The organism is Peptoniphilus gorbachii (assembly GCF_016908115.1).
In the GTDB taxonomy this organism is placed as follows: Bacteria; Bacillota; Clostridia; order Tissierellales; family Peptoniphilaceae; genus Peptoniphilus_A; species Peptoniphilus_A gorbachii.
Genome location: NZ_JAFBDH010000003.1, coordinates 115,192 through 172,862, shown reverse-complemented (window position 1 = coordinate 172,862; position 57,671 = coordinate 115,192). Strand labels below are relative to the sequence as shown.

Below are 57,671 nucleotides of genomic sequence, written 5' to 3'. Positions count from 1 at the left end.
AACTCTCTTAAATCATCAAAAATTCTTTTTTCTCTTTCAACGCTTTTATTAAATTAAATTGATTATATTCTAGTAGCAGAACAAAGTCAAGCCTTTTTTTATTTTTCCCAAAAAATTTTTTATTTAGTTTTTAAAATTTAATTAATGCTCGCTGAAATTATTTTAAAATTTCAGCATCCTTTAAATTTTCGTTGTTTAAATCAAGTCCAAGAGCCTCTGCAGTTTTTCCATTTACCTTTTTCTTTGAAGCCTTGTTGTCTTCTGCGTGAATATTTTTAATGTCTTCGCCCTTTAAAATTTTTATGGCAAGATCAGCTGCTTGTCTTCCATGTTCGTAGTAGTCAACGCCTTCGCTCATTAAAAGTCCCTTAGAAACTTGTCCCTCTTCTGCTGAAAGAGATGGAATTTTTTCTTTTAATAAACTTTCAGCAACGATTGGACCAGCTGATGCAACTGTGTTGTCTGTTAGGGCATAATAGGCATCGATCTTTCCAGTTAAAGTTGAAAGAGCTTGACCAATGTCATTTATATTATTTATTCCAACTGTTTCAAGTTTAAGTCCAAGCTCCTTACAAGCATTCTCTAAAGCTTCCACTTGTACCTTTGAATTAGCTTCATTAGTTGAGAAAATTGTTCCTATAGTTTTTATGTCAGGATAAATTTTTAAGAAGGATTCAATTTGATTCTTGGCTGAAACTGCATCGTTAACTCCTGTGATGTTTGTAATTTTATCTGGTCCTTCAATTAGCCCTGCTTCCACTGGATCTGTAACTGCTGAATAGACAATATTTTTATTTGGAAGAGCAGTCTTTGCTCCCTGTGCAGCTGGAGTAGAAATAGCGTAAACTAATTTGTAGTCATCGCCTTCAAATTTTTTTGGTGCAGTAGTAGTTAAAGCTTGGTCGCCTTGCAAATTTTCAACTTCAACTTCTGCCTCAATGCCTTCTTCCTTTAACCTATCCTCAAAACCCTTTAGGGCATTGTCTAGGGACACGTGTTCAATATACTGAATGGCGCCAATTTTTATTTTGCCATCTTCTTTTTCTGCTTTCTTATCGCCTGCACATCCAACAAGTGAAAGTGCAAGGGCACCAATACTTATAACTTTTACCATTTTCTTTAAATTTTTCATTTTTGTCCTCCAAAAAAATTATTTAAAATAATAAAAAAATCCTCCACCCATATAGGGCGAAGGATTCGCTGTACCACCTAAGTTCGAAATATAAATATTTCCTCATTAAAGATCTAACAATCTCTAGTCCATGATAACGGTGACTGCCGTGAAGATCTACTCGCGTTCAATCTTCATGCTTTAGAGTGAATATATGATACTAACTTGTCTGTGGGCTCTCACCATCCCCACTCTCTTTAAGACTTATTAAATACCTTTTTCTCTTTCTTCGCATTTATTATTTTATTAGAAAGTATTATAGGCACAGGAAAATTATTTGTCAAGAAGATTTTTAATTTTCTTTTTTATTTTTTTATTTTTTCTATAATATTTTTAATCTAATCATTTAATTTATCCTTTTCTTCTTGAAATGAAATAAATAATAAGGCTAATTATTAGATAAACTCCTATGAAAAAAATATCATTTTTTATTGTTGCAGAACTAAGTTTTCCTGTCTTGTAATAAGTAAATCCATCATAAAATATAATAGCAATTATTAAAATAAATAAATTTTTAATTCTATCTTTTAACATTTAAACCTCCATTAAATAGATTTTTGATTTCAAATTTTAAGTAATTAATAATATTAGAAAATTTTAATTTTCTTTTTTATTTTTTATTTTTTCTATGACAAAGTAAGTTAAGACATATAAGACAAAGGCTATTAGGGCAATTTTTAATTTTTCTCCCTCATAGGTCCCAAACTTGTAAATAAAAAACTTCCTCACTAGAATTAAGTAAGCAAATAAGACTAGGGAATGCTTGATGTAATTTTTCATTTTATACCTTTTTCCTTAAATTAGATAGATAATAAGGCAAGTTATTATATAAATTCCAATGACAAAAATGTCACTTTCTATAATATTGTAATTCAAATTCCCCGTCTTATACCAAATAAATATATTAGAAATTATCATACAAAATATTAAAATAAATAAATTTTTAATCCTATCTTTTATCATTTAAACCCGCCTTAAATAAATTTTAGATTTCAAATTTTGGAGCCATAACTCTCTTGTGAGAAGAATTCTTATGCATCCTGTCAATTTTTTCTTTTATTTCAGGCTCTGGAACTTTTTCTCCTCTAATATAGGAGTCGAGGACTTCATAAGTAAAGCCCATTTCATCTTCGTCAGTTTGTCCCACCCAAAGGCCTGCTGATGGTTTTTTATTTATTATAAATTCCGGAAGGCCAAGTTCCTTTGCTATTTCAAAAATATCTGTCTTCAAAATATTTGCAATTGGCATGATGTCTGCTGCTGAGTCACCATATTTTGTTGAGTAGCCAAGATACCACTCGCTGGCATTTGATGGTCCAAGGACTAGGTAGCCAAGGTCTTGGGCATAATAATAAAGTGTGGTCATCCTAAGTCTTGGCTTGATGTTTGACCTTGCCATCTTGTTTTCTGATGTAAAAGATGCCTTCATGAGTTCTTCAAAAGTGCTAGTGAGATCAATTGTCTTTGTCTCTAAGTTTATTGCTTCGGCAACTTTTAGGGCGTCATCTCTATCCTTATCTATACTGTCACAAGGCATAATTAATCCAAGAGAATTTTCTGGAAAAACTCTTTTTGCTATGGCAGCAACTACTGCTGAATCAATTCCACCTGATAGGCCAAAAATAAATCCCTTGGCGCCAACTTTTTTTGCATAATCTCCTACCCATTTTACTAAATCTTCTGTAACTTTTTTATAATCCATAATGTCTCCTAATTTTTAATAAATAATTTTTCCATCAATAGTTGGAAGTTCAATTTCTTCTAAGTCTTCGCTTATAAAATTTGCAGAGGTCAAGTCTCTAATTTTATCTAAAATGCTTTTGTCATCTGAAATGTCAATTGTGACCTCAACTTTATCTGTGTAATTTTCTTTAATGATTTTAAAATTTTCATTGGCAAGTAAATTAATTATAGCACCATGAAAGGTGTAGTCATAAATTATTTTTGTCCTTGTAAAATTTTTTCTCACGCATCTTTTGGCATCATCAAGAGCCTTTATAACTGCGTCTGTGTAGGCACGGACAAGTCCGCCTGCTCCTAGTTTTGTGCCACCAAAGTAACGAGTGACAATGACAAGAACATTTCTCATGTCTTCTTTTTTTAGGACTTCAAGCATGGGAACTCCTGCTGTGCCAGAAGGCTCACCGTCATCAGAATATCTCTGGGTAAGTCCATCTTCGCCAATTATATAGGCATGGCAGTTGTGAGTTGCAGACTTTTCGATTTCCTTTATATCTTTTAAAATTTCAAGGGCCATATCTTCACTTTTTACGAAAAAAGCTCTGCCAATAAAAATAGATTTTTTTATTTCAATTTCAGCTTTTCCCTTTTTTAGAATTGTCTTATACATTTACGACATAATCCTTTACTTTTTCGTATTCACTTTCTTCGAGCTTTAATTCCAAATAAATTCCATCATCTTCATATATTGGTTTTGCATCAAATTTTTCTACTAATTTGTAGAGTAAATCTGTATCACCATAGGCAAATTTTAATTTCACATCAAAATATTTTTCCTCAAGGTTGTCTTCTATGATCTTTAAAAGCCCATCCATATTCTCGTCTTTTTTGGCAGAAATATAAATTTTTTTCTCTGGTAAAACTTTTAGGGGAAGATTTATGTCCTCCGTATTTACCTTGTCAACCTTGTTAAAGACAGTGATTATATTTTTATCTAAGACATCAATGTCCTTTAAGATAGACATAGTTGTCTTGTACTGAATTTCCAAATCCTCACTTGATGCGTCAATGACATGAAGAATTAAATCAGAATACTTGATTTCTTCAAGAGTTGACTTAAAAGCTTCAACAATTTTTGTGGGAAGTTTTGAAACAAAACCAACAGTGTCAGAAATTATAAACTCACGACCAGAAAGAAGCCTTGCCTTTCTTGAAGAAGGGTCAAGGGTTTCGAAAAGCATATTTTTAACAGAAACTTCTCCTGAATCTTCATCCTTTAATCTATTTAATATAGTAGATTTGCCAGCGTTGGTGTAACCAACAAGGGATACAATAGGAATATTGGAGTCAAGTCTTCTAGTCCTTGTGGTGTCTCTAGTCTTTTTTGCCTTTTCAAGTTTTTCTTTAATTTTATCGATTTCTCTTTTTAACCTTCTCCTGTCAGTTTCAATAATTTGCTCACCAGGTCCTCTGGTACCAATTCCACCACCAGTTCTTGACCATCCATCGATGCCAAGAAGTCTAGGTAGTTGATACTCAAGCATGGCAAGTTCAACTTGAAGCTTTGCCTCATAAGTTGTAGCGCGAAGTCCAAAAATATCTAAAATTAAATTTGTCCTGTCAATTACTTTTTTCTTAATTCTCTTTTCCAAATTTCTTACTTGTATGCCAGAAAGCTCGTCGTTAAAGACAACGGCATCAACTTCTAAGAGCCCAACCATTTCCTTTATCTCGTCAACCTTACCTGACCCAATTAAATATTTTGGATTGAACTTTAAAATATTTTGGGTAACTTCTCCCACAACCTCTGCCCCATCTGCAAAGACAAGATCAGATAACTCCTTCATGGAAGTTTCAAGGCTATGAGGGTAGGCGCCAATATTTGTGCCAACAGTTATAACTCTCTCTAATTTTTTATTTGAATTTAAATTCTCAAAATAAACATTATCCATGACTACATTATACTACATAATGCTGTCATAAAAAAATAAGGGAATACTATTTAGCCCATTAACATAATAGTAATCATCTTCTTAAAATGTTATAATTGAAAAAAGGAGTAAATATGAAAAATTTTGCACATCTTAAAAATAATTTTAAAAATTTAAATAAGGGTCAAAAAATTAAAATCGGACTTTTAATTCTGCTTTTAATTTTTGTTTTAATTATTTCACTTTTTTCAGCACTTATTATTTCAATAATTTCAAAAACTCCTGCCACAGACTTAAATAATTTGAGCTCTTCCTTTAATCAGAGCTCCTATATTTATTCTAAAGAAGGAAACTTAATTGAAAAAATTGAATCTCTTGAGTACAGAACACTAATTGACATAGATGACATTCCCGATAATGTAAAAAATGCCTTTGTTGCCATTGAAGATCACAGATTTTACAAGCACAAGGGTCTGGACCCCATTGGAATAGCATCTTCCATTGCTGCAAATATAAAATCAAGGTCCCTCTTGCGTGGAGGTTCAACTATTACTCAGCAGCTAGTGAGATCAGTTTATCTAACTAACCAAAAAACTCTTGGCAGAAAAATTCAAGAGGCATATCTTTCTCTTAGAGTTGAGGATGTCCTAGACAAAAATGAAATTTTGGAAGCCTACTTAAATAGAATTAACTTGGGACAAGGTGCCTATGGCATTGAAGCTGCTGCTCAAACTTATTTTTCTAAGGATGCAGTGGACTTAAACATAGCAGAAGCTGCCCTTCTTGCTGGCATACCAAAGTCTCCAACAAATTATTCTCCCTTTAAATCTGTTCCAGAAGAATATTTAAAGGATGACTTTAAAATTATTGGCAGTCGTGAAATTGACGGCAAGGACCTTTACATGGTTTTAAATGACGACGCCTTTAAAAGGCAAAGAATTGTTTTAATGAGAATGCACGAACTTGGTTATATTGATGATAAAGATTATGAAAAAGCAAAAAACTATGACATTGTAAGTGCCTTAAACCCACGAAATTTTAAAAATCACACCATGTCTACCTACTCCACTGACTACATAAAAAAAGAGGCTTCTAGGTACCTTGCTGATTTTTATAAGACAAGTTTGGAAGAAGGCGAGCATAAACTTTTCACTGGTGGCTACAAGGTTTATTCAACAATTGACGAAAATATTCAAAAGGACTTAGAAAATAAATACGAAAACTTTAAAAACTTTTTATTAAATAGGTCATCATCTGGTGGCAGCAGAATGTTAAATTTAAACTTTGATGCTGGCAACAATATTATCTTTGGCGACGAAATTTTATACTTTCATCGCAACAATATTTTAGATGAGAATTTTAATTTAGTAATTCCAAAATCATCTTACAGCATTTCATCTCATGGTGATTTAAAAATTAAAAGCCTTTATTTCAAAGATTTAGGACAAAAAATTGACATTATAGATGCCTATGTCATCGACAATAACAAAATTTTAAATACCTTTGAAATTGGTGGACTAAAAATTGAAGAAGGAGCCGGAGAACTTAAAAATAATTATTTAATAATTGATGGATCCTACTTAAAGGACTATCCAGATTTCTATAAAATCGAAAATGACAAGTTGATTATTTCAAATAAATATTTTGACTTCAACCCAAGCCCTCTTATGCAACCTCAATCAGCAATGATTGTCGTAAATAATGACACTGGTTTTGTGGAAGGAATAATTGGCGGTCTCGATGTTAGGACAAAAAACGCAAAAATTTTAAATCGTGCAACAGATTCTTATAGGCAACCAGGATCTGCCCTTACACCTTTAACTGTCTACCTTCCAGCACTTATGGAGGGAAAAACTCTTGGAGATGTCTATGACGATGTGCCAAGAACTTATGACGGAATGTTTTGGCCACACAATTACTACGATTCCTTTAAGGGACTAATGACTATTCGCCTTGCCATGGAAAATTCTTCCAATGTAATTGCAGCAGACCTCCTAAATGAAATTGGTAAAGACAAAGCCCTTGATGTCCTTAAAAAATTTGAAATAATAAAGGAAGATGGCAATGATTATTTTATAAATCAAAAGGAAAATAAAAAGAAAAATGACGAAAACTTAGAGTCTCTTGCCCTTGGAAATATGCAAGTTGGCTTAAGTCTTTATGATTTATCAAAGATGTATCAGACAATTTCCAATGAAGGAGTATATAAAGAAGAAACTGCAATTTTAAAAATTGAAGACCCAAGTGGAAATATAATTATAGACAACTCCAAGAAGGAGAAAAAACTTTTTGACCATAAGATTTCTCATCTTTTAAAGGATGCTTTTATTTCTAATGGCACTAGAGGTAATGCTAGTGGAACAAGTATAGGAAATTCAGAAACTGGAGCTTACTTGGGACAAAATAAGACAAATTCAGATTATTTTCTAAATGCCTTTAATAAGAACCACACAATTTCTCTTTGGATTGGTGCTGATTCTCCAAAAATTTCTCTTTCATCTGATAAATCTTCTGCAGTTGAGTTATTTAATAGAATGGCAAAAAATTTAAGCAAGGATGAAAAATTTGATGAAGATCCATCTTATATTGTGACGAGAAATATTTCATCAAAAAGCGGCAAACTTGCCACAAAAATGAGTAACTACGCTGGTGCATCTTACAGGGAAAAATTCATCTCTGGCACAGAGCCAAGTGAGCAAGATGATTTATTTAAAAAATATTTAATTTGCAAAGATTCAAATAAACTTGCAACTCAGTTTTGTCCATCTGAATCAGTCCTATATACTGTTCGCTTTGAAAGAAAGGATAAGTATGATGCAAAAGACCACTATGGCATTTATCCTGATGACTATATGACTGTGCCAAAGGAACATTGCGACTTTCACACTAGAGAGTGGTATAATGAATTTGGAGAAGATGAAGAAGATAATTCTTTAAATAATAATGATAAAAAGACTAAAAAGTCTTCAAAACATGACAAATCAAAAAAATCATCTAATAAGATAAAAACAAGTAAAAAGAAAAAATAGGAGGAATTATGAAAAAATTAAAGAGCTTAATTAAATTTATTGCCTTTATAAAATTTATAAAGCCAAAAAGAAGAAGGAGAAGAATAAAATTAATGCCACTTTTAAACCCAAAGAGAGCAGGTAAAGTTGTCTATCACGCTGGCAAAATAAGAATGAGAAACGAAATAAAGAGATTATTATACTAAATTCACAAGTAAATAAAATTTTTAACTAAAAAAGGATCTGCTAGGCAGGTCCTTTTTCTCTAAGAAATTTTTATTTTAAATAAATTTTTATTTTTCAATCCACTTTTTATTTTTTTCTTTCAATACCCTTACTACATTGTCGTTTAAGGCAGAAATTGTTACATCTAAGTCCTTACCCTTAATAAAATCTCTTATTGTATAAACTGCTACTTCTGCTGCTTCATCAAGTGGATAGCCGTAAATTCCTGAAGATAGTAGTGGAAATACTAGGCTTTTTAAATTATTTTCCACTGCAAGTTCAAGAGCAGATTTATAAGCTGCTTCTAAAGTTTCTCTTTCTTTTTGGTTGCCATCAAAATAAATAGGTCCTACTGAATGAATTATGTATTTTGATTTTAAATTATAGCCCCTTGTAATTACAGATTCGCCTGGATTTATTGGTGCAAGTTTATTACATTCTTCTTCTAATTCTTTGTCACTCGCCTTTTTAAAAATTTGTCCACAAACTCCGCCGCCTCTTTTTAATTCTGCATTTGCTGCATTCACTATTGCGTCTACTTCGTAATCTAATATATTTTTCTTTTCAATTTGAAAGCTCATAATGCACCCCTTACTTTATTCTTTAAAATATATACCACTTTAAAGATTTTTTAAATAGATAAATGAAAATTTTTGACAAAAAATATATCTTTGTAAAATTTTTTAAAAATTTCAATAAAAAAAGACTAACTAAAAAGTTAGTCCTAAAAATTATTTAGTATTTTTTATATACTTATTTATTGTCATTCTCTTTAAAACAGAGACTATAACTGCAAGAATTGCTATTCCAATTGGAAGTGTAAGCGCAGGCTTTCCTATTATTCCTGACACTAAAAAGGCAAGTGCTGATGCAGAGCCTACACTAATTGCATAAGAAAGCTGACTTGATACGTGGGCTATGTGATCACATCCTGCTCCTGCTGATGAAAGTATTGTTGTATCAGAAATTGGTGAGCAGTGATCTCCAAATACTGAGCCAGAAAAAATTGCTGCAAGAACAATTGTCAAGTAGTGCATGTGATTTGTATGCATTAATATTGGAACCATTATTGGAATTAAAATTCCAAAAGTTCCCCAAGCTGTTCCAGTTGAGAAAGACAAAAATGCTCCAACTACAAAAATTATTGCAGGTAAAAGCCACATTGGCATAGTTGAGTTTGAAATTAGTGATGCAATGTATGATCCTGTATTTAAAAATTCATCACTTGTAATGCCACCAATTGTCCAGGCAAGAGAAAGTATTACTATTGCAGAAACCATTGTCTTCATTCCTTCAACTATTCCCTTCATAAATTCTTCAAACTTTAAAAGTTTTCTTGGAATATACATTACAAAGGAAACTGCTATTGCAAAAAAAGCTCCTATTACAAGAGACAAGTTTACATTTGCATTCCCAAAGGCTGCTGCTGCTCCTACTCCATCAGAGAAAAATCCTCCAGTCTTTAACATCATCGCTACAGTTACAAAAATTAATACTAAAATTGGCACTACTAAGTCATAAACTTTTCCATTTTTTGAGTACTCATAACCAACTTCTTCATTTTCAAGAATTCTTGATGTGTCATTTAATTCGTATTTTTCCATTACTCCTATTTCTATATCAGATGTACAAAAATATAAAATCAAAAGTAGAGTAAGTATAGGATAAACATTCATAGGTATAGTGCTTAAAAATACGCTCATTGGGTTTTTTACGCCAGTATCTCCTATTACTGCAACGACAGAAGCTGCCCAAGATGAAACAGGTGCAAGAATACATACAGGTGCTGCAGTTGAGTCAATTATGTGTGCAAGCTTTGCCCTAGAAACCTTATTTTCATCAACAATTGGTTTCATAACTGCTCCAACTGTTAGACAGTTAAAATAATCGTCTATAAAAATTAACATTCCTAAAAAAGATGTGGCAAGCTTTGCCATTTTTTTGCTCTTAATTTTTTTACTTGCCCATTTTCCATAAGCAAAGGAGCCCCCTGCCATGTTCATTACCATTACTAGAGAACCTAGCATTGTTAAAAACACTAGCATTAGAGCATTATCTCCAAGTTTAGTTCCCATTAATTCAAAAACTGTTTCCAAAGCGGCAATAATATTTCCGCCAGTGTAGATAAGTCCTCCAGATAAAATCCCTATTAAAAGTGAAGTTATTACTTCTTTGGTTATCAGTGCCAAGGCAATGGCAACAATTGGAGGAACTATCGATAAAATTCCAAATTCCATTTTTTCTCCTTTATCTTTTATTGATCCTTTTCTCTCAAGTTAATTCTATAATTATCCATAACTTCCGAAAAAATTTCTGAGCTTGATTTTGGTGTATAAGTGATGGTATTTGCACCTGCTTCTATGGTTTCAAGTATATGCTCATCAGTATGACCACCAGTAGCAATAATTGGAAATTCATCTCCAACTATCTTTCTTGTATATTTTACTAGTTCTGCAGTCTTTTTACCACCTGCAATATTTAAAACTCTTGCTCCAGCCTTAACTTTTCCCAATATATCATCATATTTACTTATTACAGTTGCAATAACTGCTATGTCAAGTGTCTTTGAAATTAGTTCAATATTTTCATTTGACATAGGTGCATTTACTACAACACCTGCTGCTCCAAGTAATTCTGCTTGCAAGCCAATATTTACTGATCTTAAACCTGATGTTGTCCCTCCACCTATTCCAACAAATACAGGGACAGATGCAACTTCTATTATGGCTGATATTATTTTTAGTTGTGGTGTAAAGGGATAGACTGACATAATACCTTGTGCGTTGTTATTTACAACAACTGGAATATCATTTGTAAACATGAGCGATTTTATTCTCTTTCCAAGAAAATTTATTCCACTTGCTCTATAAGTAACTTCTGGCACAGACACTTGTCTTCTTCTTAGTTCAGTATCTATATTTGGAATAAATTTCTTTTTCTTTTCTATGTTGTCAAAATTTTCCATTTGCCCTCCAAAATTTTAATTATATTTTTACATTTATATTTATTTAATACGATATCTATAATAAAGTCAATTCTATTTTTATACTTTTATAAAAATTATTAATCTGTGTTATACTTTATTTAGAAGTATTTTAGAAAGAAGGAGAAAATGTGCCAGCTAATTTAAAAAGATTTGGATTTGAATTTGAGACCTGTAAAGATAAGGTTTCTTATTCTATTTATCACGAAAATACGCCCATAAAACTTACAGAAGAGATGACAAAAACTTTAGAATACCTCTTATGGTATGTGCCAAATATAAATTCTCTGCAGTCACCTGAAAATGAGCTCACATCTTCTCTTAGTTTTGAAAATTTTGTCTTTGGCATAATAAAAAATTACATGAGTTTAGAAAATAAGGACGTAGCCTTTTTAGATTATATTGATAAAGACATAGTAAAATTTTATGAAGATAAAATTTGTCCTCACTCACAAAAAATAATTCTTACAAAGGGTGAAAGGGAATCAAAAACTGACTCTCTTTTTCGTCACATAAGAAATGCCTTGGCTCATGGACATTTTAACATAGTTAATGGCATGTTAATTGGCTTTGACTATAAAAGTGGACCAGAGGATAAGGATACTTGCACAGCAATTTTTAAAATTTTTCCACAAAATCTTTTGCGAGCTCTTTCAAGTTTATCAGAGGAAGTTACAGCAGAAAAACTTGCAAAAATTGCCCTTGAGAGAACTGGCTACACAGTTGAAAGATTTAATAATACAAGAAAAGAAGCTTCCTTTGACTTTTATGTAAAAAAAGGCAAAAAGAGATACGCTCTTGATATTAAAAAATATAAAGACATAGAAGTTTTACCAGAGTCTGAAGTAAAAACTTTAGTAGATAAGTTCTCCGGTTTATATGAAGGCATAACTCCAGTTTTATTTATAAATACTTCTTTCTTAAAAAAGGAAACTAAAGAAAAATTAAAAAAAGAAAATGTTATAATTTTAGACATAAAAAATATTTTAAAAATGTTAGATAATAGAGATATTTTAGCTGAAATTGACCATTAAAAAAGGATGCAATAAAATGCATCCTTAATTTTTTACTAAATAAATTGTAAGAGCTATACCAATAAGGTTGGCAAGGTAAAATTTTTTTTCGCGAGTCTTGTGGTGGAAAATTTCCATTCCAAGAATACCCCCAACTCCAGCCAAAACTGAAAGTGACAAAAGAGTTTTTTCGCTAATTCTCCACAAATTATGCTTGGCTTTATACTTGTCTATTCCGTACAATATAAAATTTATTAAATTTAAAAATATTATTAAATAATTATTTTCCACTTAATCATCTACTTTAATATTTTTTATAAAGAATATATTAAACTAAAAAATAAATTATTTCTAGTTGCTTTTATTATAATTAATCTCCTTTAAAATTTAATTTTTAAGGATTTTATATTATAGATTCTTTTTTTATTAAATCAAATTTATTTTTGTAATCAATAGCTAATTTTTGGGATTCTTCAATTTTTATTTCTTGGAAAAGAACTTTGTCCAAAAATGTCATTTGGGCAAGTTTATGAAGATCTGCTGTAATTACATTTCCAATTTTTGTATAACCACCAGTTGTTTGTCTATCGGCAACAAGAATAATTGGTTGACCATTTGCAGGTACTTGAATTGACCCAAAAGTAGTTCCATCAGAAATAATATCAGCTGTTTCTTTGTGTTCAATAGCAGTTCCCTTTAATCTAATTCCCATTCTGTCAAAGTCTTTAGTAACTTGATATCCCCCTGATCTAAATAAATCGTGAATTCCTTTTTCAGTGAAATAATCATCTTGAGGTCCTAAGACAATTCTTAAAATATTGCAATGTGAAATTTTGGGAATATATTTTTCAGGTATTTTTCTCATTGTTTCTTCTTTTGATTTTTTAATGTTAATTTCATCCTTAGCTTTTAAAGCTCTGCCTTCTATTCCTCCCATTTTTGTCTTAATATGAGTTGACTTAGATCCATTTACAACAGGCACATCAATAGAACCTCCAAAAGCTAAATAAGATCTTATACCTTCATTAACTTTTCCAAATTGAAGAGTATCTCCTTTTTTTACCTTTATTGTTTCATACATTGGAGCAAGCTCTCCATTTATTTTTGGATTCATATTTGAACCTGTAATAGCAATAATAAGATTTTCATTAAACTTTAAAGTTGGACCAAAGAAAGTCATTTCAAATACAGCTTCGTCAAGTTTATTTCCTACTAAAATATTTGCAAGTCTATAATTGTAATCATCCATGACACCTGATGTTGGAATACCTAACTCTTGATATCCATATCTACCAGAATCTTGAATTGTCGTAAGAATTCCACCATTTATTACATCAATACTACTCATGAAGATCACTCCTCTTTAACATTTTAATTGAAATTTTGTAAGAATTATTTTTTACTTCTTTTTCTATTTTTTTGTACTTCTTTTCATCTATTGGAATATATCTAATATAGTCACCTGCTTGGATAAATACTGGTGGCTCTTTTGTATCATCATAGAGTTTAAGTGGAGTTCTTCCTATTAATTGCCATCCTCCAGGTGATTCTAGTGGGTACATGCCTGTTTGATTTGCAGCAATACCTACAGAACCTGCTTCAATTTTTAGTCTTGGACTTTTTAGTCTTGGAGTTGCAATTCTCTCATCAAGTCCACCAAGATAAGTAAAGCCTGGCATAAATCCCATCATATAAACTAGGTAATCTGTGCCAGAGTGGATTTTTATAACTTCATCTATGCTAAGATTTGCATTTTCTGCAACAAATTCAATATCTGGTCCATATTCTTTACCATATAAGGTTGGAATTTCTACAAGTCTAACTTTATCAGATTCTTTAATATTATTTGCATTACTAAGTTTTTTTAGATTTTCAACAATTTCTTCGTAAGAAATTTTTATAGGATCATAATTAATTAAAATTGACCTATAAGTTGGCAAAATATCCAAAACCCCATCTATTTTTTCTTTTTTTAAATTTTCAACAACTGCGGCAATACTTGCATTAATTTCTTTTTCAATTGTATCGCCAAATTCCATTACAATTGCAGAGTCGCCTGCACTTAGATATTTTATTTCTTTATACATATTTAACTCCTAACTTATCCCATTAAATTACCAAAACTATTTATTACTGTTTGAAGGCTCATGTATGCAGTAAATATAACTACTAACCAGCCTAAAATATAAAGAAGATTTGAATGTCGGTAATTTCCAACAATTTTTTTATTTTTAGAGGCAAGCAAAATAACTGCAAGAGTTATTGGTAAAATAAAACCATTTAAAGTTCCAACGACTACTAATAATTTTTGTGGCTTGCCAATTAATATAAAGGCAATAGTTGAAAAAACAATAAATATTATAGTAACAATACTTTCGTGATCTTCAACTGTTTTAAATAAAGTTTTTAGAAAGGAAACTGAAGTGTATGCAGCTCCAACAATTGGCGTAAGAGCTGAAATAAAAAATACTACTCCAAAAATTTTATAGCCAAGATTTCCTGCTGCTATTTTAAAAGCACTTGCAGGAATATTATCTGGATCAATACTTGACATAGAAACAGTCATTGCCCCTAAAATTGCAAGGAATAATACAATTCTAAGAATTAAAGCTACTACTATACCAAGACTTGCAGATTTATTTACTTCGCCTAAATTTTCTTCCCCAGTAATGCCAGCATCAATAAGCCTATGACCACCAGAAAAAATAATATATCCTCCCACTGTTCCTCCTATTAAAGTTATAATAGCTGGAAACAAATTTGTAATAGATTCACCTGGCAAAAAGGCTGACTTAGCTGCTTCAGCAATAGGCGGATTTGTTTTTACTGCTACATAAGTAATTAAAATAATCATACCTATTCCAAAATATTTAGTAACTTGATCTAATAAACTTTTTGCTGATGGTGATGCAAAAATTATAATGCCAATTATTCCACCAATTGCTGCACCAATTCTCGCATCAATTCCGAAAATTACATTTAAACCAAGCCCTGCTCCTCCAACATTTCCAATGTTAAAAGCAAGTCCTCCAAGGGCAACTAGAATTGCAATAAAATATCCCAATCCAGGCAATACTTTATTTGCTATATCTTGTCCTCTCATCTTTGAAACTGCAATAACTCTCCAAACATTTAGCTGTGCAATGTAAGAAATAATTACAGAAGAAATAATTACAAAGGCAAAAGATAAACCAAATTCATAAGTGTAAGTTCCTGTTTGTGCAATAAAACCTGGACCTGCTGATGAAGCTGCCATTAAAAATGCAGCTCCAATTAGAACTGATAAATCACTTTTTTTATTCTTCATCCTTCCTCCTTACTTTAAAAAACTTGTCAAAGGTTTAATTTCAATACCTTCAGCTTTTAATCCTTCTCTTATATTTTTTACAAATTCAAGAGCTTCTGGATTGTCTCCGTGAACACAAATTGAATCTGCAACTATGTCAATTTCTTTTCCATCTGCAGTCGTAACTTTATTTTCTTTAATCATCTTTACAACTCTAGGAATAGCTTCTTTAGGATCTTTAACAAAAGCACCTGGAAGAGATCTGTTTACAAGAGTACCGTCTTCATTATATCCCCTGTCTGCAAAAACTTCTTGAGCTACTCTAAGTCCTCTTCTTTTTCCTTCTTTTGCAATATATGAACCACTAAGTACCATTAAAATTAAATTTTTATCGTATTCTTCAACGGCATCTAAAACAGCATTGGCAAGTTTTTCATCATTACAAGCAGTATTATAAAATGCTCCGTGAAGTTTTATATGTTGTAATTTTTTTCCATGTGCCTTTGCAAAAGCAGCAAGTGCTCCAACTTGATAAAGCATATATGCTCTAGCTTCTTCAGGCTTTATGTCCATCTTTCTTCTTCCAAATCCCATTAAATCTGGATAGCCTGGGTGTGCACCAATTTCTACACCATTTTCTGCTGCAGCTTTACAAGTATTATCCATAATTAGTGGATCACCAGCATGATAAGCACAAGCACAATTAATACTTGTTACATATTTTATTATTTCTGAATCCATGCCCATTTTATAAGCTCCAAAAGATTCTCCAATATCACTATTTAAGTCTACACAATATTTCATTTTTTCCCCCTTAATTTTATACAAATAAGATACTTCTGTATTAAGTATAAAACAGTTTTTCTGTAGTTTCAAACATGTCGCAATAAATCATTGTATTTAAACTAAGACTTTTTTTATAAAAAAATGAGGCTAAAAGCCTCATAAATCCCACTTATAACTATATTAAATTAATTTGTCTAATTTTTCAATAATGTATTTTTTGTATTCAATAAATTTTTTATCTTCAAAAAAATTATCTTGAAAATCTTCATTAATTTCAATTTCGTCAATAATGGTTCCAGGATTTTTTCCCATGATATAAATTCTATCAGAAATCTTAACTGCCTCTTCAATATCATGAGTTATAAAAATCGTAGAAATTTTCATCTCGCTAATAATATTTTTATACCACTTGTGAATTGAAGCCTTTGTTATAGCATCAAGGGCAGAAAAAGGCTCATCTAAAAGTGCAACTTCATTGGAAAAGACATAAGTTCTAAGAAGTGCTGCTCTTTGTGCCATTCCTCCAGAAAGTTGCGAAGGATATTTTTCCTGTGTGCCCTCTAATCCAAAATCTTTAAATAATCCACGAACTTTTTCTCTTGCTTCTTTTTTCTTATGACCCCTAAGAACAAGGGGAAGAGAAACATTGTCTATTATGCTCATGTAAGGAAGGAGTAAATCTTTTTGTAGCATATAGGAAATTTTCCCTGCCCTTCCTGTTACAACTTCTCCCTTTAAAAAAACTTTTCCCTTATCTGGCTTTAAAAGACCAGCTATTATGTTAAATAGCGTAGTCTTTCCACTTCCAGATACTCCAACAAGAGAAACTAATTCGCCTCTCATTAATTTAATGTTTATGTCCTTTAAAACTAGCTTGTCATCAAAGGACTTGTCAACATTTTCTACTCTTAAAATTTCTAATTTTTCACTCATTTTAATTTTTCAGGATTAATAAATTCATCAGTGAAACCAAAATCTTTTGGAATTTCCTTGTCGATTAGTTTATTTTCCCATAACCAAGCGTAGAAATTATTCCATCTATCAGGATTTATTTCACCGAAGTATTTTGCATCGTCTTTATATTTATCAGCTAAATATTCCATTCCCTTTTCAACAAAATCTTTGTCAAGTTCTGGATTTATTTTAACTAAAATGTCAGCTGCTTCCTTTGGATTTTCTGCTGCATATTCATATCCCTTAGAAAAAGCACGCATAAATCTCTTTGCAACATCTTCTTTATTCTTTAAGAAGTCGTTATTTGCAATTAAAATAGGTGTGTAGTAATCAAATACAGGGCTTATATCTCTAAAAGCAAAATAATTTATTGGAACATTTTCTTTTCCTGCAAGTACTCCGTCAACTTGATAGAAAATCCAAACTGTGTCAATTTTCCCACTGATAGCTTGAACTGCATTTACTACATTTTCTGGAATTAGTTGAACTTTTGAAAAATCTCCACCGTCATCTGTTACTACTTGTTTTAATATTGCTTGTTCAATTGGAAGTCCCCAAGTTGCATAATTGTGATTTTCCATATCTTTTGGTCTTTCAATATTTTTATCTTTAAGTGAAATAATTCCAGAAGTATTGTGATTTATTATTGCAGCAACTGCTGTAACAGGTAGTGGTTTATCACTTGCAAAGGCTGGAGCAATTGTATCTTGGTAAGATACTCCAAAGTCTGCTTTTCCTGATGCAACAAGTGCTTCAGCTCCATTTGCTGGTGGTTGATTTACTTCTACTTCAATACCTTCATCTGCAAAAAATCCCTTATCCATTGCCACATATAGTCCTGCATGGTTTACATTTGGTTCCCAATCAAGTAAAAAGCTAACTTTTTCTGTAGGAAGATCTTTCTTTTCTTCAGCTTTTTTGTTTTCAGTTTTTCCACAAGCTGTAAGCATAAGACCTGCTAATAATAAAACTGATAATTTTTTTAAATTTTTCATTTTTCCTCCGTCCACGGCATCATCTTTTTTTGTATAAAGCTAACTAGCTTCATCAAAATAAGAGAAATTGCCGAAATTAAAAATATAACTGCAAACATCTTATCAAAGGAGTAGTTTTTTTGAACTCTAATCATATATACTCCTAAACCTTTATAACCACCTAGCCATTCTGCAATAACAGCTCCAACTACAGAATAGGAAACAGCAATTTTAAAGGCTGCGAAAAAATTTGTTAAGCTCTCTGGAAATTTAATGTACCTATAAATTTCTGCCTTGTCTGCTCCCATTGCCTTTAATAATTTTATTTTATCCTGATCCACCTCTTTAAAAGCTTCTAAGAGAGACACTGCAATTGGAAAAAAAGTTCCAATAACTATTAGTGCAATCTTTGGCATAACTCCATAGCCCATCCAAAGTACAAGTAGTGGTGCAATAGCAACTGTTGGAACAGTTTGCGTTATTACTAGTATTGGATAAAAGGCCGAATAAACTGTATCAGATAAATCCATGAGGAGAGCTATTAAAAAGCCAAGAGTAACACCAATAAATAAGCCTATGAAAGCTTCTGTAAGTGTTGCCCCAAGATGAGATGATATAGTAGAAAAATCTGTAACAAAAGCTTTTACAACATCAAAGGGCTTTGGAAGTAAAAATCTTCCAACTATTCCCCTTGTAGTTACAAAATGCCAGATAGCAAAAATAATTATAATCAAAGAAGCTGCTGAGATATTATCCTTGATACTTGCCGGTTTTTTCATCGATTGTCAAAATCCCCTTTTCAGAATAAAATGTTTTAGAATAACAAGCAACTTGTTCTGAAATTTCGCCCGCCATCTTTACGCAGTTTTTTAGAATTTCAAAGGCTTTGTCAAAGTCATCTAATTCTATAACTGTTTCAAAGGGCGTAACAACATAATTTACCTTTTCACTTTTTATATATTCGATTACCTTATCTACAACTTCAACAATAGATTCTGTTGTGCCTTCTTTTGTTGTAGGAAGGATTTGTATCGCTACTGAAATCTTCATAATTACCTCCTCAAATAAATTTGCAAATAAATTTCTGCATAAAAAAAGTCCCCTAGCTGGAGACGTACTTTTCCCGCGACAGCATTACCTGTCCTGGTCCAAAGGGTTTAAGGATATCCTAATCTCAGCAAAAGCTCCCCTGATACTTTTATTATAGACATAAGAATTTTTTATTACAAGTATAAGTTAAAAGAAAAAGTAGACTCTCGCCTACTTTTTACACTTATTATTATTCAATAACCTTTAAAATTTCATCAATTGGTTTTTTATCCTTTTCTTCTGGCTCTTCTTCAATTTTTCCAAAGGGCATCTCTGCAATAAGTTCCCATGAATCAGGAATTTCATAAAGATCTTTTACCCAAGAATCAATAGCAGGATTGTAATGTTGATTACTTGCGCCAATTTCTTCATCACGAAGTGCTTGCCAAATATTTAGCTGAATCATAGCGGCTGAATGATGACCCCAAGTTTCAAAATATTCTTTATAGGAAGGAATATTTTTTTCCTCCTCCTTAATTTCATCTTTGTCAATAAAAATTAGGGCAGTACCCTTGGCATGATAAAATCCATGAAATTTTTCTTCCTTAATTTTGTTGTCAAAAGTTTCATTTACCCTCTTCCAAAAATCCTTTGACTTGTCATCAAAAAGTAAAAGTACTCTAGTTGTTTGTGAATTCATATGAGAAGGTGTAGTATTTAGGACATCTTCAATTAAATATTTTATCTCCTCATTAGATAGCTTAATATCTTCAGACAAATTGTAATAAGATCTTCTCTTTTTAATTATTTCTATATATTCTTGCATAATACACCTCGCTAATTAAGTTCTTAATAAAATATTACCCGAAAATCAATAAATTACTCTAACCTGCCGCCCTTAGTGTAGAGGTTATAGTAGTATCCCCTCTTTGCCATTAGCTCTTGGTGACTTCCTCTTTCTACAATGCCATCTCTAGTCATGACAATAATTAAATCTGCATTTTGAACTGTTGTAAGTCTATGAGCAATGGTAATAGTTGTCCTTCCCTTTGAAAGTTTTTCTATAGAATCTTGGACTACAATTTCACTTTTGTTATCAAGGGCAGATGTTGCTTCATCTAAAATTAAAATTGGTGGATTTTTTAAAAATACTCTGGCAATAGAAATTCTTTGTTTTTGACCTCCAGATAGTTTTACACCACGCTCACCAACGTAGGTATCAAAGCCATTAGGAAGACTCTTTATAAATTCATAGGCACCGGCAAGCTTTGCAGCTTCAATAATTTCTTTTTCTGTGGCATCACTTTTTCCGTAACCAATATTGTCCTTCACTGTGCCAGAAAATAAATATACATCTTGTTGGACTATGCCAATATTTTCTCTCAAAGATTTTATTTTTATTTCACGAACATCAATTCCATCTACTGTGACAGATCCGCTATCAACATCATAAAATCTTGGAATGAGATTACAAATAGTTGTCTTTCCTGCACCACTAGGTCCGACAATTGCAAGCTTTTCTCCTGGTGTAATATCAACAGAAAAATTATTTAAAACCTTGACCTCGCCCTTTTTATAAGAAAAGTCAACATTATTAAAAGAAATTTCTCCCTTAACATTTTTTATTTCACGAGCATCCTTTTTGTCCTTTATGTCAGGTTCAATAGACATAATTTCTGCAAATCTCTCTATACCAGTCATTCCCTTTTGGAACTGCTCAGTAAATTCAATAATTCTTCTAACTGTAGCGAGAAGAGATTGAATAAACATTACATAGACAATTAAATCTTCTGGACCAATTTCTCTTTTCATGAGAAAATATCCGCCACTTGCAATTAAAATTAAATACATTAGTCCATCAAAGACTCTATTAATTGTATTAAAGCCAGCCATGGACTTGTAATATCTCTTTTTTATACCTAAAAATTTATTATTTTCGTAAGTGAATTTTTCTTTTTCAACATCTTCATTAGCAAAAGATTTTACAACTTTTATGCCAAGAAGAGAATCTTCAATAGAAGAATTAAGATGACCTATGTGAACTCTTTGATCCTTTTGGGCTACACGCATTTTGTTTCTAAAATGACTAGAAAAATATATCATAAGTGGAATCATAATATAAATAAGTAGAGTCATTTTTACATTTATGCTAAGAAGAATTATTAATGAAATAATAATTTTTATAGCACCAATAAAATATTCTTCAGGACAGTGGTGAGCAAACTCCGTAATGTCAAAAAGATCATTAGTTATTCTTGACATTATAACGCCAACTTTTGTCTCATTATAAAAAGTATCAGAGAGACTTTGAAGATGAGAATAAAGGTCTTTTCTCATATCAGTCTCAATTTTTGCACCCATTATATGACCAATGCTAGTCATAAAATATTGGGCAATTACTTCAATAAATTTTATAAAAATATATAAAAGTGAAAGTTTTAGCACAAAATCAAAGCTAATTAAGGCTAAATCATTCATGCCCCTAGTAGTTAGGGCACGAAGAATTAGTGGCAAAATCATTTCACTTGCTGTAGTCAGTCCTGCACAAAATAAATCCAAAAAGAGTGTCAGTCTATACTTATAAAAATATGGCAAAACTCTTTTAATCAAATTTTTATTTTTCATTTTTCCTCCCCTTAAATTTATAATACAATAATTTATATTAATAATAACACAAAAATAAAATTCTTTAAAAGTACAGATAATAAGCTTACTTGACATAAATTTTTAAACAAATTATAATTTGATAAGACTTATAAAGGAGATTTTAAATTGGAAAATAAAAATAGCCAAAGTAGCACAGGTTCTAGAATTGCAAAATCCACTCTTGCCATCACTGTTTTTTTATTAGTAGGAAAAGTTTTTGGTTTTTTTAGAGAATCACTAACTGCCTACGTCTTTGGTGCAGGAAAAGAAATGGATGCCTTTTCTCTTGCACAGGCTGCAACAGCAATGATAGCAAGTTTTGTAACACAGGCAATAGCGACAACTTATATACCTTCTGCACAAAAAGCTGAATTAGACCATGGACCAAGCAGAAAAAATTATTTCACAAATAATTTATTAATGGTGGCATCTTTAGTGTCCTTTGTCCTTATTATTCTTGGAATTGTTTTTCCAAATCAAATAGCACTTTTATCAGCATCACAAGCTGACCCAGAAACTTACGCCATTGTCGTTAAATTGATACAAGTTGGAATGCCAGTAGTTTTATTTTCTTCTTGGGTTGGAGTAATGGAAGGATATTTACAACATGGTGGTAAATTTGCAGCAACTGGTGCCATAGCTATTCCACTCAACTTAACATATATAGTTTATTTAGCCCTATTTTCTCGCCATGTAGGCATAATGGGTCTTACTATTGCATCAGTCTTAGGAATACTTGCACAATTTTTATTCTTACTTCCTAATGCAATGAAAATTGGTTACAGACCAAAAATTATTGCAGACTTTAAAGATCAATATGTAAAAGAAGCACTTATACTTGCACTACCAGTTTTTGTATCCGTTTCTGTAAATGATATAAACACAATCGTAAATAGAAACTTGGCATCAGGCATGGGTAGAGGCGCCGCATCAATTTTATATTATTCAAATAAAATGAATACAATGATAATTGGAATTTTCATAACAGCAATAACAGCAATTGTCTTTCCAATCCTTACAAAAACTTTAGGTTCAGGAGATATGAAACTTGGCAAAAAAGTTATGAATGCATCAATAAAAACTGTACTTTTTATAACTGTTCCAGCAACTGTTGGCTTAATAATATTAGCAAGACCAATAATAGAAATTGCCTTTGTCCGTGGATCCTTTACTATGGCAGACGGTATAGCAGCAACATCAACATTAAGATGTTACTCCCTATCCTTGATTTCAATTTCAGTAATAAATGTCCTAAATAGAATTTATTATTCCATTGAAGACACAAAAACACCTTTTTACGTAGGAGTTACAAATGTAATAATAAATGTTGGACTTAACCTTTTAGTAGCAAGACATTATGGAACAAATGGACTTGCAGCATCAGTTTCTATTGCAACAACAATTGCACTTTTTATTTCCTTCATATTACTAAAAAAGAAAATAGGAAATCTTGGAACAAAATCCTATATAAAGGCGTCAATAAAAACCTTTATGGCTTCAATTGCAATGGGAGCAGTTTCACTTTCCTACTTCCCTTACGAAAAACTCATTATGTCCTTTACAAGTGGAGGAATGCAAACACTACTAAGACTAATCCTACTTATGTTAATAGTTACAATAGCAGCTTGCGTATATGTAATATGTCTATATTATTTAGGAGTACGTGAAGTTCGCGATGTAGTAGGAATATTAAAAAATAAAATAGAAAGAAAAAAATTAGCAAAAAATAATTTATAAATATTAAGACTCCTTGCGAGTCTTTTTTTTATAAAGTTTTTATTTTTTTATCTAATTAAAGTGTTTTATTTTATATAGAAGTGGTATAATATTATTTAATTGGAGGTGTTATTATGGGCTTATTTATTGTTATTGCCATTATTGTAATCGTTTGCTATATTATGTGGAGAAAAAATCAAAATAAAAATACTCCTGGAGAAAAAAAATCTATTGAAGCTAGAGAAAAAACTTCTGCTGAAAAAGTACATAGGGAAGAATTGCTTAAAGATTCTGAAAATTCTTTAAAAACTTCTGAGGTCAAAGAAGATAATATAAGTAAAAATGATTCTACTAAATCTTTTGAAAAACAAGATGAACAAAAATATGATGGTTCCAGAAAGAAAGATCGTGCTAAAAAGAGAAGAGAAAAAAGAAAAACAGATTTAGAAGAAGTAAAAAAAGCTCCTGCTAATAAAATTGAAGATAAAAAACTTGATACTAAGGTTGAAAAAGTTGAAAAGACTGTAGAAAAAGTTGAGCCAAAAGTCCAAGCTAAGACTGTAGAAAAGGTTGAGCCAAAAGTCCAAGCTAAGGCTGAAAAAGTTGAGCCAAAAATAGAAGAGGCTAAGGAAAAAGTTAATGAACCTCTTAAAAAGCCTGAGCCTAAAGTGGATAAAGTTGATTCAAAGCTTGAATCAAAAGAAAATTTTGTAAAGCCAGCTGAAAAAACTGAAACTAAGCCTAAAAAGGTTTATAAACCAATTGAAAAACTTGACCTTGATACTTATGGATCTAAAGATAATGTAAAAAATGAAGAAAAAAATATTGAGCCAAAGCCTGAAGCTAAAGTAAATCTTGAAAGGCCAGCTGAAAAAACTGAGTCTAAGCCTAAAAAAGTTTATAAGCCAATTGAAAAACTTGACCTCTATACTTATGAATCTAAAGAAAATATAAAAAATGAAGAAAAAAATATTGAGCCAAATCCTGAAGCTAAAGTAAATCTTGAAAGGCCAGCTGAAAAAAATGAAGGTCAAAAAATTATATCTACTAACGAAAAATACAAGGACCTTATAAGTGGACTTAATGAAAATCCTTGGGATGTTAACAGCGAAAAAATAAATGTCAAACTAGAAGACCTTAACCTTAAAGGTAAAAAGGCTTCAGCTGAAAATTATTCACTTGATGAAATTAAAAAATCACTTACTAGAGAAAACTTGTCTGAATTTTTAAATTCTGTAAATACTAATCCAACAATTTTAAAGAGAAAAGACAAGGTAATTTATGAATTTACGACAAAAAAAGAAGATGAAATCAAAAAAATTGCAGAGAGATATTCTCTAAGTCCTTCTAATTTTGAAAAGGCAAGCTCTTTAATAACAGTTGACAAAGAAAGTTCAAAACTCATAGAACTTACAGATATTTTGTCAGATAAAGAAAAGAGATTTTACTTTGAAACAAAATTTTAGTAAAATATAAAAGTCATAGCAATATGGCTTTTATTTTTTTGCCAATTAAAATTTTTAAAAATTAATCTATAAAAGACATATAATTAAGGCATAAAATTTGTATTGTTTTAAAAATTTAACAAAAACTTTGAAATATTTTTACTTTTATAGTTTAAGATAACAATGAGGAGATTTTATGAATAACAAAGAAAAACTTCAAGAAATCATCGCCTTTTTAAATGAGAATACGAGATTTAAAGAAACAAAAAATTTCATACAACATGGCAACACTTCAGTCTATACTCATGTTATTTCTGTTGCAAAAAAATCTATTGAAATAGCAGAAAAATATAATTTAGATGTAGATATGGACTCAATGATTAGAGGCTCCCTTCTTCACGATTATTTCCTATACGATTGGCACGATGGCAAAAGGGAAAGATTAATCCACGGTTTTACTCATCCTATGAAGGCCTATAAAAATGCGAAAAGTGAATTAAATTTAAATCGAATTGAAAGAGACATAATAGTAAAGCACATGTTTCCCCTAACTATTCTTCCACCAATGTATTTAGAATCTTGGATTGTAACTTTCTCTGACAAATATGTTTCTGCTGTGGAAACTATAAAGAGAAGATCTATGAAAGTGGGTTTTGAAAATTTATGAGAATTTCAGAATTATATCTAATATTTTTTATCTACTCCTTTATTGGCTGGTGCTGGGAAAGTTTCCCCTGCTCAACAATAGAACTAGATAAATTGTATAACAGAGGATTTTTAATTGGACCGACCTGCCCAATCTATGGCATTGGCGCAACAATTTCTTACTTAATGCTTAGAGATTTTCAGTCAAGTCTATACATTTTTATTTACTCTGCCCTTTTATCCTGCACAATAGAATATATTATTGGATATTTTTTGGAGAAATTTTTTCATCAAAAATGGTGGGACTACAGCGACTATCCCTTCCAAATTAAAAGTAGAGTTTGCCTATATGGTCTTTTGATTTTTGGAATGGCAAATATTATTATCGTAAAGCATTTTACTCCAGTTATGTTACTATTTTTATCAGCAGCTGAAGATAGAATTATTGACTCTCTAGCCTTAATATTTACTGCATTTTTTGCTATGGATATTATTATAACTTTAAATCACCTGCTTGATTTTTCTAAGGGCTTAGATAAAATTTACTGCAATTTAAAAATTAGAAGCGAAAATTATTTTGCTTATCTAAACGAGTCAGAAAGGCTAACAAATTTAAAATTAATGTCAGAATCTAAAAAGTTTAAAATAAAATTTGAAAATTTTAATTCATCTTTAAAAGATAGAGAAGAAAATTTAAAAAGAATTAAGAACACAAAAATAAAAGACCTCTTTAGTGATAATTTCTAATAAATCACTTAGGTCTTTTTTTCTTTTTATTTTGTAAAATTATTTACCTTCTCACAGTTCCATCTATTGGATCAATTGTGATTATGTCTCCAGTTTTTATTTTTTCTCTTATATTTTTTACGCCAACTATGGCAGTTTTATCCATAGAAATTGCTGCCACAGCTCCATTTGATGTGAAACCTGCTTCTTCTGTTACAAATCCTGAAGACTTTTCCATGTAAGGAATCATTCTTCCATCTGTTCCATTGCAAATAATTATATCTTTACTTTTAAAATTTTCTTCCAAATCTTCAAAGGTATTCGCTACTATTGCCCTTGCCTTCTTTTTCTTTTTGCCAATTGCTGTACCTCTTCCCAAAATTTCTGAAACATTTTCAATTTTAAGAAGATTTGTTGAGCCAGCAATACCTGCAGGTACTCCTGCTGTAAGGACAACTAAGTCTCCAGATTTTATAAAGCCTTTTTTAACTGCAATTTCCATTGATGCGTCAATTAAATTATCCGTATCCTTAAAGTTTAAAACTTTTACTGGTGTGATTCCCCAGACAAGACTAAGTTGATTTTTAATTTTCTCAAAGGGTGTTGAGGCAATTATTGGCGTCTCTGGTCTAAATTTTGCAATTGCTCTTGAAGTGTTGCCTGAAGTTGTTGCCGTAATTATTGCTTCTGCTCCAAGATCTCTTGCAATTACACAGGCACTTTTTCCTATGGCGTTAGTCATAGATTTTTCCACATCTCTTATTCTATTTTCCAAAATTTTATCGTGGTCAATAGTATTTTCTGTGTACTCCAAAATTTTTCTCATTGTAACAACTGATTCTATTGGATATTTTCCACTTGCAGTTTCGCCAGAAAGCATTACTGCACTTGTACCATCAAGAACTGCATTGGCAACATCATTGGTCTCTGCACGAGTTGGTCTTGGGTTTCTTATCATGGAGTCAAGCATTTGTGTTGCAGTAATTACAGATTTTCCAACTATATTACATTTTTTTATAATTTCTTTTTGCACAATTGGAACAGCTTCTGTTTCGATTTCAACGCCAAGATCTCCTCTAGCAACCATAATTCCGTCAGAAACTTCAATTATCTCGTCAATTAATTCCACTGCTCTCTTAGATTCAATTTTTGAAATTATTTTTGTTGTATAGTCCCTTTCCTCTTCGAGAACTTTTCTTATGGCTAGGACATCTTCTCTGGACCTTACAAAGGATGCCGCAATAAAATCAATGTCTTCCTTAATGCCAAATCTTATATCTTCGATGTCTCTTTCTGTAAGAGCTGGAAGATTTAGATTTGCACCAGGCACATTAACTCCCTTGTGTGAAGAAATAGCACCAGAATTTTCTACTTCTGTAACTATTTCTTCTCCGCGAATTTCTTTTACAAGTAACTCCACAAGTCCGTCGTCAATTAAAATTTTATCTCCTTCTTTTACATCTTTATAAAGTTCTTTATAAGAGATGCTAGAAATTTTTTCATTGCCCACTAAATCTTTATTAGTTAAAATAAATTCTTCGCCACTATTTAAAATAACTTCGCCATCAATATCTCCCAGTCTAATTTCTGGTCCCTTGGTGTCTAGCATTATTCCAATGGGAAGATCCATCTCTCGCCTTAATTTTTTTATTCTGTCAATTTTTATCTTGTGTTCTTCATGACTTCCATGAGAAAAATTAAGTCTTGCCACATTTACTCCTTCTAGGAATAATTTTTTTAATATTTCTTCACTTTCACTTGAAGGACCAATTGTGGCAACAATTTTTGTCTTTTTCATAAATCACCTCATATTGAAACAGTTTTTAATATTTCTAAAAGATCTTTTCTAAAAACTTTTTTAACATTAAAAATTTCGTCAAAACTCATTTTTATTACTTTTCCATCTTTATAACCAAGGGCAAGTGAATTTCCTTTTTTTGCTTCTTTTACAGCCAAGTATCCAAACTCAGATGCCAAAATTCTATCAGCTATACTTGGAGTTCCTCCTCTTTGTATATATCCAAGGACAGTTACTCTTGTGTCAATACCTGTAAGTTTTTCAAATTCTTTTGCGAAATCAAAGGCAGATCCACAACCTTCTGACATAATAATTATGTGGTGCTTTTTGCCCCTATTCTTGCCCATAATAGCTTTTTCTGCAATTTCATTTATATCTAGGGGAATTTCAGGAACAATTATTGATTCTGCACCAGAAGAAACTCCAGAATAAAGAGCAATGTCGCCACAGTTTCTACCCATTACTTCAACTACATTAGCTCGACCAAGAGCCTCTGTTGTATCTCTAATATGACTTACTGCTTCTGTAACAGTTTCTACAGCCGTCATAAATCCAATTGTATAATCTGTGTAGGCAAGATCGTTGTCAATGGAACATGGAATTCCAATAACATTTATTCCATGTTCTTTTAAAATTTTTGCTCCATGTAAACTTCCATCGCCACCAAGGACAATAAGGGCATCTATTTCAAAAATTTTAAGAGAAGAAATTGCCTTTTCTAATCCCTCTTCTGTCATAAATCTTTCTGACCTGGAAGTTGATAAAATTGTTCCACCTCTTTGTATAATGTCTGCCACAGAAGACTGTATTAATTTTTCAAATTTGGCATCTATTAAGCCTTCGTAGCCACCCTTTATGCCAAAAACTTCTATTCCTTCATATATTGAAGTTCTAGTCACTGCTCTTATTGCAGCATTCATGCCTGGGGCATCTCCACCACTTGTTAAAATTGCAATTCTCATAAGCACCTACTTTAAAATAATTTTTTCTCTACTCTTAGTAAAAACTGACAGCCTATTTTTAATTTCATCAAAGGATGTAGAGTCAATCCACAAGTTTGATTCCGTTCCAAAGGCCCTTCTAGTATCTTCTTCAAAAAATATAACTGGCGTGTTTCCTTCATATTCTTTTAAAACATTTTTCATTTCAACAACAATTGGATTTTTCATGGAGTCAATGGAAATGTATAGTTTATTTTTTGTTGGCATCTTAATTTTTGAAATGGCATCTACTAAAATTTTTGGTTCTTCAACTTCTGATTCTTGAAAATGACCCTCAACAAAGACTACATTTTCGTCATCAATTAAATCCTTGTATTTTGAAAAAACATTTGGGAAAATTACAAGTTCAATTGTGCCAAAAAGATCTTCTAAAGCTGCAAAGGCCATCATTTTATTATTTTTTGTAATCATAGTTTTTTTGGACTTTAAAATTCCGCCGACTTTTACCTTACTATACTTCAAAAGATTTTCTCTATACTTTTCAAATATTTGGTTTGTGTTAATATTAGTGGATTTTTCAATTATTTCTCTATAAGGATCTAGTGGATGACCAGATATATACATGCCAATAACTTCTTTTTCCATGTCAAGTTTATCCTTTTGCTTAAAGTCTCGAAGTATAGGAAGATCTTCACTTACATTTGTATTTTCAAAAAGAGAAAATTGTCCAAGGACATTGTTTTTTGCAGTGCTTGATGAAGATGACAAAACACTTTCATAAATTGCAAGATACTGAGCTCTATTGCCTTCAAAATCATCCATGGCACCACATCTTATAAGAGCTTCCACTGCCCTTTTATTTAGGGCAGATTTATCTATTGCATTAATTTTATCTACAAAATCCTTTAGTGATTTATACTTACCCTTGTCTCTTCCTCTTACAATTACATCAATTAAATTGTCTCCAACATTTTTTACAGCTTTTAAGCCAAAGCGAATTTTTTTATTTTCAACAGTAAAATTTTTGAAAGAGTAATTTATATTAGGCGGCAAAATGTCTATACCAAGTCTTTTTATCTCTTCTATATAAAGACTTACCTGTTTTATATCATTAGTGTATGTGGAAATTTGTGCTGCCATAAATTCTCTTGGATAATAATATTTTAGCCAAGCAGTTCTATAGGCAACTACAGAATAAGCAACGGAGTGAGATTTATTAAAGGCGTAGTCAGCAAAATCAATTATTAAGTCGTAAATCTCATTGGCAGATTTTTCATCTACTCCATTGGCAATAGCACCGCAAACTCCTTCTTTTTCATTTCCATAAATGAAGTTCTGTCTTTCTTCTTCCATGACCTTCATTTTTTTCTTTGATATAGCACGTCTTACAATATCAGCTCTGCCAAGAGAATAGCCACCAATTTGTTGAACAATTTGCATTACCTGTTCTTGGTAGACAATACAGCCGTAAGTAGATTTAAGAATTGGTTCAAGTTTTGGATGAATGTAAGAAATTTTACTCTTATCGTGTTTTGAAGCTACAAATTTTGGAATTTGTTTCATTGGTCCTGGTCTAAAAAGGGCATTGGCTGCAACTAAATCAGAAAATTCATCTGGCTTTAATTCTTTTAAGAAGGCTCTCATGCCAGAAGATTCAAATTGAAATACTCCAAGGGTTTCTGATTTTGCAAACATCTTTAAAACCTCAGGGTCATTATAGTCAAATTTTTCAAAGGAAATAGTCTTACCTTCATTTTCTCTTATTAAATTTATTGCATCGCGAATAACAGTTAGTGTCCTAAGTCCCAAGAAATCCATTTTTAAAAGCCCTAACTCTTCAAGTTCAATCATGTTAAACTGAGTTGCAATTATTTTATCATTTCTAGTTAGGGGAACATATTCTGTTAGCTCGTCCTTTGAAATAACTACACCAGCCGCGTGAGTGGAAGTGTGTCTTGGAAGTCCTTCAAGTTTTAGTGCCATGTCAATTAATAATCTTGATTCCTCTTCAGAGTCATAAATTCCCTTAAAAGTTTCAGAAATTTCCAGTGCCTTTTCAAGAGTCATGTTAAGAGCTTGTGGAACTTGCTTTGCAATATAGTCCACCTTTGCATAGGACATATCAAGAGCACGACCAACATCTCTTATGGCATTTCTCGCAGCCATTGTTCCAAAAGTTACAATTTGCGCAACATGAGATTCTCCATATTTTCTATTTACATATTCAATTACTTCTTCACGTCTTTCATAACAGAAGTCAATGTCAATATCTGGCATAGAAACTCTCTCTGGATTTAAAAATCTTTCAAATAGAAGATTGAATTTTAGAGGATCAACATCTGTTATACCAAGGCAATAAGAAACAATACTGCCTGCTGCAGAACCCCTTCCTGGTCCAACTTGAATTTCATGTTTTCTAGCATATCTTATAAAATCCCAAACTATTAAAAAATAGTCCACAAAGCCCATATTTTTTATAGTATTAAATTCAAAATCAAATCTTTCTTTTATATCATCAGTAAAATTTTCGTAGCGGTTATACATTCCTTCAGTGGCAAGTTTTTTTAAATATTCTTCATGAGTGTAGCCCTCTGGTACTGTAAATTCAGGAAGATGTTGCTCGTGAAATTTTATATCAACATTACATCTATTGGCAATTTTTACAGTGTTTTCAAGGGCATCTTTATTTTCAGGGAAAATTGCTGCCATTTCATCTGGAGATTTTAAATAAAATTCATCTGAGGGAAATTTCATTCTATTTTCTTCGTTAATTGTCTTTCCCGTTTGAATGCACAAAAGGACATCGTGACTTTTTGCATCATCTCTATCTAAGTAGTGGACATCATTTGATACAGTAAGGGGGAAATTTAATTCTTCTGAAATTTTTATAAGTTCACGATTTACACGAGCTTGTTCTGGCATGCCATGATCTTGAAGCTCCAAGAAAAAATTATTTTCTCCAAAAATTTCTCTGTATTCAAGAGCAGCAGCCTTTGCCGCATCAAGGTCTCTATCTAAAATAAATCTTTGAACTTCTCCACCAAGACAAGCTGAAGTTGCAATAATGCCCTTAGAATATTTTTTTAAAACTTCTTTATCAACTCTAGGCTTGTAATAATATCCATCAACAAAAGCTAGAGATACAATTTTCATAATATTTTTAAATCCTTGGTTATTTTCTGCCAAAAGTATTAAGTGAAACCTCTTATTGGTCTTATCCTTAATAGTCATATCTTTTTCTGAAACATAGACCTCGCAACCTAAAATTGGTTTTACACCTTGGTCCTTGCAGGCTTTATAAAAGGCAATGGCACCATACATATTTCCATGATCAGTTAAAGCCACAGCATCCATACCAAGTTCCTTTACTCTTTTTGGCAAAAGATTTATTCTCGTTGAACCATCTAAGAGAGAATATTCGCTGTGAAGGTGCAAATGCACAAAATTATTCATAGAATCATCCTTAATCTATTCTTTAATCATTAATAAAAATTTATTCCAAAATTTTATACTTATATATATAAGTTAATCTTTCCTATATTTTATCAAAGCAGGAAAGCAATTAAAAGGGCATGAAAAAAGAGTTTCGACAATGCAAAACTCCAAAAAGTAAAATATTTATTAAAGATTTATAAATTCTTTTTCAACTATGTGAGATAGTCTTTCAACAGCTTCTTCTTCATCGGCGCCTATGGCTTCAATAATAACTTCTTCACCAGAAAAAGCACCTAAAGACATAATGCCAATAATAGACTTGCCATTAACTTTATCGCCATGTGCCTCTAAATTTATATCAGCTGCAAACTTATTTGCTTCTCTTACAAAAAGTGCAGCAGCTCTTGCATGAAGCCCATCATTATTATTAAGTACGACTTTTTTGTTTGTCATTTCACACACCCCTCAACTTATTAGCAATTTTCCTAAGTTTTTTAAATCTATAATTAACAGTGGACTTTGAAACTTTGGAATCTAGAGAATTTGCAATATCATTTAAGCTCATAGATCTATTATTGAGCCTTAAAATTGCAACTTCTTTGAGATCCTCATCTAAATTATCTAAACCAATCTCTCTATCGATTAACTTAATATCTTCAACTTGATCATAGGATGACTTTACAGTTTTATTTAAATTTGCAGTCTCACAATTTACAATTCTGTTGACATTATTTCTCATTTCCTTTATAACTCTAATATTTTCGTACTTTAAAACAGAATTATAAGCTCCAATGAGAGATAGAAAATCTGAAATTTGTTCTGAGTCCTTAATGTAGACTATGTACTTTTCCTTTCTCATAATAATTTTAGAATTAAATCCAAATTCATTAATTACATCCATTAAAAAATATGCATTGGATTCGTTTTCAGAGACAAATTCTAAATGATATCCTTTTTTTGGATTTGTAATGGAACCTGAACCCATAAAAGCACCACGTATGTATGCCTTTTTTTCATTCACAGTTTTTACGAGATCAGTGGGCGCATAATTAATCATAAATACGCTTGCACCCTTTATATATTTTAACTCATCAAGTAATAACCTGCAAGACTCATCTTGAGATATATATATAATAAATACATTTTTTTTAAGTTGAGTTGATTTTGCATTTTTTACTTCAACATCAAATCCAAAAGATCTTCTCAAAAAGGTAAAAACCCTTCTGGCTACAGGTGCGTTTTCTGTGATATATTCCATTGAAATTTTATTATTTTTGAAATTTAAAACTCCACACATGGGAGTTATACCTGCAAGTTCAGATAGAATAATTTCATAACTATCAACTTTTATCTTTGCAACCTCATCCTTAACTTCAGACGAAAAGCTCATTGCTTCACCTCACTACTGAAATCCTTTTACTTTATTATAACAGATTTATAAAAATATATTTAATATAAATACTTTTAATAAAAGAAAAAACCTGTCTCAGACTTGTAAATTTTTACAAGACTCAGCACAGGTTTTTAATTATAAATTAAAATTTATAAAATTTCAATTATTATTTTGTTTTACTTTCAGTTTTTGTATTTTCTTTTGCAGCATCCTTAGTTTTTGCGCTGTTTTCTTTTTCTATTTTACCAAAGTTTTTAAATTCATCAGGAAGTTCAACTTCTTTTTTAGTATCTACATAAATTTTAATTTTTGCATCTTTTTTAACTTTATCAATATATTCTTTGAACTTTTCTTGTTGAAGTGTTTGTTTTATTTCTCCCTTAACTTCATCAAATTTACGAGGAGTTTTTTCTTCTAGTTTAATAACATGGTATCCATATTGTGATTGAATTGGTTCAGAAATATCTCCAACTTTCATCTTTGCAATTTGATCGTCAAAAACTTTTACCATTTGACCATTTGTAAATTCACCAAGTGATCCACCATTTTTAGCAGAGCCAGTGTCCTTTGAATTTTCCTTTGCAACTTTTGCAAAATCTTCTCCCTTTAGGATTTTTTTTCTAAGAATATTAGCTTCTTTTAAATCATCAACTAAAATATGAGATGCTTTAGCTTTGTAGAATTTGTCCTTATTATCTTCATAATATTTTTTTACTTCTTCTTCACTTGGTTGAAGCTCATCATTTTTTTCCTTAGTGTACTTTCCAACTAACATTTGATCTTTCATGTTTTCAACAACATAATCCTTAGGAAGACCATTTTGTTTTAAGAAATTATTAAAAGCTTCTTCACCACCAAGTTGTTTTTGAATTTCTTCAATTCTCTTGTTAACTTCTTCTTCACTTACAGTGATTTTTGATTTTTCTGCATCTTGTTTTACTGCTTCAGTTGTTGTCAAATCTGTAATTGCTTGTTCTCTTAAAAGCTCATCAGTGGATTTTTTTCCATCTTGTTTATTTTGTAGAATTTCTTCGCCATACATTGAAGTAAGTTGGTTAACTCTTGCTGCATAAGATTTATAATAATCATCCATTGGAATATCAACTCCACCAACACTTGCTGCTACTCCTTCTTTTTTGCCATTGCAAGCTACTAAAGTTCCAGCTAGGGCAATAGCTACTGCTAATTTACTAAATTTTTTAAAATTCATATTTTTCTCCTTACTTTTAATTTTTTAATTAATAATTTTATTATACACTACTTTTTAGATGGTTTTGTGTCCTTTTTGTGTAAATGCAAAATGGCAACAAGTTTTTTAAGTTCATCAAGTGGATATTTTAAATTACTTAAAATAATTTCATTTTCTTCACCCATAGAATAAGAAATACTTTCAAACTCGTTATTAAGTTCCATAATTGCCTCTAAAGAAACTTCACCCTCTACTTTTATTCTGTATTCATTATTTTTTTGTGTAATAGATTTTATGCTTGCCTTTTGTGCCTTATTCTTTAAAAGAGCAATATCCATTAAATTTGAAACTTCATCTGGAAAATCAGAAAATCTGTCAATTAACTCTTCTACTAAATCAGAATAGGCATCTTCAGTGTCAAGAACAGAAATTTTTTTATAAATCTCAAGTCTTGTTTTATCATCATCTATATATTCTTTAGGAATAAAAGAATCCAGTTTAATGTCAATTGTAGTGTCAACTTTTTCTTCAACTTCAAGACCCTTTAACTTCATAATTGCATCTTTAAGATATTTCATATAAAGGTCGTAGCCAATTTTTTCAATGTGACCAGATTGTCTTGATCCTAAAATTGATCCAGACCCTCTTATCTCTAAGTCTCTTTCTGCAATTTTATGACCTGAACCAAACTCTGTAAATTCTTTTATGGCTTGAAGCCTTTTTTGTGCTACTTCAGATATTGATGTTTGTCTGTCATAAGTAAAAAATGCATAGGCAATTCTTGACGACCTACCAATTCTACCACGAAGCTGATAAAGTTGTGATAAGCCTAGGCGATTTGAATCAGTAATTATCATTGTATTGGCATTGGGAACATCCATACCTGTCTCAATAATAGTCGAGCAAACTAAGACGTCTACATTACCTTCAATAAAATCAATCATTGTGTCTTCTAAGACTTTTTCACTCATTTGACCATTTGCCATAGAAAAAGTTGCTTCTGGCACAAGTTTTCTAAGTTCCAAAAGTTTATTTTCCATATTTGAAACTTTGTTGTATAAAAAGTAAACCTGTCCCCCTCTATCAATTTCCTTTAAAATTGCCTCACGAACCATTAAATTGTTGTATTCCAAGACATAAGTTTCAACAGGAAATCTCTCTTCAGGTGGCTCATCAATTACAGACATATCTCTTATGCCAATCATAGACATTTGTAGGGTCCTTGGTATTGGCGTTGCCGTAAGAGTTAGAGTGTCTACATTTTCTTTTAACATTCTAAGTTTTTCCTTGTGTCGAACACCAAATCTTTGCTCTTCATCAATAATTAAAAGTCCCAAGTCCTTAAATTTTACATCTTTTGAAAGAAGTCTATGAGTCCCAACTATTATATCAATGTTTCCATTTTTTAACCCTTCAATATCATTTTTTTGGTCCTTCTTACTTCTAAATCTTGATAAAAGTCCAACACCCACTGGGAAATTTTTAAATCTTTCCTTAATTGTGTTGTAATGTTGCTGAGCAAGAATTGTTGTAGGAACAAGTAGCGCCACTTGTTTTCCATCAAGAATTGCTTTAAAAGCAGCACGAAGGGCAACTTCAGTTTTTCCATAGCCAACATCTGCACAAAGAAGTCTATCCATTGGCACAGGTCTTTCCATGTCTTCTTTTATTTCTTCAGAAGAAGTAAGCTGACCACTTGTCTCTTCATATATAAAAGCATCTTCAAATTCTCTTTGATATTGTGAATCCTCGCTAAAGGCATAACCCTTTGTGTTTTCACGAGTGGCATAAAGTTTTATAAGCTCATCTGCCATGTCATCAATAGATTTTTTTGCGTGAGCCTTTTTCTTTTTCCAATCAAGAGAATTTAATTTATTTACCTTTGGCTCTCTCTTGCCCTCTTGCACATATTTATAAATGGAATCAAGAGATTCGATTGGCAAAAATAATTTGTCCTCGCCGCCATATTCAATTACAATATAATCCTTTTGGATTCCAGAAACAGCAAGCCTTGTTGTGCCAACATATTTACCTACACCATGCGCTTCATGAACTACAAAATCACCAATTTTTAAATCGTCAAAGTTTAAAGATTTTTTCTTTGCTGGCTTATTTTTTTTCTTCTTTGAAAAAGATCCGTAAATTTCAGAATAATTTATATAGACAGTTTTTGAATCTGCAAATTCAATTCCATCATTAAGAGATCCAGTAGTGACAACTAAATTGGCATACTTCTTAAAATTTCCATAGTCCTTTACAAGTTCTGGCGAATAGCCAAGTTCAACTAAGTGTTCAAAAAGTCTCTTTGCCCTTTTTTCTGTGGCACCAAGAAGAATTACCTTAAAATCATTTTTGCTATAATAATCCAAATCCTCTTTAAAGAGCTTTATTTTAGACATATAGTTTGTAACACTTTTCACTTTTATATTTACAATGTCTTGTGGTTTAAACATCTTAGGTGGTTTTAAGAGAGCGTTAAAAGTTATAATTCTCTCTTCATTTAACTTGTCTACAAGATATTTATAATTGTAGAAAGTTTTTTCGTGAGACTTTGTCACTTCTCCACTTTCAATTAAAATAGAAAATTTTTCGCCATTTGATAAAGAAAGTTCATCTTCTCTTTCAACAATTCTACTTGGCTCATCAATTAAAAATATAAAATCATCTAAGTAATCTAAAAAAGATGAAACTTCATTTTCATCAACATAGGGCAGAATTAAGTCCTTATTTAAAATATTTTCATGGTTTTCAAGTCTATCAACATATCTCAAAAACTTTTCATTAAGCCTATCTTTTTCTTTTCCAACTAATTTTGTCTTTTTTATATCTTTTTTTATTTTTTCAGCAATTTCTATTTTTTCGCCACTTTTTAAAATCAAATCTTCAATGGGAAAAATATTTATCTCATCAAGTTTTTCAATAGACCTTTGACTGTCAATTTCAAAGCTCCTAATAGAATCCACTTCATCGTCAAAAAGTTCAATCCTATAATTTGCATCTTGGCTAGCAATATCAATAATTGATCCTCTTATAGAGAATTGTCCCACTCCTTCAACGCTTGGAAATCTTTCATAACCCATTTCAATTAACTTAGTCTTTAAATCTTCTACTGAAATTTGTGATTCGGATTTTATATTTATTTTGTAGCTAGAAAATATTTCTTTATTAGAAATTTTTGCAGTAAGAGCATTTAAAGTCGTCACTACAATATTTGCTCTGCCGGCAGAAACTTCAGCCATAGCTTCAAGCCTATTCTTTGTATTTTCCTTTGACTTTGAATCTCTGTCGTAAAAGAATACATCTTTTTCTGGATAGAGAACACAATTATCATTAGAAATGGCAGAAATATCTTCATAAGTCTTCCTTGCAGTAATTCTATTTTGTGAAATTACACAAACCCTTTTTCCCTGAGCACTAAAGGCAGGCGCAAAAAGAGAGAGCACTGCCTCTTCTGAACCAAAAACTGCAGTGTTCTTTGAAATTTTTATTGAATTATTTAATTCTTTAAAAGATTTTAAATTCTCTACACTATTTATTAAAAAATTCAAGATTCACCTCAATAAATATTATTGTTGTAAGAATTCATGGACTTGTCTATTCCCTTGTCTACAGCTTCAATAATTGCATCTGCACAAGCATCTATTGCATCTTCAATGTGTTTTTTATCCTTTGAAGGAAAAGAGGACAGCACAAAATTTGCCAAATCTTCATTGGGGTGTTTCTTGCCAACACCAACTTTAAACCTGGCAAAGTTTTTACTTCCTGTTAAATTTACAATTGACTTTAGTCCATTGTGAGTGCCTGCAGATCCATTTTTCTTTATCTTTAGCTGTGCAAACTCAATGTCTATGTCATCTACTACTACTATTAAATCTTCTGGCTTTAATTTATAAAAATTTAAAATTTCAACTATTGACTCGCCAGAATTATTCATAAAAGTATGGGGCTTTAGGAGAATAACATTCTCTGCCGCTATTCTCCCTTCACCTACAAGCCCCTTAAATTTAATCTTATTTACTTTTATATTTAATTTATCAGCAAGTGCATCAATAGTTTTAAAACCAATATTGTGTCTAGTATCCTCGTACTTTTTACCAGGGTTACCAAGACCTGCTATTATATACACTTAATCACCTTATTCAAACATTTCACTAACTGATGTTGATGTGTTAATTCTTCTAATTGCAGATGCAAAAATTGGAGAAACAGATACAACATCAATTTTATCAATCTTCTTTTCTTCTGGAAGTTCAATTGTATCAGTGATTACAAATTTTTCAAGAGAAGAATTTTCAATTCTTTCAATGGCAGGACCAGACAATACACCATGAGTTGCAGCTCCATAAACATATTTTGCTCCTCTTTTCTTTAGAGCATCAGCTGCCTTAGTAATAGTTCCTGCAGTATCTGCAATATCGTCAACTAAAATTACAGATTTGCCATCAACATCACCAATAATATTCATAACTTCAGACACATTTGCCTTTGGTCTTCTCTTTTCAATAATTGCAATTGGAAGATTTAATTCATTGGCAAATTTTCTTGTTCTAGTAACTCCACCTAAGTCAGGAGAAACAACTACAAAGTCATCTTCCTTAACAATGTCTTTAAAATATCTTGCAAGATAAGGAATTGCAGTTAAATGGTCTACAGGAATATCAAAGTAACCTTGAATTTGTCCTGCGTGAAGATCCATTGCAACAACTCTGTCAGCACCAGCCTTTGTTAAAAGATCTGCAACAAGTTTTGATGTAATAGGTTCTCTTGCCTTAGTTTTTCTATCTTGTCTTGCATATCCATAATAAGGAATAACAGCATTAATTCTTCCTGCAGAAGCTCTCTTTAGGGCATCAATTAAAATTAAAAGTTCCATTAAATTCGTGTTTACTGGTGCAGAAGTAGATTGGATAACAAAAATATCTTTACCTCTTACAGAAATTCCAATATCAATGGAAATTTCTCCATCTGAAAAAGTTGAAACAGTACAAGCGCCCTTTTCAATTCCTAAATTTTCACAAATTTTATCTACAAGACTTAAATTAGAATTTCCTGTAAATACTACAATATCTCCATTAACAGTACTCATTATTATATCCTCCTATTTGACAAATCCTTTTCTTTTAACCCAACCATCTATATTTTTTTGAGGTGCTCTCTCAAGTGAAAGCTGTCCCTTCAAAACATTTTTAGTAATCGTAGAGCCTGCAGCAATATATGCATTATCTTCAACTTCAATTGGCGCAACTAAATTTGAATTAGAACCAATAAAGGCATTGTCGCCAACTTTTGCCCTAAATTTTTCTCTACCATTGTAATTTACAAAAACAACCCCGCAGCCAATATTAACTCCAGACCCAACATCGGCATCGCCAATATAAGCAAGATGACTCATCTTAGAAGCATTTCCAACATTAGAATTTTTCACTTCAACAAAATTTCCAATTTTGCAATTTTCTCCAATATTTGAATTAGGTCTAAGATGGGCATAAGGTCCAACAGTAGTGCCTCTTCCAATAGAAGAATCTTCGATTTCAGAAGATCTAATAAGAACATCTTCTCCTATAATAGAATTTTTTATAGTAGAAGAATAAATTTCTGCCCCTTCTTTTATAACAGAATTTTTATCAATTCTAGTGCCTGGATAAATCAAAACATCTCTATCAATTTCAGCACCCCATTCAATATATGTGGACTTAGGATCAATAATACCAACGCCCTTTAACATATATTCTTTGTTGATTTTATTTTGTAAAATTTCTGCTGCAATGGAAAGCTCATATCTTGAATTGACTCCAAGAATTTCTCTAGTATCTCTTAATTTAAAAGAATCAACTTTTTTTCCATCTTCTACTAAAATGCCAAGAGCATCTGTTATATACATTTCATTTGCCGCATTGTCTGTGTCGATTTTTGAAAGAGCAAATTTTAATGAAGAACCTTTAAAAGCAAAAATACCTGAATTAATTTCACGAATTAACTTTTGTTTTTCACTTGCATCTTTTTCTTCAACAATTGCTACAACATTAGCCTCATCATCACGAACAATTCTTCCATAATTAGTAGGATCTTTCATGTCTGCAGATAAAACTGTGACATCATTATTTCTATCTTCATGGAATTTTAAAAAGCAAGATATAGTTGAATTTGAAATAATTGGAGTATCCCCATTTAAAATAATAACTGTATCTTCATCTTCTATTTTATCAAGAGCATTTAAAACAGCATAACCTGTACCATAAGGCACATTTTCGCCAATTGGCTGCTCAATAAATTCTACATCTTTTTCGTCCTCAAAAGCATGACACACTTTTTCCTTATTGTGTCCAACAACTACAAGATTCTTTTCAATTTGTGAATGCTTGCAAGAATTTAGGACATAAAAAAGCATGGGTCTTCCAAGAATTTCATGAAGTACCTTTGGTTTTTTTGACTTCATTCTCGTTCCCTCTCCTGCTGCCAGGATAACTGAAACTTTCATAAAACACCTCTTTTTATTTACTTATTACATTATAACTAAGTTGTACCCTTATATTCAAGAAAATTTGAGAATTAAATAAAAAGAAAAGAAAAATTATTAAAAGCTTCGCTTTTAGATTGAATAATAATGATTTTTTTATAAAGTTTATTTTTTATTTCTAAAATTTATTTTAAGGAGGGGGAAAAGGGGCTAGCAATGCCCCTTCTCCCCCTCCTATAACCTCCCCTACAACCCCTTGCCCTGGCAGGGGCCTTTTCTTTACTTCCCATAAGCGGACGTCAGCCTAAAATTCAAAACTAGGTCGCTTAAACTTTTATAAGCAAACTTTTTTCTTTACATTAGAAATTTTTTTGACTAACTATCTTTTTTCATCGCGACCGTCGCGCGAACCTAATCAACTCAAAGTTCGCTCCGCTCCTTTTCGTTGTTAGAGTTCGTCGGTTGAGCGACTGAATTTGCTTCGCAAATTACAATCGCTCATTCACAGTTGAATTTTTTAACGGCTTCCTCCCTTTATGGGATCATCCGACAAGATTTTTATTTTTGCTAGGCTGTCTACTTCCTCACAAAAAAACTAATTAAAGTGATAGTTTATACTTAAACCTATAGTTATTATCTATTCAAAAAATATCTTTGGTGGTAATTGTAAATTTGCGGGAGTGCATAAAATAAGCAAAAAAATCGGTTATGCGTTAAAAATTTTCAACTGTTTGAGCTCGAAGAGCGAGTTTTGAAAATTTAGCATGACCGATTTTTTTGGACTTTCAGCGCGTTGGGTTCAAAGGGGGTGGTTTAAGGAGGGGGAAAAGGGGCCTCGCAACGCCCCTTAACCCACTCCTTATAAGCACTAAAGCCGCAGGCTTTAATTAAAAGATTTTACTTTGCTTTTCTAAAAAGCAAATTTTTCTTTTCCTTGACAAAACAAAAAAACAATAGTATAGTATGACCCATATTGATGAGGCGATAAAAATGAAAAACTTTAAAAACTTTAAAAATTTCACAAGCCAAGCATTCTGTTGTTGTTCTATAAAAAATTTTATAGGACTTATTTGAATGTGAATCAATATTTTAAGATTTTTAAGAAAAAGAAAGATTTTGAGAGTATATGAATTCATATACTCTCTTTTTTTATTTACTTTTAGGAGGAAAAAATGACAAAATTATTAGAAACAATAGGCGAATCAAAACTCGTACAACTAGAAAACATTGGCGATGGCAAAATTTTTGTAAAAGTAGAAAAATCTAATCCAGCAGGCTCAATTAAGGATAGGGCTGCACTTTACATGATAAAGGGAGCAATTGAAGATGGATCTCTTAAAGAAGGAATGGAAATTGTTGAGCCAACAAGCGGAAACACTGGTATTGCTATTGCAATGATTGGTCGTTCTCTTGGCTACAAGGTAAATATAGTAATGCCTTCTTCCATGTCTCTTGAAAGAAGAAACTTAATCGCATCCTTTGGTGCAAATTTAATTTTAACTGGTGAAGGAGGAATGCAAGCTGCCCTTGACAAGGCAAAGGAACTTGTTGCAACTGGAAATTACTTTATGCCAAACCAATTTGAAAACAAATACAATGCTCTAGCTCACGAAAAAACTACTGGTCCAGAAATTTATAGAGACCTAAAAGAAATTTCTGGTTTTGTAGCAGGTATTGGCACTGGTGGAACTGTTACTGGTGTTGGAAGATATTTGAAATCACAAAATAAAGATGTAAAAGTTTGGGGACTTGAACCAGAAGAATCTCCACTTATTACAAAAGGAAAAGCTGGAAGTCACAAAATTCAAGGCATTGGTGCAAACTTTATTCCAGGAGTTTTGGATCAAAAAGTTCTCAATAAGACTATTACAGTAAAATCAGAAGAAGCAATTGAAATGGCAAGAAGACTTTCTCGCGAAGAAGGTCTTTCAGTTGGAATATCAGCAGGCGCAAATGTCCTTGGAGCATTAAAGATGCAAAGAGAAATTGGCGGCAAGATTGTAACAGTTGCACCTGACACTGCAGAAAGGTATATGTCTACAGACTTATTTAAATATGAATAATTTTTTTAAAGAATTAAAATCCTATGGGAAATTTATTTTAAAAGAAGATCCAGCCTGTAAAAGTTTATTTGAAGCAATATTTATGTATCCAATTGTATCAGCAATGATTAGCCACAGAATTGCTCACTATTTTTATAATAAAAACCATACCACTCTTGCCCGTTGGATTTCACAAAGGTCTCGCAAAAAAACTGGAATTGAAATTCATCCTGGTGCAAAAATTGGAAAAAATCTCTTCATCGACCACGGTATGGCTGTGGTCATAGGAGAGACAGCAGAAATTGGCGACAACTGCCATATGTATCACAATATAACTCTAGGTGGAACGGGAAATGAAAAAGAAAAGAAAAGACACCCCACAGTGGGAAATAATGTAATAATTGGAACTGGAGCAACTGTTCTTGGTCCCGTAAAAATAGGCGATGGTGCAAAAATTGGTGCAGGAGCCCTTGTATTAAAGGACATACCAAAAAACTCAACTGCCGTTGGAGTACCAGCTGAAGTTGTAAAATTTCACGACCCCAGCGAAAATAAATTTCACTAATTATCAGTAGGTAATATGTTTTATATTGGTGCCCACCTTTCAACAGCCAAGGGCTATGCCTACATGGGAGAAGAAGCTCTATCTATTTCTGCTAACACCTTTCAATTTTTTTCCAGAAACCCCCGTGGTTCCAAGATGAAAAAATTAGATGAAGCTGACATAGAAAAACTTATGCAAATTGCAGAAGAAAATAATTTTGGACCACTTCTAGCTCATGCTCCCTACACCTTAAATCCCTGTTCCTCTACTGAAAGTATTAGAGAGTTTGCCAATATAGTCTTGTCAGAAGATTTAGAGAGGCTAAAATATTTTAAAAAGACTTTCTACAATTTCCATCCAGGATCTCACACAGGCCTTGGAGTAGATGCTGCAATAGAAATAATTTCTGCACAACTTAATATGGTTCTTAGAAAAGATCAAGATACTATAGTTCTGCTTGAAACCATGGCAGGCAAAGGCACAGAAATTGACTCAAACTTTGAAGAACTTGCAAGAATAATTGAAGGAGTACAACTAAAAGAAAAAGTCGGCGTCTGCATGGACACTTGTCATGTCCACGAGGCAGGTTACGACATAGTAGGTGACCTAGCTGGAGTCTTAGACGAATTCGATAAATCCATTGGACTTGATAAACTCTACGCCATTCAACTAAACGACTCAAAAAACCAAAGAGGAGCTAAAAAAGACAGACACTAAGTCATAGGCAAGAGAAAAATTGGTCTCCAAGCCATTGAGAGAATCATAAATCGCGAAAAATTAAAAGACCTCCCCTTTTATCTAGAAACTCCTCAAGACCTAGAAGGCCATAAAGAAGAAATCAAGCTTTTAAGAAGCCTTCGCAAATAATATTTCAAAAATTAATTTTAATAAAACCATCCTACAAATTAGCAAAGAAAAAGAGAACTCACAATCAAAAATGAGTTCTCTTTTTTTATTTAACAAATTCATTTAATTTTTCCATAAGAAAATCCAAATCTTCTTTAGTGTGATTAGACATAGGCGTTACTCTTAAAATTGCTTGATTTTTTGGAACTGCTGGAAATCTTATTATTGATAAAAATATACCAGAATCAATTAGTTTCTTGAATATTTCCTGAGCTCTTTTTTCATTTCCCACTTTTATAGGAATTATATGAGAGTTTCCACCAATATCAAAATTATTTTCTTCTAGCTTTTTCTTTAAATATGAAACATTGTCCTTTAACTTATTTATATTTTTCTTATTAGACTTAATATAATTTAAAGATTCTAAGATAATTAGGGTGTCAACAGGGCTTATAGAAGTTGAAAAAATAAATTCCCGGCTGGTGTTATAGAGGTACTTTCTCATTAAATTTGATGTCATAAGAGCCGCACCACTTGCGCCCAAGGCTTTAGAAAAAGTTACAAGCATTACATCGGGATAAGTTTTATATATTTCTGTTATTCCCCTTCCATTTTCTCCTAAAATACCAAATCCATGTGCATCGTCAACATAGGTCAAAGCCTTATACTTTTCCCCCAGTCTACAAAACTCATCAAGGGGCAGAATATCTCCATCCATGCTAAAGACACCATCAGAAACTAAAACTTTATTTCTATTAGGATATTTTTTTAATTTTTCTTCTAAATCTTTAAAGTCCAAATGCTTATAAACTTCTACTTTAGATTTACTTAGTTTAATGCCATCTATTATTGATGCATGATTTTTTTCATCAGAAAATACAATAGTTTCATCATCGCAAACTGCAGTTAAAAATCCAAGGTTGGCCATAAAACCACTTGAGTATACAAGGCTATTTTCATATCCAATAAATTCAGCAAGATTTCTTTCCAAATCTTTGTGAACTTTGTGACTTCCAGTTGTTAGTCTAGAGCCCCCACTTCCAAGACCTATACCATCCATTTTTTCCTTTACTTTTTCTAAGATTTCTTTGTTTTCTCCAAGTGAAAGATAATTGCTTGAGGAAAATAAAAGATATTCTCTTGAATCAATCATACTTTTTGCCAGTTGAGGACTTTCAAAAATTCTTTCTTCTCTTATAAGATGTTCTTTTTCAAGTTTTTGTAGTTTTTCTTCTATATAAATATTATTCATGTACTATCACCAGCTGATTTTTTAAATAATCTATAGTATTCTCAATTGTGTCAAGACGAGGATCGTAGAGAAAAACTCTTCCACCATTTAAATCTCCTCTTTCCTTTAACTTTGTAATTCTAATATACTCTTTTTTATTGGCTAGGTATCCAGTGACATAATCAGGATCATCTGAAATGCAAACCTCTCCAATTATTGCCTTTGCATTTAAGGTTTTTGTTGCAAGACAAAGAGCTTCTTTAAAGTGATTTTTATTAGAGATATCTCTCCTACTAGCATAATCCATATTTGTAACTCTGACTCCCTTGTCTAAGTCGCCTTCCATTCTTTCCATGGTTAAAATATTTAAAATTATAGCTCCTCTCATATTTTTCGTATTAATTAGCAAATCTATAACTCTTTGAGATTTCTCTATACCCATAGAATTCAAAAGTTTTTCCATTACTACAAGTCCCTCTTCTTTTGTATCCACCTCTATAGTCCTAGTCTCTAAAGCCCTTATGTTTATTATGTCATCTTCTCTAACTTTATTTATTTTTATATTCACAAAATCTGCTTGTCCTCTTGAATGGTTTAAGCCCCTTGATGCAAGACTATTTATTATATTTAAAAGATCATCTTCATCAACTATACTTTCAGCCCCACCAATATGTAAGTTTTCTTTGTTATTATTTTTAGATGCTCTCATCTTAACGCTATACTTCAATTTCTTTCCTCCAAAATATTATATGTTAACAATCGTTCATAAATTTTTTCATAAAATAATTTTGCTAATACGCCACTTATTATCATACCTGGGATAGCAGGTATCAAAAGACTTATAAGTGGTAGTCCTAATAATTTTGATAAAACTATTCTCGATAGGCTTGTTCCAAAAGAAGATGCAAATAATAGGCAAAATTTTTTATTCTTTATTAGCAGTATAAAAACAAGGACACCTATCCTAAAAACCAAGGCCACAATAATTCCATAAATATTTGATATACCCGTAAAGAAAGATAAAAAGGATCCTATTAAACCAGCTAAAATATAAATTCTGGGACCAAATGTCATTGCAATTAGTACTGACATTGGTGCAGACATTTGAAATTCTGCACCTTGAAAAATACTTGGAATTTTTATAAGACTAGTTAAAAAAATTATAGTCCCAAGAATTGGTATAAGAGTTAATTCTTTAATTTTCATTTGTTATCCTTATATAATTTTAAGTTAACTATGTATCTATAAAAAAACTGCCCCGTCTGGGACAGTTCTTTTTAAATTTAACTAAGTTAAATTATTTAACTTCTACAGTTGCTCCAGCTTCTTCAAGTTTAGCTTTGATTTCGTCAGCTTCGTCTTTTGAAACGCCTTCTTTAACTGCTTTAGGTGCTCCGTCAACTACTGCTTTTGCATCTTTAAGTCCAAGTCCAGTTAAGTCTTTAACTACTTTAATAACTTTAACTTTTTCTTGTCCTGCTTCAGTAATAATTACATCAAATTCAGTTTTTTCTTCAGCTGCTGCTGGAGCTGCGCCACCTGCTACTGGAGCTGCTGCTACTGCTGCTGGAGCTGCTGCTGATACTCCGAATTCTTCTTCAAGAGCCTTAACTACTTCTGATAATTCTAATACTGTAAGTTCTTTAACTTCTTCAATTAATTTTTCTACTTTTTCTGACATTTTATTCCTCCATAATTTTTATAAGTTTTAATTTCTTTGCATACTAATTATGCTGCTTCATTTTCTTTCTTATCAGCGATTTGTGCAATAACTCTTGCGAATCCTGATAATGTTCCATTTAATACATTAGCAAATCCTTGGATTGGTGCGTTCAAGCCACCAAGTACTTGTGCAACAAGAACTTCCTTAGATGGTAATTTAGCAAGTGCGTCAACTTCAGGAAGAGATAATACTTTTCCATCAACATATCCTGCTTTAATTTCTAATGCTTCATGATCTTCTGCAAACTCAGATGAAATTTTTGCTGCGGATGCTGGATCTTCCATTCCGAAAGCAATAGCGCTTGGTCCCTTTAAAAATTCTTCAAGACCATTAACACCTAATTCTTCAAAAGCACGTCTCATCATTGTGTTTTTGTAAACTTTATAATCAACCTTTGCTTCTCTAAACTTGCTTCTAAGTTCAGTTACTTCTTCAACTGTTAGACCTCTATAGTTTACAAGTACAATTGACTGTGCACCTTGAATTTTTTCTTTAATTTCATCTACTAGGGCTTGTTTTGATTGTAATTTTTCTTCTTTCAATTTTTCACCCCCAAAAATAAAAAATCTCACGCCGCCGTGAGATGTGAAAATCAAATAAATCCGAATTTCAAACCTCGGTAGGATTTATGGCATTGCCCCCTACTGTCTGCGGCTTAGTAACATTGATATTATATACAGTCTTTGGAGATTTGTCAATGATTATTTGTATTTATTTTTATTTTTTTTCTTTCATCTTATCTATTTTTTATTTTCTCCTATTATATAGAATTTTATAAGGTTTATAAAGTTTTTTCTATTTTTATGATTTAAAAATTATTTTAAACTTAATTTTATTATTTTTCCCAGCTCTAAAGCCTTTCAAATTTTTCTCATACATCTTTATAAAAAATGTAAGTTCCAAAGTTTTCGGATCTTTTAAGCCTAAAAAAACTCGTCACGCTAATCTTCATAAAAAAATAGTGCAAGCTAGGAATTACTTTCCTTCTTACACTATTTTTTTACTAAAAAGTAGCTAAGCTACTCTTTTTCATATATAAACTTGGAAATCCTTACCTTAAAATAAAATTTTAAATAGAAAGATTTGTTTTTTCCACTGTTGGATTAACATTAATCTCAAATTGACCTACTAAAACAGATGATACCGTTGTAGTAACTAGAGAGTAAATTATTCTAGCAAGAGGAATATAAGTTAAGGACATTACTAAGACAATTACGTCCATTAGTAAGTAGGCATAAGAAATATTTATCTTAGTCTTATTTGATACTACAAGGGCCAAGGCGTCGTCTCCACCTGAGGCTCCTCCTTGAGATACTACAAGTCCACAACCTAGTCCAATGCCAATGCCTCCAAATATAGCTGCCAAAAATGGATAGCTATAAAGATTAGGAACAATTGGACCCATAAGGGAAAATATCTTATAGAAAATAGCGAAAAATAAAGAAGCTAATAAAGTCTTTCTTAAAAATGCCTTTCCAAAAATATTTATTCCAATAAGGATACAAATCACGTCCATTATTAGACTTAGAATTGATGGGTTTATACCAAAGGTCTTATAAGCTAATAATGCAAGGCCTAGGATTCCACCTTCTGTAATTTGTGATGGAATATGGATATTTACAATTGTAAATGACTCAATCATAGACCCTAAAATAATATTAATTAGTCCTGTTCTTGTTAATTTAAACCAAGCCAGCTTTTGATTTAGCATTTTAACACCTCCTTAATATTTCGCAATATAAGAAGGGTATCCAACCAACAAAAAAAGACTGCTGTCGGTCGTAAGGATAACCCTTCGTACTTTTGCAATCTCGTGGTGTTGATGCTTTATTATTTGCTGATTTTTTCTTGTAAAAACTCTGAGCGTAATAGTTACTTTTTAGCTTTTTATCTACCACATCAGGCATATAGAAGGCTCTTAACTCGTAAACTTTAGCATCAGATAAAAACTACCTTTATTTCGGTAACCACCGTAAAATACTTAAATCAACATTTGATATTATAGCTTTTTATTTTTTAAATTGCAAGTCCTTTTCTTAAAAAATTTAAGATTTCATAAAATTCTCACAAAGTTAATTTAAAAATTTCTCATAAAAAAGGACTTAAGTTTAAACTTAAGTCCAATAAAAAAACCCCTGCTTCATAAGAAGTTGAGGGGTTTTTTTATCTTAGGTGTTTTTATTTTTCCGTTAATTTTTGTCCGTTGATTCTAATTCCAGGACCCATTGTTGATGAAACTGTTACTGATTTTAAATAACGACCCTTTGCAGATGCTGGTTTTGCTTTTATTATAGCATCTGAAATTGTCTTAAAGTTTTCAGCAAGTTTATCTACTCCAAAAGAAACTTTCCCGATTGGAACGTTAATGATTGCAGCCTTGTCTACTCTATATTCAACTTTACCTGCTTTAGTTTCTTTTACAGCTTGTTCTACATCAAATGTAACTGTTCCTGATTTAGGGTTTGGCATAAGTCCCTTTGGTCCAAGAACTCTACCGATTTTACCAACTACGCCCATCATGTCTGGAGTTGCAATAATTACATCAAAATCAAACCAGTTTTCGTTTTGAATTTTTTCTACTAATTCTTCTCCACCTGCGTAGTCAGCTCCTGCTGCTTCGGCTTCTTTAATTTTTTCTCCCTTAGCAAGAACAAGAACTCTAATTTCTTTACCTGTTCCATTAGGAAGTACTACAGTACCTCTTACTTGTTGGTCAGCGTGTCTTGGGTCAACACCAAGTCTTACTGCAAGTTCAACTGTTTCGTCAAAGTTTGCCTTAGCAGTTTTTGTAACTAAGTCAAGAGCTTCATTTACATCATATAAATTTGATTTATCTACTAGCTTTGCGCTATCTTGATATTTTTTACCTCTTTTTGGCATATTTACCTCCTTCGTGGTACTTGCGGCTTAGCCTCCCACTTATCTTTCTACTTCTATACCCATACTTCTAGCTGTACCTGCGATCATTTCCATAGCAGCTTCAATGCTTGCTGCGTTAAGATCAGGCATCTTTGTTTTAGCTATTTCTTCAACTTGAGCCTTTGTCAATTTTCCAACTTTTTTCTTGTTAGGTTCACCACTTGCCTTAGCCATATTAAGAGCTTTCTTAATAAGAACTGCAGCTGGTGGAGTCTTTGTGATAAAAGTGAAAGAACGATCTTGATAAACTGTTAGAACAACAGGGATAATCATACCTGCTTGATCTTGAGTCTTTGCGTTAAATTCCTTTGTGAACTGCATGATGTTTACACCATGAGGTCCTAGTGCAGTACCAACTGGTGGAGCTGGTGTAGCTTTTCCTGCAGGAATTTGTAATTTTACTAATGCTATGACTTTTTTTGCCATTTTATTTCCTCCTTGTGGTAATGCGGGTTTACCCTCCCACACATTTCTTACTCTTTAATAATTTGATTGAAATCCAACTCAACTATTGTATCTCTTCCAAACATTGAGATACATACCTTAACCTTAGCCTTGTCATAATTGAAGTCATCAATTTTACCAACTAAATCTTTAAATGGTCCATTAATAACTTTGACAACTTCTCCTATCTCATAGTTATCAAATAACTCTTTGCTATCTGTAACTCCAAGTAGTAACACTTCCTCATCAGTAAGTGGCACAGGCTTTGAAGCTGGTCCAACGAAACCAGTTACTCCTCTTGTGTTTCTCACAAGATACCAAGTTTCGTCGTTCATAATCATGTTTACTAGGACATAAGAAGGAAACATCTTTCTTTCCTTTGCCTTTGAGACTCCATCCTTAGTTTCAACATAGTCTTCCATAGGAATTCTAATGTCGAAGATTACATCTTCCATACCACGATTATGAACCATAGCTTCCATGTTTGCCTTTACCTTTTTTTCATAACCTGAATAAGTGTGAATTACATACCATTTTGAAGCTTCATTACTATTAAGTTCTTGTGTATCCAACTAAAACACTCCAATCAATAAATAAAACCAAATAAAAACATTATGATTTTATCATATGCTAATAATAGTAAAGATGACAAAATAACTGCTACAATTACTATTATAGAATATTTGATTACAGTATCCTTAGTAGGCCATACAACTTTTTTGAATTCAGATTTCACACCTCTAAAGTATCTACCTAGACCGCCTTTTTTTTCTTCAGTCTTAGGTGCTGTTTTAGTAGCCATAAATCCTCCTTACTTAGTTTCTTTGTGAGTTGTATGCTCTTTACAGAATTTACAATACTTCTTTAGTTCCAATCTTTCAGTAGTATTTTTCTTGTTCTTATATGTCACATAATTTCTGTTTTTACATTGTGTGCATTCAAGTACTACTCTATCTGCCATAAAAACACCTCCAGTGCTAAAAAAAAGAGCCGCCTTTGGCTCCTTCTAATTTACTAAGTAATACTACCACATAAGTCCCTATTTGTAAAGCTATTTGTGATAAATTTTCTCTATTTTTTGTGCAATTTATCCCATTAAAAAATTTTATAACAAATCTATGCCTTTTTATGCTCAGAAGATTAAAATTTTAAAAATATTTTTGTAGGAAAATAAAAAATCTAAAAATAAGACCTATATTAAGGGGAAATGTCTTTATAAGTTCAGGCAAATATTTAATCTCTTTCACTATTTTTTTAAGAATTTCCCTTTCCCTTTGACTAAAATTAGCTACAAAATTTTTATTTAACAAAGATTGTCCAATAATTAAAATAACTCCCAAGAGTATACTTATAAATCCTGTCATCTTATTTATCTCTGCTAATTCAATATTTTGTGCCGTAAAAAGATTTTGAAAAAATACTGCAATCCTCAAGGGTACAATTGAATTTAAAAAATAGTGAATTATTACGGTACAAGTGATATTTTCTGTTATTGCGTAAATAATTCCTACTGCAATACCAAATAAAAAACCTGATTTATATTTTCCATAATGAAATAGTCCAAAAACTATTGCCATAAATAGTATCCCATAGTCACTTGTGACATTCATTAACTTTCTTTGGACTAAATACCTAAAAATATATTCTTCAAATAAGACAAATAATATCATGGTAATGCTTACATAAAAATCAATAAAACTAGTCGAATCATTGCTCATTTCTTGTAAAACATCTAAATTTGTTGTTAAAATAATAATTCCCTGATAAATAAAAACATACTTTAAAAATAAAATTAGCTCTTTTACTTTTATTTCTTTTATTCCCTTGATTAAATCTCTAAAAAAATCCCTAATATGAATACCAAAAAAACAACTAAAGCCAATAAATATTGAAATTGGATTTAAAAGAGACCTAAATACGAAAAAAGAGCCGGGACCTCCTTTAAATTTAATTGATGCTAAAAAAATATAAATAATAAAAGAAACAAATGTCGCATATCCAATTTTTTCTAAAACTTTTTTCATCTCTAAGTTCACTTTAAAACCTCCTTATATATTTCAATGATTTTTTCTTTGTAAAAGATTATTTTTCTTTTGTTTTATATAAATTATTTATCTGCTTTACTCTCCATTAACTTATCGGCTAACTTAGATAAAACAAAATAAATAGCGAACCATATTATGGCTTCATAGATTATATTTAATTCTACAAACTTTCTTATAAGTACAACTATTATCCAAGTAATTAATGCAATTTTTAGGCCCTTACTTTTCATATTATTCCTTTCTTTCTTTTGATTTGTATTATTGTGCTTTACTAAAATATATCACAATTATCTATAAATTTCTACGATTCTACTTCTCTTTTTCTTCATTAAAATTCTTTAAAATTCCACTAATTTCAGCTGAGTCCATAAAGTCATAAATCTTCCAGTGACTTGGCAGCAAAAATTTGTAGGGCTCAAGGGAAAATCTCTTATCCATTAAAAGAATTTTTCCTCTGTCATTTTCTGTTCTTATAACGCGTCCCGCCGCTTGCACAACTTTTATCATGCCAGGATAAATGTAGGCGTACTCGTAACCTCTATTGTATTTTTTTTGGAAGTGGCTCTTTAATATATTTCTCTCATAAGATAGTCCAGGTAGCCCCACAGTTATAATGGCGACACCTCTTAATCTCTCTCCAATTAAGTCTACTCCTTCAGAAAAAACTCCCCCCATAACTGCAAAAGCCTTAGTGCTAGAAGAAAAGGTAAAATTATTTAAAAATTCTTGGCGGTCACTTTCTGACATTTCCCTATCCTGTTTTACTGCATCAGGGTCTACTTTAAGATATTTTTCGTAGACACTTTCCATAAAGGAATAAGAGGGGAAAAAGAAAATATAGTTTCCCTCATCATTAGAAAAATTTTTAAGATTTTCAATTATTTCATCAATTGAATTTTCTCTATCTCTATAAACTGTTGAGATTTTATTGTTTCTAAGAACTGCTAAATTTTCTGGATCAAAGGGCGATTTTATCTTGTAATAGTTCGTCCTTTCATCTGCTCCTAAAAGTTTCCCATAATATTTTATTGGGTTTAGGGTTGCTGAGAAAAATACAGAAGACCTTGGAGTCCTCAAAATATTTTCAAAAATTGGCGCAATATCTAAGGATTTTATTTTTACAGAGTCATGGCTTTTTATGGAGACAAAGTCCTTGTTGTAGTATTCCAAAATTTTTATGTACTTAAAAATTTTAAAATAAATGTCAAGAGCATCTTCATAACCTTCAATTTCCTTGTCCTTAGTTAAAAAATCATTCATGGAAAAAACTAGTTTCTCCACTTCTCCATTAAATTTTAAAAAAGAATCATAAGTGTAATAAGTTTTATCTCCCAAATTTTTAAATTCTTCTATTGCACTCACAAGATGTTTTCTGCTTGCCTTTCTCTTTTTTGGAAGGAGTTCTAAAAGTTTTTCCAAGTCTCCAATAAAAACTTCTGCCGAATACATTTCTCTACCTCTTTCCAATAGATTGTGGCTCTCGTCTACTAAGAGGCTAAATTTTAGCATAGAGTTTTCAAAAAATCTCTTTAAATAAACTGTTGGGTCAAATATATAATTGTAGTCGCATACAATAAAGTCAGAAAAGTCCAATAAGTCCAATTGATATTCAAAGGGACAGACCATGTGAAGCCTTGCAAATTTTTCTATATTTTCTCTGGAAAAATCATCGCAGGAGTCAAAAATATCTATTATGGCGTCATTTACCCTATCAAAATGTCCCTTGGCATAGGGACAATCCTTGGGATTGCAAGAAACTTTGTCATTTAAGCAAATTTTTTCCTTTGCAGTAACAATTGTAATCTTTAGTTTTAATTTTTTATTTAAAAGTCTTTCTAGAGCATCTTTTGCAGCTTGTTTACCCGTAGACCTTGCCACTAGATAAAAGGCCTTGTCAATTTTATCTTCTCCCATGGCTTTTATTGTTGGAAAAATCGTAGAAATGGACTTGCCAATGCCCGTTGGCGCCTCTACAAATAATTTATTTTCATCATCAATTGTATTATAAACTGCAACTGAAAGTTCTCTTTGACCCTTTCTAAAATTTTTAAAGGGAAATTTTAATTTTTTTATGGACTCATCCCTTGTATCTTTCCACTGGACAATTCTCTTGGAAAACTCCAAATATTCCATTAAAGTTTCCATGAAAAAGTCACGAAGTTCTCCAAAGGAAAAATTCTTTTTTATATTTAAAGTTTCTTCTGTTTCAAGTTGGTAGTAAGTCAGCATGACATTTATTTTGTCAAGTTCATAGTCCTTGGCATAAATATAGGCGTAGCACTTTGCCTGTGCCCAGTGCATTATATTTTCTTCCTTTTTAAGATCTTCTAAGTCTCTTGTAGTTGATTTTATTTCGTCAACTGTAACTTCATCTGAAACTTCAATTCCGTCGGCGCGACCTTCCACAGTGAAATTTATGTCTTCAATTTCTTCTGTAGTTCTCAAAAAAACTTCTGTCAAAAAATCTTTGGAGTATTCCCTTTGGACTTTTTGATGTGCTCTTATGCCCTCGACAGCTCTTTTGTTGGAAAAAAATCTCCTGTCGATGTCGCCAGACCTCTTGACGAATTCTATTAAATTTCTTACAGAGATTTTTACTTCCTTCACGCTAATCCTTCCTTATTTAAAATTATTTCTTAAAAATTATTCTAAATCTAAAAAATCAAGTTGTCTTAAAGCTTCAAACAAAATAATATTTGCAGAATTCGACAAATTTAAACTCCTTCCATAATCCTTTAACATGGGAATTCTTATTGCCATGTCATAATTTCCAAAAATTAAATCTTCAGGAAGACCTCGAGTTTCTGGTCCAAAAACTATAAAGTCGCCATCCTTAAATTTCACATCAGAATATTTTTTCTTTGCCTTAGTAGAGGCAAGATAAAAATTGCTATCTGGATATTTTTCCACAAGTTCATCATAGGAATCGTAATAATTTATATCTACAAGATGCCAATAATCAAGCCCTGCCCTTTTTAGGTGTTTATCGTCAACAGAAAAACCAAGCGGCTTTATAAGATGAAGCCTAGTGTGAGTAAGTCCACAAGTTCTTGCAATTGCACCTGTGTTAAAGGGAATTTCCGGTTCATAAAATACTATATTTAACATTTTTTGTCTCCTTCTAAAATTTCTATGGCACATTTAAGTCCATCAAGGGCAGAAGAAATTATTCCTCCAGAATAACCTGCACCCTCTCCTATTGGAAATAAATTTTCAACTTTTATGCTTCTATAATTATCTCTTACAATTTTAACTGGCGAAGATGTCCTTGTTTCCACTCCCGTTAGGATTGCGTCATCACTTGAAAATCCATGAACTCTTTTATCCATGACCCTTAAGGCATTTTTTATAGCCTGATTAATAGATTCTGGATAAATTTTATTTAAATCGGCAAAAACATAACCTGGCTTAAAAGTTGGTCTGACTTCTCCAAGTTCTTCTGTAACTCTATTTTCAAAAAAGTCTTTCACTCTTTGCACTGGTGCCTTGCCCTGACCCATTTCATAGGCTTTCTTTTCAATTTCATTTTGAAAATTCATGCCAGCTAAATTTTCCTCTCCAAAAATTTTATCATCAATAGTAGCAACTATTGCTGAATTTGAATTTTCACCAGATCTATCGTGATAAGACATGCCATTTACGCAGAGCTCACCTTTTATTGAAGAAGAGTTTACTACATAGCCGCCAGGACACATGCAAAAGGTGTAAACAGAATGGGCTTCATTTTTATCTGTAACATTTAGCTGATAAGTTGCTGCTGGAAGTTTATCTGATAGCATGCCATACTGAGCTTTTTCAATATTTTCCCTTAAATGCTCAATTCTAAAGCCTACAGCAAAGGGTTTTTGCTCAAGTAAATTATATTTATCAAGCATAGAAAAAGTATCTCTTGCAGAATTTCCAAGAGCCAAGATATAGGCATCGGCAGAATATTCTCCCTTGTCTGTTATAATTTTATTGATTTTTCCATTTTTTATGTCAAGATCTAAAAGTTTTTCGCTGAATTTATATCTTGCGCCCTGAGTCTCAATTTCACGTCTCATGTTTTTTATAACATGGCGCAAAATATCTGTACCAATGTGGGGCTTTTGCTCGTATAAAATATCTTCTGGTGCGCCATTTTTCACAAAGATGTCAAAAACATGAGAAACCCTCTTATCTTTTGATCTGGATGTAAGTTTTCCGTCAGAAAAAGTTCCTGCACCACCTTCTCCAAATTGCACATTGGAATTTTCATCAAGCTCACCACTTTCGTGAAGTCTTTCAATGTCCTTTACCCTTTCATCAACAGCCTTGCCTTTTTCAATTAGAGTTACCTTTACGCCCTCTTTTGAAAGTAAATAGGCAGCAAAAAGTCCCGCAGGTCCAGTTCCAACTATGACCGCAGTTTTTATATTATTAATATTTTTAACTTCAAGCTTTTCTTCTTGAAATTCATCAATATTA

55 protein-coding genes and 3 other annotated features (2 of these 58 only partly in view) are annotated in these 57,671 nt (G+C 31.8%); of the genes, 10 read left to right on the top strand and 45 right to left on the bottom strand.

From position 1 onward, the window contains the following. Window positions 1-49 (bottom strand) — a binding site (T-box leader) (it extends 184 nt beyond the left edge of the window). Between the two features lie 108 nt (window positions 50-157). The 6 genes from JOD41_RS04265 to hflX all read right to left on the bottom strand — a co-directional run bounded on the left by JOD41_RS04265 (window position 158) and on the right by hflX (window position 4,803). Next, entirely contained in the window at window positions 158-1,132 is a 975-nt protein-coding gene (locus JOD41_RS04265; protein WP_205051723.1) for an ABC transporter substrate-binding protein, read from the bottom strand. A 49-nt stretch (window positions 1,133-1,181) separates the two neighbouring features. Continuing rightward, window positions 1,182-1,410: a binding site (T-box leader), on the bottom strand. 112 nt (window positions 1,411-1,522) lie between these two features. Next, a complete protein-coding gene (locus tag JOD41_RS04260) occupies window positions 1,523-1,705 on the bottom strand; it encodes a hypothetical protein (protein ID WP_205051722.1) in 183 nt (60 codons plus the stop codon). 63 nt (window positions 1,706-1,768) lie between these two features. Continuing rightward, window positions 1,769-1,951 carry a hypothetical protein gene (locus JOD41_RS04255; protein WP_205051721.1) on the bottom strand — a complete coding sequence of 61 codons (183 nt, stop codon included), beginning with the start codon at window positions 1,949-1,951 and terminating at the stop codon, window positions 1,769-1,771. Window positions 1,952-2,156: 205 nt separating this feature from the next. Continuing rightward, window positions 2,157-2,873, bottom strand: coding sequence for an NAD(+) synthase (gene nadE / locus JOD41_RS04250; RefSeq protein WP_205051720.1), 717 nt, complete (start codon window positions 2,871-2,873; stop codon window positions 2,157-2,159). Window positions 2,874-2,888: 15 nt separating this feature from the next. After that, on the bottom strand, window positions 2,889-3,521 hold the full coding sequence (locus JOD41_RS04245) for a YigZ family protein (RefSeq protein WP_205051719.1): 633 nt from the start codon (window positions 3,519-3,521) through the stop codon (window positions 2,889-2,891). Beyond that, window positions 3,514-4,803 (bottom strand): GTPase HflX, encoded by a 1,290-nt coding sequence (gene hflX / locus JOD41_RS04240; protein ID WP_205051718.1) that lies wholly within the window; start codon window positions 4,801-4,803, stop codon window positions 3,514-3,516. The genes JOD41_RS04245 and hflX overlap by 8 nt, the downstream gene beginning before the upstream one ends. Window positions 4,804-4,916: 113 nt before the next feature. Between hflX and JOD41_RS04235 the strand changes: the two genes are divergently transcribed. Beyond that, window positions 4,917-7,811 carry a transglycosylase domain-containing protein gene (locus JOD41_RS04235; RefSeq protein ID WP_205051717.1) on the top strand — a complete coding sequence of 965 codons (2,895 nt, stop codon included), beginning with the start codon at window positions 4,917-4,919 and terminating at the stop codon, window positions 7,809-7,811. A gap of 8 nt (window positions 7,812-7,819) precedes the next feature. Further along, on the top strand, window positions 7,820-7,996 hold the full coding sequence (locus tag JOD41_RS04230; RefSeq protein WP_205051716.1) for a hypothetical protein: 177 nt from the start codon (window positions 7,820-7,822) through the stop codon (window positions 7,994-7,996). An 87-nt stretch (window positions 7,997-8,083) separates the two neighbouring features. Here the strand turns inward: JOD41_RS04230 and JOD41_RS04225 are convergent, their stop codons facing one another. From JOD41_RS04225 to JOD41_RS04215, 3 genes are all read right to left on the bottom strand, one after another. Next, a complete protein-coding gene (locus JOD41_RS04225) occupies window positions 8,084-8,596 on the bottom strand; it encodes a macro domain-containing protein (protein ID WP_205051715.1) in 513 nt (170 codons plus the stop codon). A 150-nt stretch (window positions 8,597-8,746) separates the two neighbouring features. After that, a complete protein-coding gene (locus tag JOD41_RS04220) occupies window positions 8,747-10,252 on the bottom strand; it encodes a Na+/H+ antiporter NhaC family protein (protein ID WP_205051714.1) in 1,506 nt (501 codons plus the stop codon). 17 nt (window positions 10,253-10,269) lie between these two features. Continuing rightward, window positions 10,270-10,980: a hydrolase gene (locus tag JOD41_RS04215; protein WP_205051713.1), complete on the bottom strand. Its 711-nt coding sequence runs from the start codon at window positions 10,978-10,980 to the stop codon at window positions 10,270-10,272. 149 nt (window positions 10,981-11,129) lie between these two features. Between JOD41_RS04215 and JOD41_RS09285 the strand changes: the two genes are divergently transcribed. Further along, on the top strand, window positions 11,130-12,032 hold the full coding sequence (locus tag JOD41_RS09285; protein WP_205051712.1) for a restriction endonuclease: 903 nt from the start codon (window positions 11,130-11,132) through the stop codon (window positions 12,030-12,032). 24 nt (window positions 12,033-12,056) lie between these two features. Here the strand turns inward: JOD41_RS09285 and JOD41_RS04205 are convergent, their stop codons facing one another. The 11 genes from JOD41_RS04205 to JOD41_RS04155 form a co-directional block, all read right to left on the bottom strand. Further along, window positions 12,057-12,302, bottom strand: coding sequence for a DUF1294 domain-containing protein (locus JOD41_RS04205; protein ID WP_205051711.1), 246 nt, complete (start codon window positions 12,300-12,302; stop codon window positions 12,057-12,059). Between the two features lie 112 nt (window positions 12,303-12,414). Next, entirely contained in the window at window positions 12,415-13,359 is a 945-nt protein-coding gene (locus tag JOD41_RS04200; protein ID WP_205051710.1) for a 5-oxoprolinase subunit C family protein, read from the bottom strand. Then, the gene (gene pxpB, locus JOD41_RS04195; protein WP_205051709.1) at window positions 13,352-14,098 is read right to left on the bottom strand and encodes a 5-oxoprolinase subunit PxpB; all 747 of its coding nucleotides are present in this window, start codon (window positions 14,096-14,098) and stop codon (window positions 13,352-13,354) included. Before pxpB ends, JOD41_RS04200 begins: the two co-directional genes overlap by 8 nt. A gap of 14 nt (window positions 14,099-14,112) precedes the next feature. Beyond that, window positions 14,113-15,318: an NRAMP family divalent metal transporter gene (locus JOD41_RS04190; protein ID WP_205051708.1), complete on the bottom strand. Its 1,206-nt coding sequence runs from the start codon at window positions 15,316-15,318 to the stop codon at window positions 14,113-14,115. Between the two features lie 9 nt (window positions 15,319-15,327). Continuing rightward, complete coding sequence (locus JOD41_RS04185) at window positions 15,328-16,101, bottom strand: LamB/YcsF family protein (protein ID WP_156702409.1); 774 nt, start codon at window positions 16,099-16,101, stop codon at window positions 15,328-15,330. Between the two features lie 162 nt (window positions 16,102-16,263). Next, window positions 16,264-17,016: an ABC transporter ATP-binding protein gene (locus tag JOD41_RS04180; RefSeq protein ID WP_205051707.1), complete on the bottom strand. Its 753-nt coding sequence runs from the start codon at window positions 17,014-17,016 to the stop codon at window positions 16,264-16,266. Further along, complete coding sequence (locus JOD41_RS04175) at window positions 17,013-18,032, bottom strand: ABC transporter substrate-binding protein (protein ID WP_156702405.1); 1,020 nt, start codon at window positions 18,030-18,032, stop codon at window positions 17,013-17,015. The genes JOD41_RS04180 and JOD41_RS04175 overlap by 4 nt, the downstream gene beginning before the upstream one ends. Continuing rightward, a complete protein-coding gene (locus JOD41_RS04170) occupies window positions 18,029-18,790 on the bottom strand; it encodes an ABC transporter permease (protein ID WP_205051706.1) in 762 nt (253 codons plus the stop codon). Before JOD41_RS04170 ends, JOD41_RS04175 begins: the two co-directional genes overlap by 4 nt. Next, a complete protein-coding gene (locus JOD41_RS04165; protein ID WP_205051705.1) occupies window positions 18,762-19,061 on the bottom strand; it encodes a thiamine-binding protein in 300 nt (99 codons plus the stop codon). The genes JOD41_RS04170 and JOD41_RS04165 overlap by 29 nt, the downstream gene beginning before the upstream one ends. A 229-nt stretch (window positions 19,062-19,290) precedes the next feature. Then, a complete protein-coding gene (locus JOD41_RS04160; protein WP_205051704.1) occupies window positions 19,291-19,866 on the bottom strand; it encodes a nitroreductase family protein in 576 nt (191 codons plus the stop codon). A gap of 53 nt (window positions 19,867-19,919) precedes the next feature. Continuing rightward, a complete protein-coding gene (locus tag JOD41_RS04155; protein WP_205051703.1) occupies window positions 19,920-21,665 on the bottom strand; it encodes an ABC transporter ATP-binding protein in 1,746 nt (581 codons plus the stop codon). Between the two features lie 147 nt (window positions 21,666-21,812). On the opposite strand from JOD41_RS04155, the gene murJ reads away from it, so the two are divergent. The 4 genes from murJ (at window position 21,813) to JOD41_RS04135 (ending at window position 26,239) form a co-directional block, all read left to right on the top strand. After that, window positions 21,813-23,423, top strand: a complete 1,611-nt coding sequence (gene murJ, locus JOD41_RS04150; protein ID WP_205051702.1) for a murein biosynthesis integral membrane protein MurJ — start codon at window positions 21,813-21,815, stop codon at window positions 23,421-23,423. 113 nt (window positions 23,424-23,536) lie between these two features. Then, window positions 23,537-24,868 carry a hypothetical protein gene (locus JOD41_RS04145; RefSeq protein ID WP_205051701.1) on the top strand — a complete coding sequence of 444 codons (1,332 nt, stop codon included), beginning with the start codon at window positions 23,537-23,539 and terminating at the stop codon, window positions 24,866-24,868. Window positions 24,869-25,043: 175 nt separating this feature from the next. Continuing rightward, window positions 25,044-25,514 carry an HD domain-containing protein gene (locus JOD41_RS04140; RefSeq protein WP_205051700.1) on the top strand — a complete coding sequence of 157 codons (471 nt, stop codon included), beginning with the start codon at window positions 25,044-25,046 and terminating at the stop codon, window positions 25,512-25,514. Continuing rightward, the gene (locus JOD41_RS04135) at window positions 25,511-26,239 is read left to right on the top strand and encodes a putative ABC transporter permease (RefSeq protein ID WP_205051699.1); all 729 of its coding nucleotides are present in this window, start codon (window positions 25,511-25,513) and stop codon (window positions 26,237-26,239) included. Before JOD41_RS04140 ends, JOD41_RS04135 begins: the two co-directional genes overlap by 4 nt. Window positions 26,240-26,282: 43 nt before the next feature. Here the strand turns inward: JOD41_RS04135 and pyk are convergent, their stop codons facing one another. The 10 genes from pyk to glmU all read right to left on the bottom strand — a co-directional run bounded on the left by pyk (window position 26,283) and on the right by glmU (window position 41,452). Beyond that, window positions 26,283-28,016, bottom strand: coding sequence for a pyruvate kinase (pyk, locus tag JOD41_RS04130; RefSeq protein WP_205051698.1), 1,734 nt, complete (start codon window positions 28,014-28,016; stop codon window positions 26,283-26,285). Window positions 28,017-28,024: 8 nt separating this feature from the next. Continuing rightward, window positions 28,025-28,978, bottom strand: a complete 954-nt coding sequence (locus tag JOD41_RS04125; protein WP_205051697.1) for an ATP-dependent 6-phosphofructokinase — start codon at window positions 28,976-28,978, stop codon at window positions 28,025-28,027. Between the two features lie 6 nt (window positions 28,979-28,984). Then, window positions 28,985-32,410 (bottom strand): DNA polymerase III subunit alpha, encoded by a 3,426-nt coding sequence (locus JOD41_RS04120; RefSeq protein ID WP_205051696.1) that lies wholly within the window; start codon window positions 32,408-32,410, stop codon window positions 28,985-28,987. Window positions 32,411-32,578: 168 nt separating this feature from the next. Continuing rightward, on the bottom strand, window positions 32,579-32,845 hold the full coding sequence (locus JOD41_RS04115) for an HPr family phosphocarrier protein (RefSeq protein WP_156702860.1): 267 nt from the start codon (window positions 32,843-32,845) through the stop codon (window positions 32,579-32,581). A 1-nt stretch (window position 32,846) separates the two neighbouring features. After that, window positions 32,847-33,782, bottom strand: a complete 936-nt coding sequence (gene whiA, locus JOD41_RS04110) for a DNA-binding protein WhiA (protein WP_205051695.1) — start codon at window positions 33,780-33,782, stop codon at window positions 32,847-32,849. Window positions 33,783-33,951: 169 nt separating this feature from the next. Next, window positions 33,952-34,995, bottom strand: coding sequence for a peptidylprolyl isomerase (locus tag JOD41_RS04105; RefSeq protein WP_205051694.1), 1,044 nt, complete (start codon window positions 34,993-34,995; stop codon window positions 33,952-33,954). 47 nt (window positions 34,996-35,042) lie between these two features. Beyond that, the gene (mfd, locus tag JOD41_RS04100) at window positions 35,043-38,522 is read right to left on the bottom strand and encodes a transcription-repair coupling factor (RefSeq protein WP_205051693.1); all 3,480 of its coding nucleotides are present in this window, start codon (window positions 38,520-38,522) and stop codon (window positions 35,043-35,045) included. Window positions 38,523-38,530: 8 nt separating this feature from the next. After that, entirely contained in the window at window positions 38,531-39,100 is a 570-nt protein-coding gene (gene pth / locus JOD41_RS04095; RefSeq protein ID WP_205051692.1) for an aminoacyl-tRNA hydrolase, read from the bottom strand. A gap of 9 nt (window positions 39,101-39,109) precedes the next feature. Beyond that, window positions 39,110-40,060 carry a ribose-phosphate diphosphokinase gene (locus JOD41_RS04090; protein ID WP_205051691.1) on the bottom strand — a complete coding sequence of 317 codons (951 nt, stop codon included), beginning with the start codon at window positions 40,058-40,060 and terminating at the stop codon, window positions 39,110-39,112. Between the two features lie 12 nt (window positions 40,061-40,072). Beyond that, window positions 40,073-41,452 (bottom strand): bifunctional UDP-N-acetylglucosamine diphosphorylase/glucosamine-1-phosphate N-acetyltransferase GlmU, encoded by a 1,380-nt coding sequence (gene glmU, locus JOD41_RS04085; protein WP_205051690.1) that lies wholly within the window; start codon window positions 41,450-41,452, stop codon window positions 40,073-40,075. A gap of 1,151 nt (window positions 41,453-42,603) precedes the next feature. Here glmU and cysK point away from each other — a divergent pair. The 3 genes from cysK to JOD41_RS04070 are packed head-to-tail and all read left to right on the top strand — an operon-like array spanning window position 42,604 to window position 44,734. Next, window positions 42,604-43,494, top strand: a complete 891-nt coding sequence (gene cysK / locus JOD41_RS04080) for a cysteine synthase A (protein ID WP_205051689.1) — start codon at window positions 42,604-42,606, stop codon at window positions 43,492-43,494. After that, window positions 43,487-44,038 carry a serine O-acetyltransferase EpsC gene (gene epsC, locus JOD41_RS04075; protein WP_156702844.1) on the top strand — a complete coding sequence of 184 codons (552 nt, stop codon included), beginning with the start codon at window positions 43,487-43,489 and terminating at the stop codon, window positions 44,036-44,038. Before cysK ends, epsC begins: the two co-directional genes overlap by 8 nt. A gap of 15 nt (window positions 44,039-44,053) precedes the next feature. After that, window positions 44,054-44,734 (top strand): deoxyribonuclease IV, encoded by a 681-nt coding sequence (locus JOD41_RS04070; protein ID WP_239541002.1) that lies wholly within the window; start codon window positions 44,054-44,056, stop codon window positions 44,732-44,734. A gap of 235 nt (window positions 44,735-44,969) precedes the next feature. On the opposite strand, the gene JOD41_RS04065 is transcribed toward JOD41_RS04070, so the two are convergent. From JOD41_RS04065 to JOD41_RS03995, 15 genes are all read right to left on the bottom strand, one after another. Further along, window positions 44,970-46,115 (bottom strand): aminotransferase class I/II-fold pyridoxal phosphate-dependent enzyme, encoded by a 1,146-nt coding sequence (locus JOD41_RS04065; RefSeq protein WP_205051688.1) that lies wholly within the window; start codon window positions 46,113-46,115, stop codon window positions 44,970-44,972. Beyond that, entirely contained in the window at window positions 46,108-46,821 is a 714-nt protein-coding gene (locus JOD41_RS04060) for a 6-carboxyhexanoate--CoA ligase (protein WP_205051687.1), read from the bottom strand. The genes JOD41_RS04065 and JOD41_RS04060 overlap by 8 nt, the downstream gene beginning before the upstream one ends. Further along, entirely contained in the window at window positions 46,818-47,300 is a 483-nt protein-coding gene (locus tag JOD41_RS04055) for a hypothetical protein (RefSeq protein ID WP_205051686.1), read from the bottom strand. Before JOD41_RS04055 ends, JOD41_RS04060 begins: the two co-directional genes overlap by 4 nt. A gap of 91 nt (window positions 47,301-47,391) precedes the next feature. Then, window positions 47,392-47,775: a 50S ribosomal protein L7/L12 gene (rplL, locus tag JOD41_RS04050; protein WP_205051685.1), complete on the bottom strand. Its 384-nt coding sequence runs from the start codon at window positions 47,773-47,775 to the stop codon at window positions 47,392-47,394. A 47-nt stretch (window positions 47,776-47,822) separates the two neighbouring features. After that, window positions 47,823-48,359: a 50S ribosomal protein L10 gene (gene rplJ / locus JOD41_RS04045; protein ID WP_205051684.1), complete on the bottom strand. Its 537-nt coding sequence runs from the start codon at window positions 48,357-48,359 to the stop codon at window positions 47,823-47,825. Window positions 48,360-48,367: 8 nt separating this feature from the next. Further along, window positions 48,368-48,489, bottom strand: a sequence feature (ribosomal protein L10 leader region). Between the two features lie 397 nt (window positions 48,490-48,886). Then, on the bottom strand, window positions 48,887-49,528 hold the full coding sequence (locus JOD41_RS04040; protein ID WP_205051683.1) for a DUF6198 family protein: 642 nt from the start codon (window positions 49,526-49,528) through the stop codon (window positions 48,887-48,889). A gap of 467 nt (window positions 49,529-49,995) precedes the next feature. Continuing rightward, a complete protein-coding gene (rplA, locus tag JOD41_RS04035; RefSeq protein ID WP_205051682.1) occupies window positions 49,996-50,697 on the bottom strand; it encodes a 50S ribosomal protein L1 in 702 nt (233 codons plus the stop codon). 39 nt (window positions 50,698-50,736) lie between these two features. Next, window positions 50,737-51,162, bottom strand: coding sequence for a 50S ribosomal protein L11 (gene rplK / locus JOD41_RS04030; RefSeq protein ID WP_019107756.1), 426 nt, complete (start codon window positions 51,160-51,162; stop codon window positions 50,737-50,739). Window positions 51,163-51,209: 47 nt separating this feature from the next. Continuing rightward, window positions 51,210-51,752, bottom strand: a complete 543-nt coding sequence (nusG, locus tag JOD41_RS04025; protein WP_156702830.1) for a transcription termination/antitermination protein NusG — start codon at window positions 51,750-51,752, stop codon at window positions 51,210-51,212. Between the two features lie 14 nt (window positions 51,753-51,766). Continuing rightward, on the bottom strand, window positions 51,767-51,982 hold the full coding sequence (secE, locus tag JOD41_RS04020; RefSeq protein ID WP_019125660.1) for a preprotein translocase subunit SecE: 216 nt from the start codon (window positions 51,980-51,982) through the stop codon (window positions 51,767-51,769). A 9-nt stretch (window positions 51,983-51,991) separates the two neighbouring features. Further along, complete coding sequence (gene rpmG, locus JOD41_RS04015; protein ID WP_010242627.1) at window positions 51,992-52,141, bottom strand: 50S ribosomal protein L33; 150 nt, start codon at window positions 52,139-52,141, stop codon at window positions 51,992-51,994. A gap of 187 nt (window positions 52,142-52,328) precedes the next feature. Beyond that, complete coding sequence (locus JOD41_RS04010) at window positions 52,329-53,216, bottom strand: CPBP family glutamic-type intramembrane protease (RefSeq protein ID WP_205051681.1); 888 nt, start codon at window positions 53,214-53,216, stop codon at window positions 52,329-52,331. A 318-nt stretch (window positions 53,217-53,534) separates the two neighbouring features. Beyond that, window positions 53,535-55,832 carry a helicase C-terminal domain-containing protein gene (locus JOD41_RS04005; RefSeq protein WP_205051680.1) on the bottom strand — a complete coding sequence of 766 codons (2,298 nt, stop codon included), beginning with the start codon at window positions 55,830-55,832 and terminating at the stop codon, window positions 53,535-53,537. Between the two features lie 36 nt (window positions 55,833-55,868). Then, window positions 55,869-56,333 carry a tRNA (cytidine(34)-2'-O)-methyltransferase gene (locus tag JOD41_RS04000; RefSeq protein ID WP_156702825.1) on the bottom strand — a complete coding sequence of 155 codons (465 nt, stop codon included), beginning with the start codon at window positions 56,331-56,333 and terminating at the stop codon, window positions 55,869-55,871. Continuing rightward, a protein-coding gene (locus JOD41_RS03995; RefSeq protein ID WP_205051679.1) for an NAD(P)/FAD-dependent oxidoreductase crosses the window boundary here: on the bottom strand, window positions 56,327-57,671 show its 3' portion. Its footprint extends 212 nt past the window's final position; the window shows 1,345 of its 1,557 coding nt (coding positions 213-1,557); its start codon lies beyond the right edge, outside the window; it ends in the stop codon at window positions 56,327-56,329. Before JOD41_RS03995 ends, JOD41_RS04000 begins: the two co-directional genes overlap by 7 nt.

Bases quoted from the DNA above. Each gene is read 5' to 3' on its own strand.
- JOD41_RS04190 (WP_205051708.1), bottom strand. From the start codon at position 15,318: ATGAAGAATAAAAAAAGTGATTTATCAGTTCTAATTGGAGCTGCATTT.
- nadE (WP_205051720.1), bottom strand. From the start codon at position 2,873: ATGGATTATAAAAAAGTTACAGAAGATTTAGTAAAATGGGTAGGAGAT.
- JOD41_RS04185 (WP_156702409.1), bottom strand. From the start codon at position 16,101: ATGAAATATTGTGTAGACTTAAATAGTGATATTGGAGAATCTTTTGGA.
- JOD41_RS04040 (WP_205051683.1), bottom strand. From the start codon at position 49,528: ATGCTAAATCAAAAGCTGGCTTGGTTTAAATTAACAAGAACAGGACTA.
- JOD41_RS04160 (WP_205051704.1), bottom strand. From the start codon at position 19,866: ATGCAAGAATATATAGAAATAATTAAAAAGAGAAGATCTTATTACAAT.
- rplA (WP_205051682.1), bottom strand. From the start codon at position 50,697: ATGCCAAAAAGAGGTAAAAAATATCAAGATAGCGCAAAGCTAGTAGAT.
- JOD41_RS04140 (WP_205051700.1), top strand. From the start codon at position 25,044: ATGAATAACAAAGAAAAACTTCAAGAAATCATCGCCTTTTTAAATGAG.
- JOD41_RS04175 (WP_156702405.1), bottom strand. From the start codon at position 18,032: ATGAAAAATTTAAAAAAATTATCAGTTTTATTATTAGCAGGTCTTATG.
- JOD41_RS04125 (WP_205051697.1), bottom strand. From the start codon at position 28,978: ATGAGAATTGCAATTTTAACAAGTGGTGGAGATGCCCCAGGCATGAAT.
- JOD41_RS04135 (WP_205051699.1), top strand. From the start codon at position 25,511: ATGAGAATTTCAGAATTATATCTAATATTTTTTATCTACTCCTTTATT.
- JOD41_RS04260 (WP_205051722.1), bottom strand. From the start codon at position 1,705: ATGTTAAAAGATAGAATTAAAAATTTATTTATTTTAATAATTGCTATT.
- JOD41_RS04120 (WP_205051696.1), bottom strand. From the start codon at position 32,410: ATGAATAATTTTGTGCATTTGCACCTTCACAGCGAATATTCTCTCTTA.
- rplK (WP_019107756.1), bottom strand. From the start codon at position 51,162: ATGGCAAAAAAAGTCATAGCATTAGTAAAATTACAAATTCCTGCAGGA.
- pxpB (WP_205051709.1), bottom strand. From the start codon at position 14,098: ATGTATAAAGAAATAAAATATCTAAGTGCAGGCGACTCTGCAATTGTA.
- JOD41_RS04090 (WP_205051691.1), bottom strand. From the start codon at position 40,060: ATGAGTACTGTTAATGGAGATATTGTAGTATTTACAGGAAATTCTAAT.
- rpmG (WP_010242627.1), bottom strand. From the start codon at position 52,141: ATGGCAGATAGAGTAGTACTTGAATGCACACAATGTAAAAACAGAAAT.
- JOD41_RS04220 (WP_205051714.1), bottom strand. From the start codon at position 10,252: ATGGAATTTGGAATTTTATCGATAGTTCCTCCAATTGTTGCCATTGCC.
- JOD41_RS04235 (WP_205051717.1), top strand. From the start codon at position 4,917: ATGAAAAATTTTGCACATCTTAAAAATAATTTTAAAAATTTAAATAAG.
- hflX (WP_205051718.1), bottom strand. From the start codon at position 4,803: ATGGATAATGTTTATTTTGAGAATTTAAATTCAAATAAAAAATTAGAG.
- JOD41_RS04245 (WP_205051719.1), bottom strand. From the start codon at position 3,521: ATGTATAAGACAATTCTAAAAAAGGGAAAAGCTGAAATTGAAATAAAA.
- cysK (WP_205051689.1), top strand. From the start codon at position 42,604: ATGACAAAATTATTAGAAACAATAGGCGAATCAAAACTCGTACAACTA.
- JOD41_RS04215 (WP_205051713.1), bottom strand. From the start codon at position 10,980: ATGGAAAATTTTGACAACATAGAAAAGAAAAAGAAATTTATTCCAAAT.
- JOD41_RS04255 (WP_205051721.1), bottom strand. From the start codon at position 1,951: ATGAAAAATTACATCAAGCATTCCCTAGTCTTATTTGCTTACTTAATT.
- rplL (WP_205051685.1), bottom strand. From the start codon at position 47,775: ATGTCAGAAAAAGTAGAAAAATTAATTGAAGAAGTTAAAGAACTTACA.
- JOD41_RS04155 (WP_205051703.1), bottom strand. From the start codon at position 21,665: ATGAAAAATAAAAATTTGATTAAAAGAGTTTTGCCATATTTTTATAAG.
- JOD41_RS04180 (WP_205051707.1), bottom strand. From the start codon at position 17,016: ATGAGTGAAAAATTAGAAATTTTAAGAGTAGAAAATGTTGACAAGTCC.
- JOD41_RS04170 (WP_205051706.1), bottom strand. From the start codon at position 18,790: ATGAAAAAACCGGCAAGTATCAAGGATAATATCTCAGCAGCTTCTTTG.
- JOD41_RS04000 (WP_156702825.1), bottom strand. From the start codon at position 56,333: ATGTTAAATATAGTATTTTATGAACCGGAAATTCCCTTTAACACAGGT.
- JOD41_RS04105 (WP_205051694.1), bottom strand. From the start codon at position 34,995: ATGAATTTTAAAAAATTTAGTAAATTAGCAGTAGCTATTGCCCTAGCT.
- JOD41_RS04115 (WP_156702860.1), bottom strand. From the start codon at position 32,845: ATGACAAACAAAAAAGTCGTACTTAATAATAATGATGGGCTTCATGCA.
- JOD41_RS04225 (WP_205051715.1), bottom strand. From the start codon at position 8,596: ATGAGCTTTCAAATTGAAAAGAAAAATATATTAGATTACGAAGTAGAC.
- JOD41_RS04145 (WP_205051701.1), top strand. From the start codon at position 23,537: ATGGGCTTATTTATTGTTATTGCCATTATTGTAATCGTTTGCTATATT.
- JOD41_RS04165 (WP_205051705.1), bottom strand. From the start codon at position 19,061: ATGAAGATTTCAGTAGCGATACAAATCCTTCCTACAACAAAAGAAGGC.
- JOD41_RS04055 (WP_205051686.1), bottom strand. From the start codon at position 47,300: ATGAAAATTAAAGAATTAACTCTTATACCAATTCTTGGGACTATAATT.
- JOD41_RS04200 (WP_205051710.1), bottom strand. From the start codon at position 13,359: ATGAGTAGTATTGATGTAATAAATGGTGGAATTCTTACGACAATTCAA.
- pyk (WP_205051698.1), bottom strand. From the start codon at position 28,016: ATGAAAAAGACAAAAATTGTTGCCACAATTGGTCCTTCAAGTGAAAGT.
- secE (WP_019125660.1), bottom strand. From the start codon at position 51,982: ATGGCTACTAAAACAGCACCTAAGACTGAAGAAAAAAAAGGCGGTCTA.
- JOD41_RS04230 (WP_205051716.1), top strand. From the start codon at position 7,820: ATGAAAAAATTAAAGAGCTTAATTAAATTTATTGCCTTTATAAAATTT.
- glmU (WP_205051690.1), bottom strand. From the start codon at position 41,452: ATGAAAGTTTCAGTTATCCTGGCAGCAGGAGAGGGAACGAGAATGAAG.
- JOD41_RS04070 (WP_239541002.1), top strand. From the start codon at position 44,054: ATGTTTTATATTGGTGCCCACCTTTCAACAGCCAAGGGCTATGCCTAC.
- whiA (WP_205051695.1), bottom strand. From the start codon at position 33,782: ATGAGCTTTTCGTCTGAAGTTAAGGATGAGGTTGCAAAGATAAAAGTT.
- epsC (WP_156702844.1), top strand. From the start codon at position 43,487: ATGAATAATTTTTTTAAAGAATTAAAATCCTATGGGAAATTTATTTTA.
- JOD41_RS04265 (WP_205051723.1), bottom strand. From the start codon at position 1,132: ATGAAAAATTTAAAGAAAATGGTAAAAGTTATAAGTATTGGTGCCCTT.
- JOD41_RS04065 (WP_205051688.1), bottom strand. From the start codon at position 46,115: ATGAATAATATTTATATAGAAGAAAAACTACAAAAACTTGAAAAAGAA.